The 55,302-nt window shown below is 63.4% G+C and carries 53 protein-coding genes and 1 rRNA gene (1 of these 54 only partly in view); 29 read left to right on the top strand and 25 right to left on the bottom strand.

Features of this window, described 5'->3' with window-relative positions:
- Both ACB031_RS16230 and ACB031_RS16225 read right to left on the bottom strand, forming a co-directional pair.
- Positions 1-529: the beginning of an MFS transporter gene (locus ACB031_RS16230; protein WP_371139900.1), read on the bottom strand. Its footprint begins 647 nt before the window's first position; 529 of the gene's 1,176 nt are visible here — the first part of the coding sequence; the start codon lies at positions 527-529; its stop codon lies beyond the left edge, outside the window.
- 10 nt (positions 530-539) lie between these two features.
- Entirely contained in the window at positions 540-1,211 is a 672-nt protein-coding gene (locus ACB031_RS16225; RefSeq protein WP_042051411.1) for an SDR family oxidoreductase, read from the bottom strand.
- A 124-nt stretch (positions 1,212-1,335) separates the two neighbouring features.
- Between ACB031_RS16225 and ACB031_RS16220 the strand changes: the two genes are divergently transcribed.
- The gene (locus ACB031_RS16220) at positions 1,336-2,226 is read left to right on the top strand and encodes a LysR family transcriptional regulator (RefSeq protein ID WP_042008753.1); all 891 of its coding nucleotides are present in this window, start codon (positions 1,336-1,338) and stop codon (positions 2,224-2,226) included.
- Here the strand turns inward: ACB031_RS16220 and ACB031_RS16215 are convergent.
- Together ACB031_RS16215 and ACB031_RS16210 are read right to left on the bottom strand one after the other, a co-directional pair.
- Positions 2,217-3,107, bottom strand: a complete 891-nt coding sequence (locus tag ACB031_RS16215; protein ID WP_323997868.1) for a hypothetical protein — start codon at positions 3,105-3,107, stop codon at positions 2,217-2,219. The two genes, ACB031_RS16220 and ACB031_RS16215, sit on opposite strands and share 10 nt — an antisense overlap.
- Before the next feature lie 67 nt (positions 3,108-3,174).
- A complete protein-coding gene (locus ACB031_RS16210; protein WP_371139899.1) occupies positions 3,175-4,398 on the bottom strand; it encodes an Nramp family divalent metal transporter in 1,224 nt (407 codons plus the stop codon).
- A 237-nt stretch (positions 4,399-4,635) separates the two neighbouring features.
- Between ACB031_RS16210 and rpsF the strand changes: the two genes are divergently transcribed.
- From rpsF to ACB031_RS16190, 4 genes are all read left to right on the top strand, one after another.
- Positions 4,636-5,022: a 30S ribosomal protein S6 gene (gene rpsF / locus ACB031_RS16205; RefSeq protein ID WP_005308887.1), complete on the top strand. Its 387-nt coding sequence runs from the start codon at positions 4,636-4,638 to the stop codon at positions 5,020-5,022.
- A gap of 30 nt (positions 5,023-5,052) precedes the next feature.
- Positions 5,053-5,283 (top strand): 30S ribosomal protein S18, encoded by a 231-nt coding sequence (gene rpsR / locus ACB031_RS16200; protein ID WP_005308890.1) that lies wholly within the window; start codon positions 5,053-5,055, stop codon positions 5,281-5,283.
- A gap of 52 nt (positions 5,284-5,335) precedes the next feature.
- Positions 5,336-5,782: a 50S ribosomal protein L9 gene (gene rplI / locus ACB031_RS16195; RefSeq protein WP_005308892.1), complete on the top strand. Its 447-nt coding sequence runs from the start codon at positions 5,336-5,338 to the stop codon at positions 5,780-5,782.
- Positions 5,783-5,883: 101 nt separating this feature from the next.
- Positions 5,884-6,624, top strand: a complete 741-nt coding sequence (locus tag ACB031_RS16190; RefSeq protein WP_371139898.1) for a ferredoxin--NADP reductase — start codon at positions 5,884-5,886, stop codon at positions 6,622-6,624.
- Positions 6,625-6,677: 53 nt separating this feature from the next.
- Here ACB031_RS16190 and ACB031_RS16185 read toward each other — a convergent pair whose 3' ends face one another.
- Entirely contained in the window at positions 6,678-7,010 is a 333-nt protein-coding gene (locus tag ACB031_RS16185) for a hypothetical protein (protein ID WP_017780242.1), read from the bottom strand.
- Between the two features lie 33 nt (positions 7,011-7,043).
- Positions 7,044-7,322, bottom strand: coding sequence for a hypothetical protein (locus ACB031_RS16180; RefSeq protein WP_010635109.1), 279 nt, complete (start codon positions 7,320-7,322; stop codon positions 7,044-7,046).
- A gap of 274 nt (positions 7,323-7,596) precedes the next feature.
- On the opposite strand from ACB031_RS16180, the gene ACB031_RS16175 reads away from it, so the two are divergent.
- Positions 7,597-8,601, top strand: a complete 1,005-nt coding sequence (locus ACB031_RS16175) for a hypothetical protein (protein WP_026141415.1) — start codon at positions 7,597-7,599, stop codon at positions 8,599-8,601.
- A 48-nt stretch (positions 8,602-8,649) separates the two neighbouring features.
- Here the strand turns inward: ACB031_RS16175 and ACB031_RS16170 are convergent, their stop codons facing one another.
- Positions 8,650-8,817, bottom strand: a complete 168-nt coding sequence (locus ACB031_RS16170; protein ID WP_005308905.1) for a hypothetical protein — start codon at positions 8,815-8,817, stop codon at positions 8,650-8,652.
- A 56-nt stretch (positions 8,818-8,873) separates the two neighbouring features.
- Here ACB031_RS16170 and ACB031_RS16165 point away from each other — a divergent pair, with 56 nt between their 5' ends.
- The 4 genes from ACB031_RS16165 to gshA are packed head-to-tail and all read left to right on the top strand — an operon-like array spanning position 8,874 to position 14,773.
- Positions 8,874-9,848, top strand: coding sequence for an NADP-dependent oxidoreductase (locus ACB031_RS16165; RefSeq protein ID WP_371139897.1), 975 nt, complete (start codon positions 8,874-8,876; stop codon positions 9,846-9,848).
- On the top strand, positions 9,845-10,282 hold the full coding sequence (locus ACB031_RS16160) for a YqaA family protein (RefSeq protein WP_017785611.1): 438 nt from the start codon (positions 9,845-9,847) through the stop codon (positions 10,280-10,282). The genes ACB031_RS16165 and ACB031_RS16160 overlap by 4 nt, the downstream gene beginning before the upstream one ends.
- Before the next feature lie 19 nt (positions 10,283-10,301).
- The gene (locus tag ACB031_RS16155; protein WP_371139896.1) at positions 10,302-13,115 is read left to right on the top strand and encodes a M16 family metallopeptidase; all 2,814 of its coding nucleotides are present in this window, start codon (positions 10,302-10,304) and stop codon (positions 13,113-13,115) included.
- 59 nt (positions 13,116-13,174) lie between these two features.
- Complete coding sequence (gene gshA, locus ACB031_RS16150; RefSeq protein ID WP_213343971.1) at positions 13,175-14,773, top strand: glutamate--cysteine ligase; 1,599 nt, start codon at positions 13,175-13,177, stop codon at positions 14,771-14,773.
- A gap of 79 nt (positions 14,774-14,852) precedes the next feature.
- On the opposite strand, the gene ACB031_RS16145 is transcribed toward gshA, so the two are convergent.
- Positions 14,853-16,643 (bottom strand): long-chain fatty acid--CoA ligase, encoded by a 1,791-nt coding sequence (locus tag ACB031_RS16145; RefSeq protein ID WP_371139895.1) that lies wholly within the window; start codon positions 16,641-16,643, stop codon positions 14,853-14,855.
- Positions 16,644-16,828: 185 nt separating this feature from the next.
- Between ACB031_RS16145 and ACB031_RS16140 the strand changes: the two genes are divergently transcribed.
- Entirely contained in the window at positions 16,829-17,374 is a 546-nt protein-coding gene (locus ACB031_RS16140; RefSeq protein WP_010635100.1) for a hypothetical protein, read from the top strand.
- Positions 17,375-17,397: 23 nt separating this feature from the next.
- On the opposite strand, the gene rimI is transcribed toward ACB031_RS16140, so the two are convergent.
- Both rimI and ACB031_RS16130 read right to left on the bottom strand, forming a co-directional pair.
- Complete coding sequence (rimI, locus tag ACB031_RS16135) at positions 17,398-17,847, bottom strand: ribosomal protein S18-alanine N-acetyltransferase (RefSeq protein WP_213343969.1); 450 nt, start codon at positions 17,845-17,847, stop codon at positions 17,398-17,400.
- Between the two features lie 54 nt (positions 17,848-17,901).
- Positions 17,902-18,381 carry a DNA polymerase III subunit psi gene (locus ACB031_RS16130; protein WP_371139894.1) on the bottom strand — a complete coding sequence of 160 codons (480 nt, stop codon included), beginning with the start codon at positions 18,379-18,381 and terminating at the stop codon, positions 17,902-17,904.
- Positions 18,382-18,619: 238 nt separating this feature from the next.
- Between ACB031_RS16130 and ACB031_RS16125 the strand changes: the two genes are divergently transcribed.
- A complete protein-coding gene (locus ACB031_RS16125; protein ID WP_162513108.1) occupies positions 18,620-20,227 on the top strand; it encodes an ATPase RavA domain-containing protein in 1,608 nt (535 codons plus the stop codon).
- 52 nt (positions 20,228-20,279) lie between these two features.
- Positions 20,280-21,734 carry an ATPase RavA stimulator ViaA gene (gene viaA, locus ACB031_RS16120; protein ID WP_017787533.1) on the top strand — a complete coding sequence of 485 codons (1,455 nt, stop codon included), beginning with the start codon at positions 20,280-20,282 and terminating at the stop codon, positions 21,732-21,734.
- Here viaA and ACB031_RS16115 read toward each other — a convergent pair.
- Positions 21,681-22,604: a DMT family transporter gene (locus tag ACB031_RS16115; RefSeq protein ID WP_371139893.1), complete on the bottom strand. Its 924-nt coding sequence runs from the start codon at positions 22,602-22,604 to the stop codon at positions 21,681-21,683. The two genes, viaA and ACB031_RS16115, sit on opposite strands and share 54 nt — an antisense overlap.
- 137 nt (positions 22,605-22,741) lie before the next feature.
- Between ACB031_RS16115 and ACB031_RS16110 the strand changes: the two genes are divergently transcribed.
- Positions 22,742-23,194, top strand: a complete 453-nt coding sequence (locus ACB031_RS16110) for an Lrp/AsnC family transcriptional regulator (RefSeq protein ID WP_010635095.1) — start codon at positions 22,742-22,744, stop codon at positions 23,192-23,194.
- A gap of 6 nt (positions 23,195-23,200) precedes the next feature.
- Here the strand turns inward: ACB031_RS16110 and ACB031_RS16105 are convergent, their stop codons facing one another.
- A complete protein-coding gene (locus ACB031_RS16105; RefSeq protein ID WP_226009944.1) occupies positions 23,201-24,205 on the bottom strand; it encodes a sensor domain-containing diguanylate cyclase in 1,005 nt (334 codons plus the stop codon).
- A 223-nt stretch (positions 24,206-24,428) separates the two neighbouring features.
- On the opposite strand from ACB031_RS16105, the gene ACB031_RS16100 reads away from it, so the two are divergent.
- The 3 genes from ACB031_RS16100 (at position 24,429) to ACB031_RS16090 (ending at position 28,628) form a co-directional block, all read left to right on the top strand.
- Positions 24,429-26,291, top strand: a complete 1,863-nt coding sequence (locus tag ACB031_RS16100; protein ID WP_371139953.1) for a diguanylate cyclase — start codon at positions 24,429-24,431, stop codon at positions 26,289-26,291.
- Positions 26,292-26,532: 241 nt separating this feature from the next.
- The gene (prfC, locus tag ACB031_RS16095; protein ID WP_025202215.1) at positions 26,533-28,122 is read left to right on the top strand and encodes a peptide chain release factor 3; all 1,590 of its coding nucleotides are present in this window, start codon (positions 26,533-26,535) and stop codon (positions 28,120-28,122) included.
- Between the two features lie 167 nt (positions 28,123-28,289).
- Positions 28,290-28,628, top strand: coding sequence for a nuclear transport factor 2 family protein (locus tag ACB031_RS16090; protein WP_017764044.1), 339 nt, complete (start codon positions 28,290-28,292; stop codon positions 28,626-28,628).
- A 175-nt stretch (positions 28,629-28,803) separates the two neighbouring features.
- Here ACB031_RS16090 and ACB031_RS16085 read toward each other — a convergent pair whose 3' ends face one another.
- Positions 28,804-29,742 (bottom strand): bifunctional helix-turn-helix transcriptional regulator/GNAT family N-acetyltransferase, encoded by a 939-nt coding sequence (locus ACB031_RS16085; protein ID WP_019839900.1) that lies wholly within the window; start codon positions 29,740-29,742, stop codon positions 28,804-28,806.
- 205 nt (positions 29,743-29,947) lie between these two features.
- Positions 29,948-30,985 (bottom strand): alkene reductase, encoded by a 1,038-nt coding sequence (locus ACB031_RS16080; protein WP_162518757.1) that lies wholly within the window; start codon positions 30,983-30,985, stop codon positions 29,948-29,950.
- Between the two features lie 188 nt (positions 30,986-31,173).
- Here ACB031_RS16080 and ACB031_RS16075 point away from each other — a divergent pair, with 188 nt between their 5' ends.
- Complete coding sequence (locus ACB031_RS16075) at positions 31,174-31,740, top strand: TetR/AcrR family transcriptional regulator (RefSeq protein ID WP_005308958.1); 567 nt, start codon at positions 31,174-31,176, stop codon at positions 31,738-31,740.
- A 392-nt stretch (positions 31,741-32,132) separates the two neighbouring features.
- On the opposite strand, the gene ACB031_RS16070 is transcribed toward ACB031_RS16075, so the two are convergent.
- Together ACB031_RS16070 and ACB031_RS16065 are read right to left on the bottom strand one after the other, a co-directional pair.
- Positions 32,133-32,468 (bottom strand): endonuclease domain-containing protein, encoded by a 336-nt coding sequence (locus ACB031_RS16070; RefSeq protein ID WP_371139892.1) that lies wholly within the window; start codon positions 32,466-32,468, stop codon positions 32,133-32,135.
- 500 nt (positions 32,469-32,968) lie between these two features.
- Complete coding sequence (locus ACB031_RS16065; protein WP_371139952.1) at positions 32,969-33,922, bottom strand: LysR family transcriptional regulator; 954 nt, start codon at positions 33,920-33,922, stop codon at positions 32,969-32,971.
- Between the two features lie 153 nt (positions 33,923-34,075).
- On the opposite strand from ACB031_RS16065, the gene aguA reads away from it, so the two are divergent.
- Both aguA and ACB031_RS16055 read left to right on the top strand, forming a co-directional pair.
- Positions 34,076-35,173: an agmatine deiminase gene (gene aguA / locus ACB031_RS16060; protein ID WP_371139891.1), complete on the top strand. Its 1,098-nt coding sequence runs from the start codon at positions 34,076-34,078 to the stop codon at positions 35,171-35,173.
- Positions 35,174-35,442: 269 nt separating this feature from the next.
- Positions 35,443-37,146, top strand: a complete 1,704-nt coding sequence (locus ACB031_RS16055) for an amidase (protein WP_371139890.1) — start codon at positions 35,443-35,445, stop codon at positions 37,144-37,146.
- A gap of 320 nt (positions 37,147-37,466) precedes the next feature.
- Here the strand turns inward: ACB031_RS16055 and ACB031_RS16050 are convergent, their stop codons facing one another.
- On the bottom strand, positions 37,467-38,324 hold the full coding sequence (locus ACB031_RS16050; protein WP_371139889.1) for a hypothetical protein: 858 nt from the start codon (positions 38,322-38,324) through the stop codon (positions 37,467-37,469).
- A gap of 655 nt (positions 38,325-38,979) precedes the next feature.
- Here ACB031_RS16050 and ACB031_RS16045 point away from each other — a divergent pair.
- Together ACB031_RS16045 and ACB031_RS16040 are read left to right on the top strand one after the other, a co-directional pair.
- On the top strand, positions 38,980-39,741 hold the full coding sequence (locus ACB031_RS16045) for a CphA family subclass B2 metallo-beta-lactamase (RefSeq protein WP_258119843.1): 762 nt from the start codon (positions 38,980-38,982) through the stop codon (positions 39,739-39,741).
- A 164-nt stretch (positions 39,742-39,905) separates the two neighbouring features.
- Entirely contained in the window at positions 39,906-41,198 is a 1,293-nt protein-coding gene (locus ACB031_RS16040) for a membrane protein (protein WP_019839892.1), read from the top strand.
- Between the two features lie 79 nt (positions 41,199-41,277).
- On the opposite strand, the gene ACB031_RS16035 is transcribed toward ACB031_RS16040, so the two are convergent.
- The 5 genes from ACB031_RS16035 to ACB031_RS16015 form a co-directional block, all read right to left on the bottom strand.
- On the bottom strand, positions 41,278-41,709 hold the full coding sequence (locus tag ACB031_RS16035; RefSeq protein ID WP_019839891.1) for a carboxymuconolactone decarboxylase family protein: 432 nt from the start codon (positions 41,707-41,709) through the stop codon (positions 41,278-41,280).
- Positions 41,706-42,347, bottom strand: coding sequence for an FMN-dependent NADH-azoreductase (locus ACB031_RS16030; protein ID WP_017780216.1), 642 nt, complete (start codon positions 42,345-42,347; stop codon positions 41,706-41,708). The genes ACB031_RS16035 and ACB031_RS16030 overlap by 4 nt, the downstream gene beginning before the upstream one ends.
- The gene (locus ACB031_RS16025; protein WP_252602072.1) at positions 42,344-42,778 is read right to left on the bottom strand and encodes a GNAT family N-acetyltransferase; all 435 of its coding nucleotides are present in this window, start codon (positions 42,776-42,778) and stop codon (positions 42,344-42,346) included. The genes ACB031_RS16030 and ACB031_RS16025 overlap by 4 nt, the downstream gene beginning before the upstream one ends.
- A gap of 126 nt (positions 42,779-42,904) precedes the next feature.
- On the bottom strand, positions 42,905-44,149 hold the full coding sequence (locus ACB031_RS16020) for a DEAD/DEAH box helicase (RefSeq protein WP_371139888.1): 1,245 nt from the start codon (positions 44,147-44,149) through the stop codon (positions 42,905-42,907).
- Positions 44,150-44,251: 102 nt separating this feature from the next.
- On the bottom strand, positions 44,252-45,121 hold the full coding sequence (locus ACB031_RS16015) for a LysR family transcriptional regulator (protein WP_371139887.1): 870 nt from the start codon (positions 45,119-45,121) through the stop codon (positions 44,252-44,254).
- A gap of 219 nt (positions 45,122-45,340) precedes the next feature.
- Here ACB031_RS16015 and ACB031_RS16010 point away from each other — a divergent pair, with 219 nt between their 5' ends.
- Positions 45,341-46,573, top strand: coding sequence for an MFS transporter (locus ACB031_RS16010; RefSeq protein ID WP_371139886.1), 1,233 nt, complete (start codon positions 45,341-45,343; stop codon positions 46,571-46,573).
- Positions 46,574-46,579: 6 nt separating this feature from the next.
- On the opposite strand, the gene ACB031_RS16005 is transcribed toward ACB031_RS16010, so the two are convergent.
- A complete protein-coding gene (locus ACB031_RS16005) occupies positions 46,580-47,035 on the bottom strand; it encodes a hypothetical protein (protein ID WP_371139885.1) in 456 nt (151 codons plus the stop codon).
- 170 nt (positions 47,036-47,205) lie between these two features.
- Here ACB031_RS16005 and ACB031_RS16000 point away from each other — a divergent pair, with 170 nt between their 5' ends.
- Together ACB031_RS16000 and ACB031_RS15995 are read left to right on the top strand one after the other, a co-directional pair.
- A complete protein-coding gene (locus ACB031_RS16000) occupies positions 47,206-48,114 on the top strand; it encodes an S-adenosyl-l-methionine hydroxide adenosyltransferase family protein (protein WP_126881148.1) in 909 nt (302 codons plus the stop codon).
- A gap of 192 nt (positions 48,115-48,306) precedes the next feature.
- The gene (locus ACB031_RS15995; RefSeq protein ID WP_371139884.1) at positions 48,307-51,357 is read left to right on the top strand and encodes a cytochrome c peroxidase; all 3,051 of its coding nucleotides are present in this window, start codon (positions 48,307-48,309) and stop codon (positions 51,355-51,357) included.
- Between the two features lie 70 nt (positions 51,358-51,427).
- On the opposite strand, the gene ACB031_RS15990 is transcribed toward ACB031_RS15995, so the two are convergent.
- A complete protein-coding gene (locus ACB031_RS15990; protein ID WP_005309011.1) occupies positions 51,428-51,721 on the bottom strand; it encodes a hypothetical protein in 294 nt (97 codons plus the stop codon).
- A gap of 144 nt (positions 51,722-51,865) precedes the next feature.
- A complete protein-coding gene (locus tag ACB031_RS15985) occupies positions 51,866-52,426 on the bottom strand; it encodes a carbonic anhydrase (protein ID WP_005309014.1) in 561 nt (186 codons plus the stop codon).
- A gap of 230 nt (positions 52,427-52,656) precedes the next feature.
- Between ACB031_RS15985 and ACB031_RS15980 the strand changes: the two genes are divergently transcribed.
- From ACB031_RS15980 to ACB031_RS15965, 4 genes are all read left to right on the top strand, one after another.
- Entirely contained in the window at positions 52,657-53,304 is a 648-nt protein-coding gene (locus tag ACB031_RS15980; RefSeq protein ID WP_019839879.1) for a ribonuclease, read from the top strand.
- Between the two features lie 68 nt (positions 53,305-53,372).
- The gene (locus ACB031_RS15975; protein ID WP_017781082.1) at positions 53,373-53,657 is read left to right on the top strand and encodes a Pathogenicity locus; all 285 of its coding nucleotides are present in this window, start codon (positions 53,373-53,375) and stop codon (positions 53,655-53,657) included.
- A complete protein-coding gene (locus tag ACB031_RS15970; RefSeq protein ID WP_279484852.1) occupies positions 53,654-54,712 on the top strand; it encodes a nitronate monooxygenase in 1,059 nt (352 codons plus the stop codon). The genes ACB031_RS15975 and ACB031_RS15970 overlap by 4 nt, the downstream gene beginning before the upstream one ends.
- 492 nt (positions 54,713-55,204) lie before the next feature.
- Positions 55,205-55,302, top strand: a 16S ribosomal RNA gene (locus tag ACB031_RS15965); the annotation flags it as partial.

The raw sequence follows: 55,302 nt of genomic DNA, 5'->3' as shown, positions 1-55,302 counted from the left end.
TGGAGAGCAGACCCAGCCCGGCGACCACCAGGAAGGTGGTATGCCAGTCGAAGGCGTTGCCTATCCAGGCACCCGCCGGCACGCCCAGCACGTTGGCCAGGGTCAGGCCCGCAAACATCTGGCCGACGGCGCGGCCCGCCATCTTGTCGCTCACCATGCGGGTGGCGACCACGGCACCTATGCCATAGAAGGGGCCCTGGGTCAGGCCGGCCAGGATGCGGCTCACGATCAGGGTGACGTAGTCGGTGCTGAAGGCCGCGATCAGGTTGGCGACCACAAACAGCACCATCAGTGCCAGCAGGACATGGCGTTTCTCGAAGCGGGCCAGCCAGAGGGTGAGCAGCGGGCCGCCAAAGACGATGGCCAGGGCATAGGCGGTGATGAGGTTGCCCGCCTGGCCCGTGGTGACCCCCAGCGATTCAGCCACCTGGGGCAGGATGCCGGCGATCAGGAACTCTGCGGTGCCGATGGCAAAGGCACTCAGGGTCAGGATCCAGATCCGGGCCGGGAGCGTGTTGGGCTCTTTCATGCTCATCTCCTCAGTTGATCAGGGCGCCACCATCGATATCTATGGTGGCGCCGGTCATGAAGGGGTTGTCGATGGCCAGTAGATAGCCGGCGGCAAGATCTTCGGCGCGGCCGTGCCGACCGGCCGGCAGGCTGGCGGCTGCCCGGCCCAGCATGGCCTCTCGCGCCTCGGGCGCCATGGCGGCGTAGGCCTCGGTATCGGTCAGCCCCGGGCTGACCACGTTGACCCGGATGGGGGCCAGCTCACGGGCGAGCAGCCTGGCGGCGGCCTCGAGCGCGGCATTCATGGTGGTCTTGACCAAGGTGCCGGGCACTGTCTTGCGGGCCAGGAACCCTGTGGTGAGGGTGATGGTGCCGCCGGGGGCCATATACGGGGCAAGGCTGCGAATGACCGCCAGAGTGCCCCAGAACTTGGTGTCGAAGGCCGCCTTGGCCGCCGTGAGATCCAGCTCGAGCAGAGGCCCACCAGGCGCCTGGGAACCGGCGGTGATGACCAGGTGATCCAGCTGGCCCAGATCGGTCAAGAGGTTATCGATTGAGGTCTGGTCCGTGATATCCAGGCCGCTCTTGCGGCTGGCGACGATGACCTGACCGGGGCGCTGGCGCAGGGCATCGGCGACGGCGCGGCCGATACCTGTGTGGCCACCGATGACAAGGGACAGGGTATGTTGATGAAATGCCATGGCAATGTTCCTCTCTGAGACGGCGGGGGATCCGCGCCTGTGTCTGCTGGAGAAGATAGATGTGACGGTGTATTTTGATAATTGCCGCAAAATCTAAAACATAATTCGGATTATCAATACAATCATGCTCGAGAACCTCAATCTGTTCCTGGTCATAGTGGAAAAAGGGGGGCTGGCCGCCGCTGGGCGTGAGCTGGGCTTCTCCCCGGCAACCGTCTCGGAGCGGCTGGCTTCCCTGGAACGCTACTACGGTACGACCCTGCTCAGCAGAACCACTCGCTCCATCAGCCTCACCGAAGAGGGGCGCCTGTTGCTGGAGGAGGGGCGCCATCTGCTGGCCCAGGCCGAGGGGCTCAAGCGCCGTCTGCGCGATGGCGGGGACGAAATGAACGGGTTGCTGCGCATCAGCGCCCCTCATGATCTGGGGATCAGCCGGCTGGTGCCGCTGCTCGATCGCTTCATGGCGCAACACCCGGGGATCACGCTGGATCTCAACCTGACCGACGGCTATCTGGATCTGGTGGGGCAGGGGATCGATCTGGCCCTGCGCTACGGAGAGCTGGCCGACAGCACACTGCGCACCCTCTCGCTGGGGGAGAACCGCCGGATCGTCTGTGCCTCACCCGCCTACCTGGCGCGCAAGGGGGAGCCCCGCCATCCGGAAGAGCTTGCCGATCATGACTGCCTGTTGATGCGTTTCGGAGAACATCCGGAGCGCTGGTGGTCTTTTCAGGTCGAGGGTGTGGTGAAGCGGGTGATGGTGCAGGGGCGGCGCATCAGTAACAACGGTTATCTGGTGCGCCAGTGGTGCCTGCAGGGGGAGGGGATCTGCCTCAAGTCCCGCTGGGATGTGGGGGAGGATCTGAGCCGTGGCCGCCTGGTGGAGATCCTGCCCGAGTTCGCCGCCCCGGCGTCACGGCTGCAGATCGTCTACCCCTCCGGGCGGCATCAGCCGCGCCGGGTGCGCGCCCTGATCGACGCGCTGGTCGCCGAGTTCGGACGCCCTCAGGGGTAGACCCGGGTCATCATGACAAACCCTTCTGCATCGGCGGTGAGGCTGGTCTCGATCCGTCCCAGCTCGGCCAGCGTGGCCACATGGGTGCCGCCGCAGGGGATGGTGACCTCCCGCCCTTCCAGCGGGCAGTGCCAGTAACGGGAGTCGATGATCGACTCGCCGGCCCGGCTGCGGCGGATCTCGCCTCCGGTTGCCAGCCAGTCGGCCAGCTGGCGATTGATGTGCGCTTCAATCTGCGCCAGATCCGCCAGCAGGGCCTCACTGTTGACCCCCTTCTTGCGCAGGCTCTTGCCGATCCGGTACTGCTCGCGCGAGCCATTGGGCTCGACTCGCGAGGTCTGGATGGCGAGACGATCGAAATCCGGCTGATCCAGCGCGTCCCGCTCGCTCACCTCCTTGCGCCAGTAGGGCATCAGCGCCCGGTTTAGGGCCAGTGCCGCCAGGTGGCAGCCGCTGTGACCCAGGCTCAGGGCGTGACGGGCCTCGGCATCCACTTGCAGCGTCACCTGACTGCCCACCGGCAGCGCACAGTGGCCGGCCAGCGGGTGCACCACCACGAAACGCCACCCTTCCGCGCCCCGCTTGACCGGGATCGCCTGGTCGACGAACAGCTCCCCATCCGGGCTGATGGCCCCCATGCGGCAGGGGCCGACGGCCGCTTCGCCACCCTCCCAGCGCACTGTGCCCACGTCACCCGGCTGATCGGGCCAGAGGTGGCTCTGGGGATGAAAGGGGGTAAGGTCGGTGACCAGCAGGCTGGTATCGCCGCTCTGGCAGCAGATGACGCTGGCCTGCTCCTGGTGGTGGCCCAGCACGAAGCTGGCTCGGGTATGTGACATGGATGGCTCCCGCAGATCGAAGAGGAAGAGAGCCGCCAGCATACGTCAAAGCGCAGAGCGGCTCATTAACCTCGGTTAATGAGCCGGTCCGGAGGCAGGATGATGAGTGCTAGATCATGGCGACCAGCAGGTAGGCGTTGAGCCCGATCACCAGGGCGACGATGAGGCGGCCGAGCGCCTGAGTCACCGGGTGGTTGCGATATTGCCCCATCAGGGCGCGATCGCCGGTCAGCATCAGCAGCGGGATGAGCGCCAGCGCGATGCCGAAGCTCAGCACCACCTGGCTCAGCACCAGAATTTCGGTGGTGTTGAGGCCCATGGCGATCACCACGAAGGCGGGGGCCATGGTGATGGCACGGCGCAGCCAGAGCGGGATGGTGAAGCGCACGAAGCCCTGCATCACCACTTGCCCGGCCAGCGTGCCCACCACGGTGGAGCTGATGCCCGAGGCGACCAGCGAGAGGCCGAACAGGGTGGCGGCCGCCTGGCCCAGCAGCGGGGTCAGGGTCTGGTAGGCGGACTCCAGCTCCGCTACCTGCTGGTTGCCGGAGCTGTGGAAGGCGGCCGCGGCCATGGCCATCATGGCCAGGTTGACGAAGCCGGCGATGGTCATGGCGATGGCCACGTCGACCCGGGTGGTGTGCAGCCGCTGCGGAACCGAGCCCTGATCCTGGGTGTGCTGGGTCAGCGCCGAGTGCAGATAGATGACGTGAGGCATCACGGTGGCGCCGAGCACCCCGGCCGCCAGATAGACGGCGTCGCTGTTGGGCAGGCCGGGGAAGAGGGCGCCCTCCAGCAGGCTGGGCAGATGGGGGCGGGAGAACACCAGCTCGACGATGTAGGCCGCCGCCACGAACAGCAGCAGGCCGCCCACCACGAACTCCAGCGGTTTCTGGCCGCGGGACTGCAGCATCAGAATGCCCCAGGTGACCACGGCGGTGATGCCGGCCCCTTCCAGCAGGGTGACCCCGAGCAGCAGCTTGAAGCCGACCGCGGCCCCGATGAATTCGGCCAGATCGGTGGCCATGGCGATGATCTCCGCCTGCACCCAGTAGGCCCAGACCGCCGGCTTGGGCAGTCGGTCGCGAATGTGTTCCGCCAGGTTCTTGCCGGTGACGATGCCGAGCTTGGCCGAGAGAGTCTGCACCAGCATGGCCATCAGGTTGGCCCACACTACGACCCACAGCAGCTGGTAGCTGAAGGTGGAGCCGGCCTGAATGTTGGTGGCAAAGTTGCCCGGATCTATGTAGCCGATGGCGGCGATAAAGGCCGGCCCGAGCAGGGTCAGTTTGAATTTGCGGGCCGGGATGGCCGTGGTCAGCGCGGGTTGCATGGGTTCAGCCTCCATAAGTGCATGGAGATAGAATAGATCTAAATGATAATTATTATCAATTGAAGTTTTATATTGTTCCCATAGATAAAAACATCGGCGGCGGCTGGTTGCAGTGAGGGATGGGATTTCGTACAATACGCCGCCCTAGAAAAGCAGCGTCTAAACACCATTATGTTCCTTGCCTCTGAGGTCTGGCTGCACCTGGGCGGAGGCTGAATTAATCCGTAAGGAGCTAAAATGCGTCATTACGAAATCGTCTTCATGGTTCATCCGGACCAGAGCGAGCAAGTACCTGGCATGATCGAGCGTTACACCGGCGCCATCACCACCTCCGGTGGTACCATTCATCGCCTGGAAGATTGGGGCCGTCGTCAGCTGGCTTACCCGATCGACAAACTGCACAAAGCCCACTACGTTCTGATGAACGTAGAAGCAGAGCAAGCCGTTATCGATGAGCTGGAAACCAACTTCCGCTTCAACGATGCCGTTATCCGCAACATGATCATGCGCACCAAGCACGCCGTGACTGAAGTTTCTCCGATGGCCAAGGCCAAGGAAGAGCGCTTCACCCGTCGTGACGACGAGCGCCGCGAAGAAGCTACTGAAGCTGCTTCCGAAGAGTAATTCTGGATCACTGACTAGAGGATAAAGGCCATGGCACGTTATTTCCGTCGTCGTAAGTTCTGCCGCTTCACCGCCGAGAACGTTACCGAGATCGACTACAAAGATATCGTTACTCTGAAAAACTACATCACTGAATCTGGCAAGATCGTACCGAGCCGTATCACCGGTACCCGCGCCAAGTATCAGCGTCAGCTGGCACGCGCCATCAAGCGTGCTCGTTACCTGGCTCTGCTGCCGTACACCGATCTGCACAACAAGTAAGAATCGGTCCGGCACTTAAGCCTAACTCAACGAAATTTATAGAGGAAAGGTAATGCAAGTTATCCTGCTCGACAAAATCGCCAAACTGGGCGGTCTGGGTGACCAAGTTTCCGTGAAAGCTGGTTACGCCCGTAACTTCCTGATCCCGCAAGGCAAAGCTGTTATGGCCACCAAGGCCAACATCGAAGCTTTCGGTGCTCGTCGCGCTGAGCTGGAAGCCAAACTGGCTGCCAACAAAGCTGCTGCTGAAGAGCGTGCTGCCAAGCTGGCCGAACTGGCTACCGTGGTTATCGCTTCCAAGTCTGGCGACGAAGGCAAGCTGTTCGGTTCCATCGGTACCCGTGACGTGGCTGAAGCCATCACTGCTGCCGGCGTAGCCGTTGCCAAGAGCGAAGTCCGCATGGGCAACGTTCTGCGTAACACCGGTGACTACGAAGTTGCTGTTCAGCTGCACGCTGACGTTAAAGCAACCGTACAGATCCAGGTTGTTGCCCTGTAATAGCGATTCGCTTTTGCAGAAAAAACCCGCGCACTTGCGCGGGTTTTTTATTTTCAGGCCCGGGGGTAGAGTAAAGACCTGTTCCTCTGGAGGAGATCCCTATGGCCTGGGTCGAAGGTCGCGTCCTTGAACGCATCGAGTGGACGCCCACCCTGTTCTCCCTGCGTGTGGCGGCCGAGCTGGCCCCCTACAAGGCGGGGCAATTCACCAAACTGGCCCTCGAGCAGGGCGATCGCCGCGTCCAGCGGGCCTACTCCTTCGTCAATCCGCCTTCGACTCCCTACCACGAGTTCTATTTCGTCGAGATCCCCGATGGGGAGCTGACTCCGACCCTGGGTTCCCTGCGGACGGGCGACAGCCTGCTGGTGCAATCCCTGGCGACCGGTTTTCTCACCCTGGACGAGGTGCCGGCCGGGCGCGATCTCTGGCTGCTCTCCACCGGGACCGCCATCGGCCCCTTCCTCTCCATGCTGGCCGACGGGGAAGCCTTTGCCCGTTTCGAGAATCTGGTGCTGGTGCACGGGGTGCGCAAGGGGGAGGAGCTGAGCTATCGGGATCTGATAGTGAGCTTTGCCGAGCGTCATGGCGAGCGTTTTCGCTACGTCCCCTTCGTCAGCCGTGAAAGCTGGCCCGGAGCGATGGAGGGGCGGATCCCGGCGGCCATCGCCGATGGTCGCCTGCAGGCGCGAGTGGGGCTGGAATTTGCTCCCGCGCTGAGCCAGGTGCTGATCTGCGGCAACCCGGCCATGGTGAAGGAGACCCAGCAGACCCTGTTGTCATTGGGGTTGGCCAAGAACCTGCGGCGGGCCCCCGGCAACATCAGTGCCGAGAATTACTGGTAGTAAAAGCGAACAAGGGGCCATGGGCCCCTTGTTCATGCTCGACGGCAGTCAGATCAGTGCTTCTTGTTGCCGTGGCCCTTGTCCTTCTCTTTGAACTTGTCATGTCCCTGCCCCGGGTTGTTGCCGCTATGAATGCTGCGGTTGTAGTGATCCCGGTACTTGCCGTCGATCTTGTCGCAGTTGAGCTTGATGCGGCTGTCACCGATGCCGAGATCCAGGCAGTTGTGCTGCCACCAGTCGTACTCCTTGTCATCCCAGTCGACGTTCAGCTTGATGTTGTCGGTGGAGAGGCGGATGCCATCGCCATCCTTGGAGTGGGGCGGTGCGGCAAAGGCAACCCCGTTGGCCAACAGCAGGGAGAGCAGCAGGGCGCCTTTGTTGAACATGGTTGAATGAGTCATGACGAAAGTTCTCCTTGGTTACTGGCCGGTGCCCTGGGTGGCGGGCATCTGGTTGCTGCCGGGGGGATCATTGCGGTGCTCTTCATCGTCGAAGCTGACCCTGCTTTCCCGGCATGGCGTCTGGGTGCCATCGTTCATTCCCGGCTCGAAGCAGTTGGTCGATGACCAGCCAAATTGCTTGTCATCCCAGTCCAGGTTGAAGGTTAGTGCATCGACGGAAAATGCCGTACCACCTTCCTCCTCATACTGCGGTGCTGCCAGCGCGGCGCCGGCAACCAGAAGCAGGGGCAGTAACAAGCTAGTCGTTCGGTTCATTGTGGCCTCGGTGGTTGGTTGTTGCGGGTCAGTGTATGCCAGTCTTGCTGAATCCGGGCAGAATCAGGCTCAATCTCCCATGCTACGAGAGTCGGCAGTGAGTGTATCGACTTTTTGCTGCCGATTTGTCCGTTTTGGTCGCACTCTGGGCAGCTGACCACGGATCTGGTGCAATTATGGTGATTGTCCTTCTCTCGAGGAGTCTGCTGACTATAATCGGCAGCCAACTTTTCCTGCATATCGCGCCCGCTTTCTCATGACCACACAGGCTTCTGCCGTGCTGCGCTACCCCAAGGGGTGGTTCGCACTGACCACGGTGTACAGTTTTACCGGCTTGGCCATTCTGGCCTCCATTGTCTTCTCCCTGCTGCTGTTTCTCTCCATCGACGAGAATCCCCTGATGAAGTGGCTGTTCGGTGGCCTGGCCATCATCTTCGAACTGGGCAAGTTCTACGTCTGGTATGAATACGGGGAGTGCAAGGCGCGTCGCGATCTGGGTGGGGCCTTCTGGTCGCTGCTGTTCTACAGCGTGCTGGCCGCCATCTCCATCGGCGGCAGCATAGGCGGCATCAACAGCGCCACCAACACCATCCTCAACCAGCAGGCGCGCCATGAGCGGGAGATCGCCCGCTTCGACGAGCAGATCGCCAGCATAGAGCGGCAGATCCAGCTCAACGAGGAGGCGGCCCGCAAGTACATCGAGATGGCGCGCATCTCCAGCGGCGTCAGCGGCCTGCAGCAGGCCAACACCAAGCTCAGGCTGCGCCAGGACGAGCTGCGCCAGGAGCGCGACGCCAAGCCCGTCAACGAACAATCCTCCATGCTGGGGCTGATGAGCAGCCTGGCGGACGGGGTGGGCATGAGCATCAGCCAGGTGCAGTTTCTGCTGGTCTGCTTCCTCTCGGTGCTGCTCGACGTGTTCGGCGCCTTCTTCGTCAGTCTGATCGGCGAGGAGAACCGCTTTCGCCGCAGCTGGCTGTGGCAGCGGGACCGCGAGCGGGAACAGATCGTGCTGCAGCAGGCGGAGGCCGCTGCCATGGCGCAGCAGCTGCCCGGCCGGCCGGAGCCCGAGCCAGAGGTGGTGGAGCAGGTGCGCAGCGCGCTGGAGAGCGGCGAGCTCAAGTGCAGCAAGCGCAGCGTCGCACAGGCGCTGTCGCTGTCGCTGGAGGAGGTGGACCGGGTGTTCCAGCATCTGCTGGCCCAGGGCGTGCTGGGGCAGGGTAGCAACCGCCACTACCATCTCAGTTCGCAAGGAAGTTGATCATCAGGCCACCTCGGGGTGGCCTTTTTATTGCGCGCGGGCGCTGTGCTAGTGGGTCAGCACCATCATCAGGCTGAGGAAGGCGGCCAGTCCGCCACCGATGCCGATGATCCAGTAAAACCCCTTGGCCCCCTGCTTGAGCGGGATGCGGAAGTAGAGCAGAAACGCCCACCACCCCAGGGCCAGCAACAGAGGAATAAGAAACATTCGAGCCATGGTGTCCTCGCTGTTATTCTGTTGACCCTTGATCAATCAACAGGATGGATTGTGCAATGACGCAGCTACAGATTACCGCATTCGGCGCCCCCTCGGTACTCAGGCTCAACCCTTCCCAGGACAAGGTGCCTGCCGAGGGCGAAGTGCGGGTGCGCATCTGCTTTGCGGGGGTCAACCCCATCGATGCCAAGACTCGGGCCGGCCTCGGCTGGGCGGCGGCGCAAAACAAGGAGAAGCTGCCCTGGACGCCGGGCTACGACGTGGCCGGCGTGGTCGAGAAGGTCGGCCCTGGTGTCGGCTCGCTGGCCGAGGGGGAGCGAGTGTGCGGCATGGTGGGCTTTCCCCTCGCCGCCGGTGGCTACGGCGAGTCCGTGGTGGCCCGCGAAGAGGAGCTGGTCAAGCTGGAGGAGCTTGCTCTGAGGCAGGGTGCGGCGCTGCCGCTGGCCGGCCTCACCGCCTGGCAGGGGCTGTTCGAACACGGCGCCCTCAAGGCGGGGCAACGGGTGCTGATCCTGGCCGGCGCCGGCGGCGTCGGCCATCTGGCGGTGCAGTTTGCCAGCGCCTATGGCGCCGAGGTGGTGGCGACGGCGAGCGGTGACAACCACAGCTTCCTGCACGCGCTGGGGGCCAGCAAGATGGTGGATTACCACGATGCAGACTGGGCCGCCCAGGTGGTGGCCGACGGTCCGGTCGATCTGGTGCTGGATCTGGTGGGTGGCGAGAGCGGCAAGGCGGCGCTGGCCTGCGTCAAGCCGGGCGGCCGGCTGGTGACGGTACCCACCATCACCGCCCAGCAGATCAAGGATGCCGCGGCCGGTAGCGCCATCGAGGTGCTTGGCATGCTGGTGCATCCTGACCGCCAGCAGTTGAGCCAGATGCTGATCCTGCTGCGTCAGGGGGAGGTGCAGATCACCGTCTCCAGCGAATTCCCGCTGGCGGAAGGGGCCCTGGCCCATCAGGCCATCGAGCAGGGCCACGTGCGCGGCAAGCTGCTGCTGCGCATGCCCGCCGCGGATGAGCTGGCCGGATGAACGGCATCACCGAGCTGGGGCTTGGCTGGCTGTTTCTGAGTGCCTTCACCTCCGCCACCCTGCTGCCCGGCAGCTCGGAAGTGCTGCTGGGGGCCATGGCGACCAAGGGGGAGTGGAGCATGGCCAGCCTGCTGCTGTGGGCGACGCTGGGCAACACCCTCGGCTCCATGACCACCTGGTGGCTCGGCTGGCTAGCCACCTTCAAGAAAAAACCGGAAGATTTTCAAGGCCGTGGGGAACAAAAAGCCCTCGGTTGGCTCAAACAACATGGCCACTGGTGTCTGCTGCTGGCCTGGACGCCTGTGGTCGGCGATGGTCTCTGTCTGCTGGCCGGCTGGCTGCGCCTCTCCTTCTGGCGCTCTCTCATTCTCATCGGGCTCGGCAAATTGTTGCGTTATGCCCTGGTCTTTCTGCTGGCCAGGCAGATCTTCTAGCTTCACTCACGAGGTAACCGTGAACAAACTCATTCCATTAAGCATGCTTCTGGGCCTCTCTCTGCCCGTGCTGGCGGCACCCACCCTGGTGTCGGAACAGGTCAAGGAAGAGGGCAAACTCGGCATTCCCTATCAGATGTACAAGCTGGACAACGGCCTGACCGTCATTCTGGCGCCCGACCGATCCGATCCCCTGGTGCACCTGGACGTCACCTATCACGTGGGCTCGGCCCGCGAGCAGGTGGGCAAGTCCGGGTTCGCCCACTTCTTCGAGCACATGATGTTCCAGGGCTCCAAGCACGTGGGGGATCAGGAGCACATGCGGATCATCAACGAGGCCGGTGGTGACATGAACGGCACCACCAACAAGGACCGCACCAACTACTACGAGACCGTGCCGGCCAACCAGCTGGAGAAGGTGCTCTGGCTCGAGGCTGATCGCATGGGCTTCTTGCTTGATGCGGTGAGCCAGAAGAAGTTCGAGATCCAGCGCGCCACCGTCAAGAACGAACGGGCCCAGCGCATCGACAACCAGCCTTACGGCCTGGTGAGCGAGAAGGTGGGGGAGGCACTCTATCCACGCACCCACCCCTACTCCTGGCAGCCCATCGGCTATGTGGAAGATCTCGACCGGGTCGACGTCAACGACCTCAAGCAGTTCTTCCTGCGCTGGTACGGCCCCAACAACGCCACCCTGACCCTGGGCGGCGACTTCGACACCAAGCAGGCGCTGGCATGGATTGAGAAGTACTTCGGCCCGATCCCGCGTGGACCCGAGGTGGCTGAGCCGACCCCCGAGCCGGTGACCCTGCCCGAGACCCGTTACGTGACGCTCGAGGACAAGGTGCACCTGCCGCTGCTCTACATCAGCTACCCGACCGTGTCCCTTGGCGATCCGCAGGAGCCAGCCCTCGACATGTTTGCCGACGTGCTGGGCGGCTCCGCCAGCTCCATGCTCTACCAGTCGCTGGTCAAGAGCGGCAAGGCGATCGATGTGGGGGCCTCCCACTACTGCGAGGAGCTGGCCTGTACCCTCACCGTCTACGCCTATCCCAACCCGGCGGTGGATGGCAGCCTGAAGACCCTCAAGAGCGAGGTGGACAAGGTGATCGGCGAGTTCGCCGGTCGCGGCCTCAAGCCGGAGGATCTGGAGAAGGCGATCAACAGCTATCGTGCCTCGGCCATCTGGGGTCTGGACAGCGTCTCCGGCAAGGTTAGCCAGCTCGCCATGGGCCAGGTGTTCGCCCAGGATCCCAACTATGTGTTCAAGAGCCTGGACGCCATCGGCAAGGTGACGCCGGAGCAGGTCAAGGCCGCCTACGACAAGTTCATCCTGAACAAGCCGGCGGTGGTGCTGAGCGTGGTGCCCAAGGGCAAGAGCGACTGGCAGGCCGCCAAGCCCAACTTCACCCCGGCCAAGCGCGAGCTGCCGGATTACGCCAAGCATGACAAGGTGCTGGCCGAGCGGCCGGTGAAAGACGACTTCGATCGCAGCGTGCAGCCCAAGGCGGCCGATGCGGTGAGCGTCAAGGTGCCGGCCATCTGGCACGGCAAGCTCGACAAGGGGATCGAGATCATCGGCACCCAGAGCGATGAAATCCCGGCGGTTTCCATCATGGTCGCCCTGCCGGGCGGCATGCGGGCCGAAGGCAAGGGCGAGCTGGGGCTGGCCAGCCTCACCGCCAGCATGATGGGGCAGGGCTCGGTGCGTCTGACCGAGGCCCAGCTCAGCGACGAGCTGCAAAAGCTCGGCTCCAGCGTCAGCGTCTCCAGCGCCCAGTACAACAACCTGGTCACCATCAGCAGCCTGGCCGACAAGCTGCCGCAGACCCTGGCGCTGGTGCGCGAGGTGTATGAGCGGCCCGGCATGCGCGAGGCCGACTTCGAGCGGGTCAAGGCGCAGATGCTGCAGGGGATGAAACAGAGCGAGCAGCAGCCCGAGTGGCTGGCCGGTCAGGCCTTCCGCGAGCTGATCTACGGCAAGCAGAACCGTCTCGGTCAGCCGGGTGACGGCGTGCTGGCCGATGTGGAGAAGCTGACCCTGGCGGACGTGAAGCGCTTCTACCAGAACTACTACAACCCGACCAACGCCAAGGTGGTGGTAGTGGGTGACGTGACCCAGTCCCAGGTGGAGGATCAACTCGGCTTCCTGACCCAGTGGAAGGGGGCTGCCCCCTCTCTTGGCAGTCTCAAGCCCGAAGGCGAGCAGGCCAAGCCGGGCATCTATCTGGTGGACAAGCCGGGGGCGCCCCAGTCGGTGATCCGCATCGGCCGCCGCGCCATGCCGTTCGATACCACGGGGGACTACTTCACCGCCGGGCTGATGAACTTCAACCTGGGCGGCAACTTCAACAGCCGCATCAACCTCAACCTGCGGGAAGACAAGGGCTATACCTATGGGGCCAGCTCGGGCTTCTCCGCCAACCGGGAGGTGGGTACCTTCGCCACCGGCGCCAACGTGCGGGCCGATGCGACCGTGGATGCCATCCGCCAGTTCCTCAAGGAGATGGACAACTACCGCAAGAGCGGCCCGACCCCGGTCGAGCTCGCCTACATGCGCAGCGCCGTCTCCCAGCAGGATGCGCTCTCCTACGAGACGCTTGGCCAGAAGGCGGGCTTCCTGCTGCAGATGATCATGTATGACCTGAAGCTGGACTATGTGCAGGCCCAGAACAGCCTGATCAAGACGGTGTCGGCCGAGACGCTCAAGGCCAGTGCGGCACGCTGGCTTGACCCGGCCGAGATGGTGATTGTGGTGGTGGGGGACAAGCAAAAGCTTGAAAAACCCCTGCAGGAGCTTCATCTTCCCATCTATCCGCTGCAGCTGCCCTGAGGGCGCTACATAAAAATAGTGCCGCCCCCCTGTGGGGCGGCCACACATGAGCCGTGAATATGACTACGACAAGCTTGTCACTCACCGAGTTGTTGACCGCCCTGGGTTCGCCGGAACGGCTGACCGCCCTCAAGGGGATCCGGCGCGGGATCGAACGTGAATGTCTGCGCATCACCCCACAGGGGACCCTGGCCCAGACCGATCACCCCAGAAGTCTGGGCTCGGCACTGACCCATGCCAACATCACCACCGACTACTCGGAGAGCCTGCTGGAGTTCATCACGCCGGCCACCGACTCTATCGACAGCCTGCTGGAACAGCTTGGCGACATCCACCGCCACACCATTCATCACCTGGGTGATGAGCGGATCTGGCCGCTCTCCATGCCCTGCTTCGTCGGCGACGAGGATAACATCCGGCTGGCCCAGTACGGCAGCTCCAACATCGGCCGGATGAAGACCCTCTACCGGCAGGGGCTGAAGAACCGCTACGGCAGCCTGATGCAGGTGATCGCCGGGGTGCACTTCAACTTCTCCATGCCGGACAGCTTCTGGTGCGAGTGGCAGGAGCTGGTGTGCGAGGGGTGCTGCAGCCAGCGCTTCATCTCCGACAAGTACATGGGGCTTATCCGCAACGTCTACCGCTTCGGCTGGCTGGTGCCCTACCTGTTCGGCGCCTCGCCGGCCATCTGCGAATCCTTCCTCAAGGGGCGCAAGAGCAACCTGCCGTTCCAGAAGACCGGCAAGGGCACCCTCTACCTGCCCTACGCCACCGCCCTGCGGCTGTCGGATCTGGGTTACACCAACAGCGCCCAGGCGGGACTCAAGATAAGCCACGACAACCTGCCGGCCTATGTGAGCAGCCTGCGCCGCGCCATCAACACCCATGATCCCGACTTCGCCAGGATCGGCGTCAAGGTGAACGGTGAGTACCGTCAGCTCAACGACAACGTGCTGCAGCTGGAGAACGAGCTGTACGCCCCGATCCGCCCCAAGCGCACCCCGCGCAGCGGCGAGAAGCCGTCCGACGCGCTGGAGCAGCGTGGCATCGAATACATCGAGCTGCGCACCGTGGACGTCAACCCCTTCACCCCGTATGGCATCGAGGTGGATCAGATCCGCTTCTTCGACCTGTTCCTGGTCTGGTGCCTGCTGCGTCCGTCCCCTGTGCTGGGTGACGAGGAGATCGCCCGCAATCGCCGCAACCAGACCAAGGTGGTGCTGGAAGGGCGCCGTCCCGGCCTCGAGCTGGAGGACGAGCAGGGCAACCCCATCGGCCTCAAGGAGTTCGGCCTCAAGCTGTTCGACGAGCTGGCCGAGGTCGCCGCGCTGCTGGATCGCTGCTGCGGCCGCAACCGCTATCGCGAGACGCTGGCGATGCACCGCGAGAAGCTGCTCAACCCCGAGCTCACCTACTCCGCCCGCCTGCTCAAGCAACTGCTGGAGAGTGGCAAGGACAACGGCGCCTTCGCCGACGAGCTGGCGAGCCGCTATCGGGAAGAGATGCTGGCCGGCGAGCTGCAGTACTGGGACGAGGCCTACTTTGCCGGCGAGGCACGGGAGTCCCTGGCCAAGCAGCGGGAGCGGGAGCGCAGCGACAGCCTGTCGTTCGACGACTTCCTGGCCGACTACTTCGGAACCAGCAAGACCCCGGCCTGATGACAGGCAACAAAAAAAGCCGCTCTTGAAGCGGCTTTTTTATTTCCCTGAACCCGGGTGGCATCAGACGTGGTTGTACTCAGACATGGTTATACATGGCCTCGATCTCGCTCTGGTACTTGGACTCGATGATCTTGCGGCGCAGTTTCATGGTGGGGGTCAGCTCACCCAGCTCCATGGAGAAGGCGCTCGGCAGCAGGGTGAACTTCTTCACCTGCTCGAACTTGGCCAGCTCTTTTTGCAGATCCTGGATGCGCGCCTCGAAGAACTCCACCACCTTGGAGTGGCGCAGCAGTTCGGTCTTGCACTGGTACTGCAGGTTGATGGAGCGGGCGTACTCCTCCAGCGACTCGAAGCAGGGCACGATCAGCGCCGAGACGAAGTGGCGGGTATCGGCAACGATGGCGATCTGTTCGATGAAGCGATCCTTGCCGAGGGTCCCCTCCACCAGTTGCGGCGCCACGTACTTGCCGTTGGAGGTCTTCATCAGCTCCTTGAGGCGCTCGGTGAAGTAGATGTTGCCTTCGCCGTCGAGCTCGCCGGCATCGCCGGTGCGCAGGAAGCCATCCTCGGTCATCACCTCGGCGGTGGCCTCGGGCTTGTTGTAGTAGCCGCGCATCACGGTGGGGGAGCGCACCAGCAGCTCGTTGTTCTCACCCAGCTTCACCTCGATGCCGCTGAGCGCCGTGCCGATGGAGCCCAGCTTGAACTGGCTGTCCTCGTAGCAGCAGACGGTGGCGGTGGTCTCGGTCATGCCGTAACCGTACTTGAGGTTGAGCCCCATGGCCTGGAAGAAGAAGTTCACCTCGTCGGCGAGGCGGGCGCCGGCCACCGGTAGGAAGCGGGTGCGGCCGCCGAAACGGGCGCGCAGCTTGCGAAACACCAGCCGCTCGGCGAGCCAGAGCTGGCCGTAGAGCAGAGGAGAGGCGGCTTTACCCGCCTGGCGGGTGGCAACCATCTGCTTGCCGACCCGGGTGGCCCAGCCGAACAGGGCCTGGCGCAGGCGTGGGGCCTGGGCGACGCGAGCCTGGATCATGGCGTAGGCCTTCTCGTAGAGGCGCGGTACGGCGCACATCACGGTCGGCTGCACCTCGCCGATGACATCCATCACCTTCTGCGGATCGCGGATGTAGACGTTCTCGGCGCCGCAATAGAGCACGTAGTAGGTCCAGGCGCGCTCGAACACATGGCTGAGCGGCAGCATGCAGAGCGAAACATCCTGCTCGTTCAGATCTAGGCGGCTGTTGTGCATCTCGAAGCAGGCGGCGATGTTGGCGAAATCGAGCATCACCCCCTTGGGCTCACCTGTGGTGCCCGAGGTGTAGATCAGGGTCAGCAGGTCGTCCATCCGGTACTGGCCCTCGCGCTCGCGCAGTACCTGTTCGCTGGGCTGGTGATTGCCGGAAGAGAGGAACTCCTGGAAGTGGCTCGCCTGCGGGCAGCCGCGCAGGTTGACGCTGCCGTCGAGGGCGATGAGCTGCTGAATCTCGCCGCTTTCAATGAGTTGCAGTGCTTGGTCGAACTGGGGCTGTTCGCCGACGAACAGCACCTTGATGCCGGCATCTTTGACGATGTAGCGCAGCTGATCCAGAGTGCTGGTGGGGTAGATAGGGACGCTGACGCCGCGGGCGGCCAGGATGCCGAGATCGGCCTGGGTCCACTCCGGCATGTTGCGGGCATAGATGCCGACCATCTCGGTAGGCTGGTGGCCGGCGCGGATCAGCGCCTGGGCACAGTAGTCCATGGCCTGCCCCAGGGTACGCCAGCCGATGGCACGCCACTGGCCATCCTGTTGTACGCGCAGGGCGGCCTTGTTGCCAAGCCGGGCGATACGTTCCCGCATCAGTCGAACCAGGTGGTGTTTCGGCATCAGTCAGACATCCTCAAGTAACAGTTGTACGCCCTAAGGGGCACTGAAAAATCGCGCTGGAGTTTAAACTCTAAGATTACAGCTTACAAGTGTTCGCCATTTGTCTTGGATCACAAAGTCGTCAATTAGGGGGGCTTGAGGCATGATGGTGGCTGACGTGTGGAGCCATTCAGGGAGGGAGCATAATGAGTGTCGGTATCAAGGGGGTGGTGACCGGGGTATTGCTGTTGCTGGCGGGGGCCGGCGGGCTCTGGTTTACGCTGGGAGGAACGGGTGGCGAGGAGGACAACCCCTGGCTGAGCGGCGCCGAAGGCTACGCCCAGGCACAGCAGCTGGCCCTGCAGAAGGGCTATCCGCTGCTCTATGTGATCGAACGCGCCAAATGCCGGCGCTGCAAGCTGCTGGATACCACCCTGTGGCAGACAGAGGAGATGGCGCCTGTGCTGGCCCGGCTGGTCAAGGTGCGTCTCAACCCGAATGCCGGGGATGGCAGCGAGCAGATACTGCGCCGCTTCCCGCAGGTGGCGACGCCGCCCGGCATCTATGTGCAGCAGCCGGGCGAGCCGCTCAAGCCCATCAAGATAGTGGTGGATATCCAGCAGATCTGGATGCCCGGGGTGACCTGGCAGCGCGGCTTCTTCATGCCGCTCTCCGCCGCCGGCTTCGAGGCTGTGCTGCACACCACCCAAAGCCTGCAGGATCCGGCCCTCGACAACGCGCCGCTGCTCTAATGCTGCAGATGTAGCGCGGCGGCTTAGCCGAAGTCGAACAGGCGGGACATCAGCACGGCATCTTCCCGATCCTGACCGGTGCCGTAGTAGTCGGCGCGCCGGCAGTACTCGGCAAACCCCTCGCTCTCGTAGAGGCCGATGGCGGTGCTGTTGCCGGCCCGTACCTCGAGGAACCAGGCCTCGGCCTGGTTGGCCTTGCTGCGGCTCAGGTACTCCCTGAGCAGCGCCCGCCCCAGCCCCTTGCCCTGAAAGTCAGGATGCACGCAGATGTTCATCAGCGAGCTGTCGCCCGCCACAAGATCCGAGATGTAGAAGCCGGCCGGCTGGCCGTCGACCAGCAGCAGGCCGTTGAGATAGCGCGGCCCGAAGCAGGAGAGCAGGTTGGCCTGACTCCAGGGCTCCTTGTGGGCAGCCTGTTCTATGGGGTAGATGAGCTCGAAGTCGGTCTCGAGCAGGGGACGAAATTGCACCATGGTGGCTCCGGGTCGGGGCGGCTGAACGAAGAGAGATGCGGGGCGCACGGCTGGTCAGCCGAGGCGCCCCTTGAGCTGCAGCCACAGAGCCCGTTTCTGGGCCGGGCTGGGGGTGAGCGGGCAGATCAGAGCCTCTGGCCAGGCGGGATCGGCCGCCTCCAGCCAGAGCAGGGGCGGGGTGTGGCCGGCGGGCAGGCTGCTCAGCAGGCTGACCTCGTCGCTGCCGATGCCGAGCAGCTGGCAGAGATCCGCCAGCAGACCGGGGGCCGGCAGCCGGCTCGCCAGGATCCAGAGCTTGCCGCTCGGCGGCTCGCTCGGCACGGCCGGGGCGGGGACCGCCTCCTGCTGACTCGCCTGAGCCTCACTGGCAGGTGCGGGCGCAGCCTGATGGCCCGCCAGCAGGGCCGGCCGGCGCAGTTGCCAGCTAGGGATGCCCATCCGGGCCAGTAGGTGTTGCCGCAGGCGACCGGATGCCTGGTCTGGTTGCTCGGGGACGGGTTCCCGCGCTGTGGTCAGCTGCACTGGATCTTGCATGGGCGATGACTCAGTCTTGATCTGCATTGATGAAAAAAGCTCTGCGCAGGGTACACTCGAACGCGTTTTGCTGCATCTTTTGCGGTATGTTTTAGCCAGGAGAGGCGCTCCGACGCCCGGCAACCGACCGGTGCGAGCCAGAGGCGACCTCCCGACAATACAACAAGCAGGACAGGGAACCTTCGATCGCGTCGCGGGTGTGCCGGTTCCAGACAACCCCAGTATCGGAAGTGCGCCTATGCCACCTTTAGCATCACAGAATCTTCGTCTCGCCCCCATTCACGAACGGCTGCCACGCCTGCTGTCGGCCCTCGGCGAGGGGCTTTACGAGCGCCAGGATGCCCTGCGGCTTGGTCTGCTGGCGGCCCTGTCCGGTGAGAGCGTGTTTCTGCTGGGCCCGCCCGGCATCGCCAAGAGCCTGATTGCGCGGCGCCTCAAGCTGGCCTTTCATGAGGCGCGTCACTTCGAGTACCTGATGACCCGTTTCAGCACGCCGGAGGAGGTGTTCGGCCCCCTCTCCATCCAGGCGCTGAAGGAGGACGGCAAGTACCTGCGGCTCACCGCCGGCTACCTGCCGGAGGCCGAGGTGGTGTTCCTCGACGAGATCTGGAAGGCGGGCCCCGCCATCCTCAACACGTTGCTCACCGCCATCAACGAGCGGCAGTTTCGCAACGGCGACAGCCAGCACCCCATCCCAATGCGGCTGCTGGTGACCGCCTCCAACGAGCTGCCGGCCCCCGACAGCGGGCTGGAGGCGCTTTACGACCGCATGCTGGTGCGGATCTGGATGGACCGGGTGCAGGAGAAGGCCAACTTCCAGGCCATGCTGGCCAGTGACGGCCAGTCCCACCAGAATCTGCCACCCTCGGTGCAGATCCACGGCGACGAGTATCTGGAGTGGCAGGAGCAGATCGACCGGATCCGGCTGCCGGACGACTGCTTCGAGCTCATCTATCAGCTGCGCCAGCAGCTCGACAGCCAGCTGGCCCACAGCTGCTACGTGTCGGATCGGCGCTGGAAGAAGGCAGTGCGGCTGATCAAGGCGAGCGCCTTTTTCAACGGCCGCGACGAGGTGGCCCCGCTCGATCTGCTGCTGTTCAAGGATTGCCTCTGGCATGACGAGGCCTCGCGCACCGCCCTGCTGGAGATGATGACCGAATTCTCCCGCCTCTACGGCTATCAGCAGCTGACCATGACCCGTCAGCTGATGGGGCTGCGGGACAAGTTCAAGCAGCTCAAACAGAGCGTGGCCCAGCGCCTGTGCTGCAAGGCCAGAAAGCGCCAGCAGTGGTTCGGGCGCCGCGCCCGCGGCATCCAGATCCCGCTGGCCAACGCCCGCCCGTTCGGCAAGCTGGTGCACTTCCATCTGCTCACCCCGGCGGCGCTGGATGGCGACGATCCGGAGCGGCTGGTGGAGACGCTGGTGTTCGACCGCACCCTGCTCTCCCACTGGCACCCCACCGGCGAGTCGCTGGTGGGCTGGCCGCTTGGCAACCCCAAGGAGGGCCACTACGAGTTGGTGCTGGACGACGAGCTGCGGCTGCACGTGCTGGATCTGCAACGCCAGCAGATCCCGCTGGTGCTGGTGGAGCGCACCCCCATCCCCGAGGTGGTGATCACCCCCTGGCAGGCGGCCCTGACCGAGCTGCTGGCGGAGGCCGGCGTGCTGGCGCAGGAGCTCAAGCGCCAGCGCAACCTGTTCGAGCGCCATCAGCAGCACCTCTTCATCGGTCGTCACTGGTTGCAGCAGGTGGAGGACAGCTTCTTCGTGCTGAACCGGGATCTGGATCAGCTGCGCACCGACATCAGCCAGTGGCACGACCGGCTGCCGCAACTGGACGCCTGAGCCATGGCGAGCGCGAAGGGGGCGGTCGTGAGCCAGGTCAGCGGAGGTTGCCATGCTTGAGATCGGCATGATGGATCTGGGGCTGCTGATGGGCGAGGGGGAGCTGGCGGGCGAAATGGCGCTCTTGCTGGCCTCCACCCCCAAGATCTCCGAGTTCATCAAACGTTCCCCGCTGCAGGGCAAGTTGTTGCAAAAGCGCATCCGCCGCTGGAGCGATCAGCTGGGGGAGGAGATGCGCCACAAGCCGGTGCCGGTGGCGCTGGAGCAGGAGTATCGCCTCTATCAGGCCCACAAGGGGTTGCCGCTGGCCGAGCTGATGGGGCGTCTGCCGGCGCTGCTGGACGGGCTTGAGCAGTACAGCCCCTTCGCCGGCGAGGCGCGCAGCCTGGTGCGCCAGCTGATGGCTCACCCCACCGACAGCCAGCGCCAGCTGTTGATCGAGAAGTGGCGCACCAGCCTGGTGGGCAGCCTGCTGCAGTTGCAGCAGCAGATCGCCGAGGCGGAGCGGGAGAAGCAGCGCCAGGAGATCGAAGATCAGCTGCTGGCGAGCCGTACCCTGGCCGATGCGCTCGATCCCAACCAGATCTCCGCCGGCGGGCTCTGGGATTTGGCGCAGGGGAGCTGGCACAAGCGCAGCCTGGTGCTGGTCAAGCAGTACGCTCGCATGCTGCAGCGCGAGCCACTGCTGGCGGAGATCGCCAACCTGCTGGGACGCAGCGAGCAGGACAACCGGGCCAACGACTCGCCGGTGCCGCCGGTGCAGGTGCACGAACTGGAAGAGGTGCAGACCGACGACGTGCCGGACGATCTGGTGGGCATCCACCCGGCCAGCGACCTGATGCGACTCTTGCCGAGCGAGGCGGTGATGCTGGCGCTGCCGGAGCTGGAGCTGGAGTTCTACCGCCGCTATCTGGAGCGGCGCCTGCTCAGCTACCAGTCGCGCGGCACCCTGCCGCGCCAGCGCATCATGCTGCGCACCCCTGAGCTTGGCGGGCGGCAGCTGCAGCAGCGGGGGCCCTTCATCGTCTGCATCGACACCTCGGGCTCCATGGGGGGCTATCCGGAGGAGTGCGCCAAGGCGCTGTTTCTGGCGCTGCTCAAGGTGGCGATGGACGAGAAGCGGGGCTGCTACCTGATGCTCTTCTCCACCGAGGTGGCGACCCTGGAGATCACCGCCGACACAGGGCTCGACAAGGCGGAGCGCTTCCTCTCCATGAGTTTTCACGGCGGCACCGATCTGGTGCCCTGCCTCGAGAAGGCCCTGATCAAGCTGGATGACCCCGCCTTTGCCAAAGCGGACGTGCTGGTGGTCTCCGACTTTATCGCCCAGAGCCTGCCTCACAGCCTGCTGGATCGGATGAACCGCCAGCGCAAGCAGCAGACCCGCTTCCACGCTGTGGCCATGTCCCGCCATGCCAAACCGGCGCTGCTGCGGGTGTTCGACAACAGCTGGCTACTCGACTGCGGCCTGCGCGGTCGCCTGTTGCGCCGCTGGCAGCGCAGCTGAAACCCGCCGTGCCGGCAGACTGGCCAGCACCACTCCGACACACAAGAGGCCAAGCGCCAGCCACACCGGCGGCGTGACGCTCTCCCCCAGCAGCCACCAGGCCAGCATGGCCGCCATCACGGGCGTGAGCGAGCCCAGCGCCGAGCTGACCTCGGCGCCCAGGGTGCGGATGGCGTGGGCGTAACAGAGCGCCGCCAGCAAGCCGGCGCCTATCCCTTGCAGCAGACCCTGCCAGAGCCAGACGCTGGCATGGCTCACTATGGGCAAGGGGCTCCACAGGAGCGTCGGCAGCAGCAACAGGGCCGACGGCACCGCCACCAGCGCGGCCGCATCCAGCGCCGCCAGTCCGCTGCGTCTGACCGCCAGGGTAAACAGGGCCCACAGCAGGGCCGCCCCCAGAAAGCAGAGCTGTCCCTGCCATAATCCCGGTTCTCCGCCCAGCAACAGGATGGCGGTGGCCAGGGCGATGAGGGCGAGCCCCCAGCACCGCTGCAGGGGGCAGGGGGCGCGCCACAGCAACAGGCCCAGCAGGCTGACCATGAGGGGGACCGTGCCCGGGATCAGGGCGCTGCCCTGGGCCACCGGGGCCAGCTGCATGCCGGTGGCGCCGAGCCAGAAGAAGGGCAGGCCGGCCCCCGCCAGCATGGCCAGCTGCCAGCGCAGGGGCGTGCGGCGCAGACGGATGCGGTGACGCCAGTAATAGGGGAGCAGCAGCAGGGCCGGGATACCGAAGCGCAGCAGCGCCAGCGCCTGTGGCGGGAGTTTCTCCTCGGCGCCCAGGCGCAGGGAGAGAAAGAAACCGGACCAGAGCAGCACGGTGGCGAGGGCGGCGGCCCAGCCGCTGCAACGGGGTGATGGTGTGAATGACATCGGGCTCCCTCCATGGCGTGTCCCGGCTCATTATCACGCCAGGGGGGAGGGTGTTGCAGGGCAAACTGTTTGAGAAATTGGGGTGTAATTGCTAGTTTCAGCCAATCCAAAAGGGATTTTTACCGGATATCACCAAGATGCTCGACAGGATTGATTTACATCTGCTGCGCTTGCTGCAACAGGATGGGCGCCTCACGACCGTGGAGCTGGCGGAGCAGGTAGGCTTGTCCGCCTCCCCCTGTGCCCGGCGCCTGAAGCGGCTGGAGGGGGAGGGCCATATACGGGGGTATCGCGCCGTGCTGGCGCGGGAGATGCTCGGGCTTGGCATCACCATCTTCGTCAACGTGCGGCTCAGTCAGCACAGGGAGCCGCTGGTGGAGGCCTTCGAGCAGGCGGTGGCGGCCATGGCGGAGGTGATCAGTTGTCACACCGTCTCCGGCAACTACGACTACCTGCTGGAGGTGGTGGTGCCCGACCTGCCCGCCTACGAGCAATGGATCCGGCGGTTGCAGTCCCAGGACATGGTCAACGACATCAGCAGCCACTTCGCCATTCGGGCGGTCAAGGTGATGGGGCCGCTGCCCATCTGACCCTGTTCAGGGGCGGGGCTGGTGGCCGAGCCCGCGCTCGTTGACCTGCTCCTGATCCAGCAGTGGCTGGCCACTCGGCCGGGCGACATGAAAGCCCCGCTTGCCGCTGCGCTTGACCCGATACATGGCCTGGTCGGCCCGGGCCAGCGCCGTGCTGAAATCATCCTGCGGCCGGATTGCCGCAATCCCCATGCTCAAGCCCACCGAGGCGTCGCCGTTGGGCAGCTCGAACGGGGTGGCGATGGCGTCGATGCACTGGCTGGCCAGCTGGCTGGTGCGGGGATCGTCGCTGGCCCAAGGCAGCAGCAGCACGAATTCGTCGCCGCCGAGCCGGCCTATCTTCACCCCCTCCTCGCAACAGTCGCGCAGCCGGCGGGTGAGGGCGATCAGCAGCTCGTCGCCGGCGCGGTGGCCCAGGTTGTCGTTGACCTGCTTGAAGTCGTCCAGATCGATGAAGCAGATGGCTTTGAAACCCTGGTTGAACTTGCGTTGCAGGGCGGTGCGGTTGGCAAGGCCGGTGAGGGGATCCCGGTGGGCGAGCCGGGCCAGCTGCTGTTCGTACTCCTTCTCGTGGGTGATGTCGATGTGGGTGCCCATCACCCGAACGGGGTTGCCCTGTGCGTCCCGCTCCACCACCCGGCCCCGGTCCAGCACCCAGGTGGTCTTGCCATCCTTGGCGATCATCCGGTGCATCACCTGATAAAACGGGCTCTTGCCGCTCAGGTGATCGAAGAAGGCCTGCAGCACCCGCTCCCTGTCTTCCGGATGCAGATGCTCGCGCCAGACGTCGAAGTGGGCCGACAGCTCCTTGGGCTGGTAGCCGAGCATGGAACCCCAGCGCCGGTTGAAGATGATGAGCTTGCCGGTGGGCACGTGGTTCTGCCAGATGCACAGGCCGGTGCCGTCCATGGCGGCTTCCAGCTTCTCCCGCGCATCGTCGGCGACCCGCCTGAGCCGTTCGTTCTCCTGCAGCAGCTTGTCGTAGGCCGCCTGCAGCTCCTGATATGTCATCAACCTGCGCTTCCCTGTGTTGGATGGCGCCTATAGTCGATGCTGATTTTCCATCTGTAAAGGGGCGCGTTCGGTCAGCGTGAGAGCCTGCCGGATCTGGCCTATCTCCTCTCTTTTTCCATGGTTGCTGTGTGTTGCTGCAAGGCGAGATATGATGGGGGGAGTGAGCATATTCGTGTACTAGCACCACCTGAGGGGAAACCGAACCGGCATGAAACGCATCATGACCCTGATCCTGCTGACGGGATTGTGTACGCCCCTCGCCTGGGCGGCCCGGGCGCCGCTGACCGAGCCCCAGCTCTCCCGCGAGTTACAGCTGCTGGAGGAGGGGTTCCAGCCCGATCGCATGTTCCGGCTGCGCATCGCCGCCTTGGTGGCGAGCAAGGAAGCCTATCCCCCCGACGTGCAGGGGCGCATCGTGCGGCTGCAGTGCTGGGCCATGCCTTCCGAGTGGGACGACGAGTACCGTGCCGTGGTGGACTTTGCCGACCAGGAACTGGCCGGTGCCCGGGCCCGCAAGGACAGGATCACCGAGACAGGTCTGCTGGCCTGCCGCGCCTTCCATCAGCAGATGCTCGGCAACATGGAGCAGGCCAAGGAGGACTACCAGCAGGCGCTGGTGCTGGCCCGCCGGCTCGGTGATCGGGTGCAGGAGGCGGACATCCTCAGCTTGCGCGGCGACATGTACGCCTATCAGGGTGAGCTGGCGGAGGGGCTGATGGAGCTCATCGAGGCGCACAAGCGCTTCGAGTCGCTGGGGCTGGATGGCAAGGCACGGGAGGTGCTGGCCCAGATCGCCAACGCCTATCGGCGGATGGGGCTCTATGAGCGGGCCGAGGGGTATTTCGAAGAGCTGGCCCATGACTACAGCGCCCTGCGCGCTCAGGAGCCGCTGGTGAGGATCCGCTCCCAGCAGGGGCTGCTCTACTCCGAGATGGGGGAGTATGACCGGGCGCTGCCGCTGATGAAGATGGCCGAGCAGTTCTATCGTTCTCAGCAGAAAGAGGGGCTGCTGGCCTGGGTCCGGATCGAGATCGCCACCATACTGCTCAATCAGGGCAAGGTGACCAAGGCGGTGAGCAAGCTGCGCCAGGCTGACGCCATTTTGCAGGGGCGCGAGAGCTCCGACAGCGTCACCCTGGGTCACTGGCAACTGGTGATGGGGATGGCGGAGGCGGCGCAGGGCAACCCGACCAAGGCGCTCTACTACCTGGCCCACGCCGAACCCATCTTCGTCAAGGAGAAGAACCAGCGCTTCCTGGCGCGGGTTTACGAGGTGCGGGCACGGATCCTGGAGCAGCAGGGGCAGATCAGCGCCGCGCTCAGCAACCTCAAGCTGTTTGTCGAGACCAAGCACTCGCTGGAACGGGTGCTCAGGGAGCAGCGCTCGTTGCAGATGCGCTTCGAGTTCGATCTGGCTCGCAAGGAGCTGGAGAACCAGGCCCTCAAGACCAAGCAGCTGCTGCAGGAGGCCAAGCTCAAGCAACTGCAGGAGCGGCGCCACTGGCAGTACGTGGTGGTGGCCCTGTTGTTGCTGGTGATGGGCATGCTGGCGCTGCACCAGTTCAATCGCTCCCGCCAGATGCGCCGGCTCGCCATGACCGACGATCTGACCGGGCTGCACAACCGCCGCCAGATCCAGAACAAGGGCCAGCACTGGTTCAGACAGGCGCGGGAGCAGGGCAAGCCCTTCTCGGTGCTGCTGCTGGACATCGATCACTTCAAGCTGGTCAATGACCAGCTGGGCCACCACGTGGGGGATCTGGTGCTGGCCGCCGTGGCCAAGTGCATCGCCGCCCAGCTGCGTTCGCTGGACAGAGTGGGGCGCAACGGTGGCGAAGAGTTTCTGGTGCTGCTGCCCGACACCTGTCTGGACGAGGCGATGGAAGTGGCGGAGCGGATCCGTCATCGCGTCTCCCAGCTGCGTATCGAGGGGATGCTGGAGGGGCGTTTTGTCAACGTCAGCATCGGTTGTGCCCAGCAGGGTCCTCTCGACGAGAGCCTGGGGGGGCTGGTGCAGCGGGCCGACGAGGCCATGTACCGGGCCAAGCAGGCCGGCCGCAACCAGGTGATGCGGGCCGAATAGGGTGCACCACCCTGCAAAGCCGGGCTGGGTATTTTTCACTCGCGCGGGTATAATGTCGCGCAATTTTGCTTTGGCTCAGGTGAGAAGACCCATGTAACGCAACCCTCTTCCTCTCTCCACCGGCGGGTCTGATGCCCGCCCGAGTGGCCCGTTGCGTATCCATGCCGGACCGTGAGTCAATGCGGCACTCCGGAATTATCCCACGGTGGCTTAAGGCCGCCGCCCAATAGAAGAACGTTGAATTATGTCAGCTGAATTTCTGAGTGAAGTCTCCAAGAGACGCACTTTTGCGATCATCTCGCACCCGGATGCGGGTAAAACCACCATCACCGAAAAGGTACTGCTGTTCGGACAGGCCATTCAGCGCGCCGGTACCGTCAAGGGCCGTGGCTCGGGTCAGCACGCCAAATCCGACTGGATGGAGATGGAGAAGCAGCGTGGTATCTCCATCACCACCTCGGTGATGCAGTTCCCCTACGCCGACTGCCTGGTCAACCTGCTCGATACCCCGGGTCACGAGGACTTCTCCGAAGATACCTACCGTACCCTGACGGCGGTCGACTGCTGCCTGATGGTCATCGACGCCGCCAAGGGTGTTGAAGACCGGACCCGCAAGCTGATGGAAGTGACCCGGCTGCGCGACACCCCCATCCTCACCTTCATGAACAAACTGGACCGCGAAGTGCGCGATCCCATGGAGGTGATGGACGAGGTGGAGCGTGAGCTCAACATCATGTGCGCCCCCATCACCTGGCCCATCGGTTGCGGCAAATCCTTCAAGGGTGTCTATCACCTCTACAAGGACGAGACCTATCTGTATCAGAGCGGTCAGGGCCACACCATCCAGGAGAAGCGGGTGGTCAAGGGGTTGAACAACCCCGAGCTGGACGCCGCCATCGGCGAAGATCTGGCTGCCCAGCTGCGCGGCGAGCTGGAGCTGGTGCAGGGTGCCTCCCCCGAGTTCGATCACGACGCCTTCATCGCCGGTGAGATGACCCCGGTCTTCTTCGGTACCGCACTCGGCAACTTCGGTGTCGACCACATGCTGGACGGCCTGACCGACTGGGCGCCGGCCCCGATGCCGCGCAAGGCCGAGAGCCGCGAAGTGGTGGCGACCGAGGAGAAGTTCTCCGGCTTCGTGTTCAAGATCCAGGCGAACATGGATCCGAAACACCGCGACCGTATCGCCTTTATGCGCATCGTCTCCGGCACCTACAGCAAGGGCATGAAGATGCGCCACGTGCGCATCGGCAAGGACGTGAACATCTCCGACGCCGTGACCTTCATGGCCGGTGACCGGGAGCAGGCGGAAGACGCCTTCGCCGGCGACATCATCGGTCTGCACAACCACGGCACCATCCAGATCGGCGACACCTTTACCCAGGGTGAGGATCTGAAGTTCACCGGCATCCCGAACTTCGCGCCGGAACTGTTCCGCCGCATCCGCCTGCGCGACCCGCTCAAGCAGAAGCAGCTGCTCAAGGGGCTGGTGCAGCTCTCCGAAGAGGGGGCGGTGCAGGTGTTCCGTCCGCTCATCAGCAACGATCTCATCGTCGGTGCGGTCGGTGTGCTGCAGTTCGACGTAGTGGTCTCGCGCCTGAAGAGCGAGTACAACGTCGAGGCCATCTACGAGGCGGTCAACGTCGCCACTGCCCGCTGGGTGGAAGGGACCGACGTCAAGAAGTTCGAGGAGTTCAAGCGCAAGAACGAGGTCAACCTGGCCCTCGATGGCGGTGACAACCTCACCTACATCGCGCCGACCATGGTCAACCTGCGCCTGGCCCAGGAGCGTCACCCTGACGTCCAGTTCCGCCAGACCCGCGAGCACTGACAAGGGCTTGCCGACAGGCAGACAGGATAAAAAGAGACCCCGCTTCGGCGGGGTCTCTTTTTGGATGGCGAACAGGGCGCGGATGGGGGGAGCGCCGCCGTCACCGGTCGACAAGGGGAGCAATGCCCCCTATAAAGGGGGCTTACACATGATTCAGGGAGTGATGCATGTCGGTCGAACTGCCCGTCGAGGCACAATTTAACGCTTACAACGCCCATGATCTCGAGGCCTTCCTGGCCTGCTTCTCCGATGCGTTCAAGGGGTACCGGATGCCGACGGAGAGCCCGAGCACAGTGGGCAAGGAGGCGCTCAGCGCCTTCTATGCCGAACATCGTTTCAACAACCCGGCCCTGCGGGCCGAGCTGCTGGCGCGCACCGTCATCGGCAACAAGGTGTTCGATCACGAGTTGATCTATGGCCTCTCCCCCGAGCCGCTGGAGAGCATGGCGGTGTTTGAGGTGGAGGCCGGCCTTATCAAAACGGCCTGGTTCTACTTTCCCACCTGACAGGCGCCCAGCGCCCCAGTCTGCCTTGGCCTGACTGTAAACACCGTCCGGCAACTCCGGCTGACGTCAGGCCTCACCCTTCATGCCATATTGCGTTACCTGCCGTCTGGCCCTGAGCAACAGGCAAACAAAAGGGCGGTACCAGGGCCGCCCTTGTTCATCCGGTCTTTATGCTTCACGCCACAGGCAGGGTCTCGTTGGCGGCGAGCGCCAGCACCATGCAGATCTCGCAGGCATCGTGGCCGGTGCTGCCGAGCGGCCCCGGCAGGTGCTCGAAGCCCAGGGACTCGTAGAGTGCGGTGGCCTCGCGCAGCACGGCGGTGGTCTCCAGGTAGCAGCGCTGATAGCCGAGCGCGCGCGCCTCGTCCAGCGCCTGCAGCACCAGCCGCCGTCCCAGTCCCAGCCCGCGCAGGGAGGGCATGAAGTACATCTTCTGCAGCTCGCAGACTTGCCCCTCTTCCCCCGCCAGCGGCGCTATGCCGCCCCCGCCCAGAATGGTGCCATCGGGTCCCTCGATCACCCAGTAGCGGCTGCGCTCGCCCAGGTAGGTTTCATGAAGAAAGTCGAGATTGGGATCCGCTACGCCGTAGCCCTTGTCGGCGGTGAGGCCGTATTCGGCGGAGACGGCGCGCACCACGGCAGCGATGGCTGGGTTATCGGCCTGGGTGATGGGGCGAATGCGATAGCCCTGCTGGCGGCGGGCACGGGAGAGCGCGCTGCGATAGAGGCGCAGGCCTTCCCACAGCTGCTCGCGCTCGGCGAGGGTGAGTTGGGCCAGGGTCTCCTCCATGGCGCTGTCCATCTCCTGATGCAGATCCAGCAGTTGAGCCTGGCCGGCGATGGTGAGGCGCGCCTCCTTGCTGCGACCATCGGACGGATGGGGATGCCAGCTGATGAGCTCGCGCTCGGCCAGACGGGCCAGCGGGCGGCTGGCGTTGGACTTGTCGATGCGCAGCCGCTCCGCCAGTTGCTGGTTGGTGGCGGGGCCGCTCTCCAGCTCGATCAGCAGATGGGCTTCGAGCGGGCTGAGCGCCAGTTCGCCGCACTGTTGGGAGAGCATGCCGAGTTCGCGAACCAGATCGCGCGACAGGGCGCGCAGGGGGCGGGGATCCATATCAGGGCTTCCTATTTGGTTGTCATCAACAACCAATATAGCCAACTAGTTGTTACTAGCAACTTTTTTATTGGGTCAGCGAGGGATCACGGAACTGGCGGGCATGACGAGCAGGCACAAAAAAGGGCCCGAGAGGGGCCCAAACATTGGAAACCCGCGCGAGGGCGCGGATCCCATCCTTGGTCAGGCAAGGTGCCGGCGAGCGTTAGACCAGCTCGGCCAGCATGGTGTCGGCATAGGGCACCAGGGCATCGCCCTGTATCACCTTGGCGAGGTAGTCCGGGTTGGCGATGAGCGGGCGACCGATGGCGACCAGGTCGAAGCGGTCGGCCTCGATGGCCTCGGCTGCGGTCTCGGCGCTGTAGTTGCCCACCCCCACCAGATGGCCGTCGTAGCGGGCGCGCAGGTAGTCGGAGGCGCGGCCGTCCAGGTAGTCGAAGGTGAGGCTGTCATCGAAGATGCCGAGGTGCACATAGGCCAGGTTGCGCTGGTTCAGCTCGGCCAGCAGATGGTCGAACACGGCGCGATCCCGGGCATCCCCTTCCAGGTGCACATAGGCGCCGGGGGAGAGGCGCAGGCCCACCCGATCCCCGCCGATGCGGGCATTGATGGCATCCACCACCTCCAGCGCGAAACGGCTCATGTTCTCGGGGCTGCCGCCGTAGTTGTCGGTGCGCAGGTTGCTGGCGTGGTGCAGGAACTGATCGATGAGGTAGCCGTTGGCACCGTGGATCTCCACCCCGTCAAAGCCCGCTTCGATGGCGTTGGCGGCGGCCTGGGCGTAATCCTCGACCAGCTGGGCGATTTCGCGCTCGGTCAGGGCGCGCGGCACCTGATAGACCAGCTCGCGCATGCGCGGCACCGTGCCCTCATGGGCGACGGCAGAGGGGGCCAGCACTTCGGCGTGGTGGAAGAAGGGGTGGGAGAGACGACCCACGTGCCACAGCTGGGCGAAGATCTTGCCGCCGTTGGCATGCACGGCGCCGGTCACTTTCTTCCAGCCGGCGATCTGCTCGGCGCTGTAGAGCCCCGGGGTGTTGGGGTAGCCCTGCCCGTCCGGCCGGATGATGGTGGCTTCGGAGATGATGAGGCCGATGTCGGCGCGGCGCGCATAATAGGCGGCCATCTGCTCGGTGGGCACCAGGCCCGGGCCTGCCATGCAGCGGGTGAGGGGAGCCATCATGAAACGGTTGGCGAGGGTGAGGGTGTCGTTGAGGCGATAGGGCTGAAACAGGGTATTCATGATCGTCTGTCCTGAGGGAGTGATTCTTGAACGTGCATTCAAGACGTTTTTTGTTTTGTGTGCAAGTCTTTTTTGAACGAGCATTCAACATGGGTTGGTGTTGCCGTCCCGCTGGGGTAAACTTGCCGCCCTCTTATTTCCCCTCGCCGGCCCCAGGCCGGTGAATCCGCTTTTTCAACGGAGAAACCATGCGCAGCGCCGAGTTCAACCGGGACGACGTCTTGCGAAATGCCATGGAGGCATTTCGGGCCAAGGGTTACGCCAAGACCACCATGCAGGAGCTGGTGGCGGCGACCGGGTTGCATCCGGGCAGCCTCTACGCGGCGTTTGGCAACAAGCGCGGCCTGCTGCTGGCGGCGGTCGACCACTATGTGCAGGAGAAGAGCGCCCTGCGGCGCAGCTTCTTCGCCGCCGCGAGCCCGCTGGCGGGGGTGCAGGCCTACCTCGAGCAGGTGGTGAACGACGCCCTCTGCGGCACCTGTCTGGTGACCCGCACCCTGATGGAGCTGGCGGAGCAGGACGAAGAGCTGCATCTGAAGCTCAAGGCCATCTATGGCGAGCTGGATGCGGATCTGGCGGCGGTGCTGAGCCTGGCCCTCGAGCGCGGCGAGTTGGCGGCCGGGCGCGACATCCCGACCCTGACTGCCTTTTTGCTCATCAACATCCAGGGCCTGGTCACCTTCGCCCAGTGCCGCCCCGACCCCGTCCTGTTGGGTGGCGTGGTCACCCAGCTGATGACGGCCCTGCGGGCGTAATGCCTCTCCTATAAACAACCATGGCTCCCGCGGGAGCCATGGTTGTTTATGGGGAGGTCACACGCAGCCGGGTTGTTTGCCCCCTTCTCCCCTCGCGGGAGCCATGGTTGTTTCTGGGGATGTCACACGCAGCCGGGTTGTTTGCTCCCTTCTCCCCTCGCGGTAGCCATGGTTGTTTCTGGGGATGCCACACGCAGCCGGGTTGTTTGCCCCCTTCTCCCCTTGTGGGAGCCATGGTTGTCATCTGGGGATGCCACACGCAGCCGAGTTGTTTGCTCCCTTCTCCCCTTGTGGGAGCCATGGCTGTTTCTGGGGATGTCACACGCCGCCGGGTTGTTTGCTCCCTTCTTCCCTCGCGGGAGAAGGGTTGGGGATGAGGGGGAGGGCTCTGCTCAGCGCAATGAGAGCAAAAGAAGTTCCAGTACGGCCTCCATCCGACTCAACACATCGTTATTCCACACCCTGATCACCCGAAAGCCCTGCTGATTGAGGTAGGCCGTTCTTACGCCATCATATTGCCGCTTCGCCGGTTCGTTGTGCTGCGCTCCATCGACCTCGATGATCAGCCTCTGCTCAAGAGAGATGAAATCGACAATGTAGGGCCCGATGGGCATCTGGCGACGGAATTTCACCCCAGCCAGACGGCGGTCGCGCAATTGCAGCCACAGCTTCTGTTCGGCAAGGGTGGCTTCTCGCCTCATTCGTTTGGCAAATGGATGGGTTCTCATGGTGCCTATCCAGAGCTATTTGACCCTATTAGATATAGCCATTCTCTCGTCTGGTGACTGAGTGGGTTGCTTCCCCTCACCCTGACCCTCTCCCAGAGGGAGAGGGGACAGATCGAGTGACATTTGTCATCTTGTCGATCATCTCGGGCTTGAGTGGGGTTTTGTGACAATGAACTGATGAACTGATGAACTGATGAACTGATGAACTGATGAACTGATGAGTCGATAGACCGATGTGCTGGTGGGATGTATTTCGCCCCGGCAGACAGGTTGTCAGCCATGCTACCAGTGGCGCAGGAGCAGCCCCCTTCTCCCCTTGCGGGAGAAGGGTTGGGGATGAGGGGGAGGCCACACCCAGCCGGGTTACTCCGGCTTCACCAGCTCCTTCACCAGATGCTTGAGCCACACCAGAGCGGGTTGTTGCACGTAGCCAGGTCTGGCTCCCTTCTCCCCTTGCGGGAGAAGGGTTGGGGATGAGGGGGAGGCCACACCCAGCTGGGTTACTCCGGATTAACCAGCTCTTTCATCAGATTCTTGAGCCACACCAGGGCCGGTTGCTGCGCATGCACCGGATGCCAGACGCAGTTGAGGTGATAATCCGGCACGTCTTCGGGCAGCGGCAGGCTTTTCAGCGGCCAGTGGCTGGCGAGCAGCTCGGCCACCATGCTGGGCAGCACCAGCAGGTGATCGCTTTGGCTGACGATGGCGGCGGCGGACATATAGCTCTGGCTGTTGACCGAGATGGTGCGGCTGAAGCCCAACGTCTTCAGATAGCGATCCAGGCTCGCCTCCGAGGTACCAAGGGGCGAGTGGAACACGTGGGGCATCTCGATCAGCTGCGACAAGCTGATGCGCTCGGCCTGCAGCGTCGGGTCATCCCCACTCTCTGCGAGCGCCGGGGCGGCCATCGGCAGGTCGGCGCGCACCAGCCCGGCCAGCGGCTCGGTGAGCCAGGTCTCCTTGCCGAGGTACCCAGGCACCTGCATGTATTCGTCAAAGCCGAGCACCAGATCGATTTCGCCGCTCGCCAGCTCGGCTTCGGGCAGGGTGTCGCGCAGGATGCGGATCTCGATGGTGACTCCGGGCGCCAGCCGTTTGAGACGCTGGATAAGCGGCGGGATCAGCACGCACTCCACGTAATCCGTGGTGCAGAGCACGAAGCGGCGCTTCGACTGGCTCGGTTCGAACACCTCCTCGTCGCTGAGCTGCTGCTCCAGCAGCCGCAGCGCCTGCTGCACCCCCAGGTGCAGCCGCTGGGCGCGCGGGGTCGGCAGCATCCCCTGCGGGGTGCGCACCAAGAGCGGATCGCCAAAGAAGGTGCGCAGACGATTGAGCGCATGGCTCATGGCAGGCTGGCTGATAAAGAGGGTTTCGGCGGCGCGGGTGACGCTGCCCTGCGCCATCAGGGCGTCAAAGGCGAGCAGCAGGTTGAGGTCGAGCTGGTGCAGTTTCATCAAGATTATTTGCCAGGCTTATGGGACAATCCATCCTATTCATTTGATGGATGTGAGCGCAACTTCTTACACTGCGACCACTGTTATTTTTCCAGGATCCCCGCGCCACGTTTTGGTGCCAACGGGGTCTCAATCCATGCAAGGAGCCTTGCGATGAGCATCAAGACCATGAACACCACGCCGGCCGCTGACGGCTTCACCATGCCCGCCGAGTGGGCACACCAGCAGGCCGTCTGGATGATCTGGCCGTTTCGCCCGGACAACTGGCGTGAGGCCGGTCGCTTCGCGCAAGCCACCTTCGCCAAGGTGGCGGATGCCATCGGGCAAGCCACCCCGGTCTTTATGGGGGTGCCGGCTCGGTTTATGGAGCAGGCTCGCGCCATCATGCCCGCCCATGTCACCCTGGTCGAAATGAACAGCGATGACTGCTGGGCCCGCGACAGCGGCCCCACCATCGTCACCAACGCGGCCGGCGAGTGCCGTGGGGTGGATTGGGGCTTCAACGCCTGGGGCGGCCACAAGGGCGGTCTCTACTACCCGTGGGATCAAGACGAGCAAGTGGCGGCCCAGATGCTGGCACAGCACGGCATGGCCCGTTACGACGCGCCGCTGATCCTGGAAGGGGGCTCCATCCACGTCGACGGCGAAGGCACCTGCCTGACCACCGCTGAGTGCCTGCTCAACGAAAACCGCAACCCGCACCTGAGCAAAGAGCAGATCGAATCTCACCTGCGCGACTATCTGGGCGTGAAGAGCTTTATCTGGCTGGACGAGGGCGTCTACATGGACGAGACCGACGGCCACATCGACAACATGTGCTGCTTCGTGCGTCCGGGTGAAGTGGCCCTGCACTGGACTGACGACCAGAACGACCCCCAGTACGAGCGCTCCGTGGCCGCCCTCAAGGTGCTGGAAGCGGCGGTCGACGCCAAGGGTCGCAAGCTGAAAGTGTGGAAGCTGCCTCAGCCGGGCCCGCTGTTCTGCACCCAGGAAGAGTCTGCCGGCGTCGAGAGCGGCACCGGTGTGCCGCGCGAGGCAGAAGGCCGTCTGGCCGGCTCCTACGTGAACTTCCTCATCACCAACGATCGCATCGTCTACCCGCTGCTGGATGCTGCCACCGATGGCGAAGCCCAGCGCATTCTGGAAGAGATCTTCCCGGAGCATAAGGTCGTCGGCGTACCGGCCCGCGAGATCCTGCTGGGCGGTGGCAATATCCACTGCATTACTCAACAAATCCCCTCAGGGAAATAAGAACCGGATGACGATCCTGCTGCGAGGCCGTGATCAAGGCTCATGTGCTGCTCGCTTATGTGAAACCGAGGGCTCACGTATGTTTATACGCTCCGGTTTCTGCGCTGCTCTTCACCTTGCTGACGGCCTCTCGCGACGGGTCGTAAACCGGTTCCGGTGAGTATTCAAAACCCCACGCCGTGGGGTTTTATCTCTTGATGACATGATGGTCGCAGGCGCTGATGCGGCGATCATCATGACAAAAAGTCACCCTTTTACAGGAGATCAAAATGATCGAAGTGACCGAGGTTTCCATTGCCGAGCTGCGCGGTGCGCTCGAAGCAGGCCGCACTACAGCGGTCGAACTGGTCAAGGCCTATCTGGCCCGGATCGAGGCCTACAACGGCCCCGAGACCGCAACCAAACTCAACGCCCTCGTGGTGCCCAATCCCGATGCGCTGAAAGAGGCGCAGGCGTCCGATGCTCGCCGCGCCCGTGGTGAAACCCTGGGGCCGCTCGACGGCATCCCCTACACCGCCAAAGACAGCTATCTGGTCAAGGGGCTGACCGCCGCCTCCGGCAGCCCGGCCTTCAAGGATCTGGTGGCCCAGCGCGATGCCTTTACCGTTGAGCGGCTGCGCGCCGCCGGTGCCATCTGCCTTGGCAAAACCAATATGCCGCCGATGGCCAATGGCGGCATGCAGCGCGGCGTCTATGGCCGTGCCGAGAGCCCCTACAACGCCGACTACCTGACCGCGCCGTTTGCCTCCGGCTCCTCCAACGGCGCCGGCACCGCCACCGCCGCCAGCTTCTCCGCCTTCGGTCTCGCCGAAGAGACCTGGTCGAGCGGCCGTGGCCCTGCCTCCAACAACGGCCTGTGTGCCTACACCCCGTCCCGTGGCGTCATCTCGGTGCGCGGCAACTGGCCGCTGACTCCGACCATGGATGTGGTGGTGCCGTACGCCCGCACCATGAACGATCTCTTGGAAGTGCTGGATGTAGTGGTCGCCGACGATGCCGATACCCGTGGTGATCTGTGGCGCCTGCAGCCCTGGGTGCAGCTGCCCAAAGCCTCCGAGGTGCGTCCGGCGTCCTATCTGGATCTGGCTGCCAAGCCTGATGCCCTCAAGGGCAAGCGCCTCGGCGTGCCGCGCATGTTTATCAACAAGGATGAACTGGCCGGCACCAGCGATAACCCCGGCATCGGTGGCCCGACCGGTCAACGCATCCATACCCGCGAGGCCGTGATTGCGCTGTGGGAGCAGGCCTGTCAGGCGCTGGAAGCCGCGGGCGCCGAGGTCATCGAAGTGGACTTCCCGCTGGTCTCCAACTGCGAAGGGGACCGACCCGGTGCGCCGACCGTGTTCAATCGCGGCATCGTGAGCCCGGAGTTTCTCAACGACGAGCTGTGGGAACTCTCCGGCTGGGCGTTTGACGACTTCCTGCGTGCCAACGGCGATCCCAAACTCAACAAGCTGGCCGATGTCGATGGGCCGAAGATCTTCCCCCACGATCCGGGCACCCTGCCGAACCGCGAGGGCGATCTGGCGGCGGGCATGGACGAGTACGTCAATATGGCCAAGCGCGGCCTCAAGCGCTTTGACGAGATTGCCTCGGTGCCAGACGGCCTGCGTGGGCTGGAGAAGACCCGCAAGCTGGATCTGGAGGACTGGATGGACGGGCTCAAGCTCGACGCCGTGCTGTTCCCGACCGTCGCCGACGTCGCCCCGGCTGATGCGGATGTGAATCCGGCCTCCGCCGATATCGCCTGGAGCAACGGCATCTGGGTTGCCAACGGCAACCTCGCCATTCGCCACCTCGGCGTGCCGACCGTCACCGTCCCCATGGGCATCATGGCCGATATCGGTATGCCGGTGGGTCTGACCTTCGCCGGTCGCGCCTATGACGACAACAACCTGCTGCGCTTCGCCTCGGCCTTCGAGTCCACCGGCAGCAAGCGTATGGTGCCGCCACGGACGCCGCCGTTGGCTTGATTTGTGTGGTGAGTTAAATCTCTCTGGTTTATCCGAAGATAATGAAAAAACCACCCGTTATACGGGTGGTTTTTTATTTCCAATGCTGGTTGCCCCCGGTGTTTACCACCATCTAATCTACTAGTACATCGATGACTACCTCTGCTTTATATCCTCACTGTTCATGAAGCTCTGCATATAGTGCTTGACAGGAAATTCTTCTGAATAGCTGCGATTGTAACGGTATTGTCTAATAGACATCTGACTAAGTATTTATTGATGACATAATGTGATGTTTTATTGTGGCGGCTAGGGAAATATCAAAGGACTTGTTTGTCGATCTATCTTATGTGGTTTTTACTATATTTGTTAGGGCTTATCTTTTTCAGTTTGCTGTAAAGGTCAGCCAACTCAAATTCATTGTTTTCTCTAAGTAATTTTATTGTGCTTTCATTTTTTACGATATCAATCATGTTATTATAGCGTTCCCTCATCCAAGAGTATTTTACTCTTATATCAGCTTTGCTTGGGTGACTTGAGCCCATTAATCCCTTCCGGATAATATTCGCCAGATTTTCTATGTAATCAGGGAAGTCATAATCAGGGTCATCTAGTTCAGACTGTGCTTTGAAAAAGTAATCTATATAATACATGCCGTCAGAATCTTGTTCCAATAGCGCCTGAACATATTCTTGTTCTTGGTTAGGTGTGTGATGATAACTCTTGTTTTCTATTCCCGCATCAATAACTGAGCTCTCTAAGATAACTCTTGGATACATCGCAGCCTTTGATTCTAAAGTATATGCTTCGACTAGAGCTGGACCAAATAAGTAGTGGTCAGTATGAATAAATTTCCCTATAGTCACAGCACCTCGGCAAAGCATACCTCTTGCTATTAATCTCATTATCAACCACTTTATCTCTAGTAATGTGAAAAATACTTCGCTAGGTTGGTTTATCTCGAAGGAAATAACAAGGCAATCAGAGAAAATAGAAACCTTTTTTGTATCGTAAGATTTAGTGTCCAAATAAATCGATTTTTTATCTAGATCCCATATATCCCTAATGGCATTGTAGGCAGAAATAACCATGTTAATTGCTTCTTCGTCATCATTGCCATTTTTATCGATAGTGTCGTTAAGTAAAGACTTGAAGCCAAGTATATCAATGAAAGCGACTATTCGTTGTTCATATAACATTGTTTCACCGAAATGTGTGTTGAAGGGGTATAAGCTTGGTTAAGTTAATGACGCATAAGTTACTTTATTGGTCATAACATGTATTTCGCCACTTGACAGTAAAGGCGGACCCACTTTGGTATTGGCAATCTAATTACTATCATAACGGTCTTTGTTGTGGAAGTAAGTATTATAAAAAATACGACCTAGCTCAATAACGGCTTTAGATTCGACTAGTGGGACGTAATCGGATGTTCGCGATGTGATTGATTTCCAGAGGGCCATCTAAGTTAGGCGGTCTACGAAGCCCAATATTTATCGCATATTAGTGTTTGTCTTCCCTCATCCCCGACCCTTCTCCCGCGAGGGGAGAAGGGAGCAAATATGCGCCTCTGATTTGGTCTGGCAACCGGGTTTGGAACTGGCACGGACCATCCCCTCTCCTTCGGGAGAGGGCCAGGGTAAGGGGTCGCTATCTGTGTTGTCGGTTCGAATAGCGAAGCGTATTCGGACTTTCGCAAATAGGAGGCCGCTACCGATTTCCCCCAGACTTCACCTTCTCTTCACACAACCTCATTTTCCCCTCACAAATCCCCCGTATTTTCTGCCCACTGATAAATGGGCCCGGCTTGTCACAGGGGTGGCGAGGGGGCGATTGGCGCGAGGGAGCAATATGATGAAAGGTTGGATAAAGTGCGGGTTGGCCGGGGCCCTGGTGCTGGTGGCGAGTTTCTGGGGTGGCAGCGTGCGGGCGGCAGGGATATCGCTGACGCAGGTGAGCGGCCCTGTCTATATGGTGGAGGACAACTACTACGTGCAGGAAAATTCCATGGTCTATTTCGGGGCCAAGGGCGTGACTGTGGTGGGGGCGACCTGGACGCCGGATACCGCCCGCGAGCTGCACAAGCTGATCAAACGGGTCAGCCGCAAGCCGGTGCTGGAGGTGATCAACACCAACTACCACACCGACCGGGCAGGCGGTAACGCCTACTGGAAGTCCATCGGGGCCAAGGTGGTATCGACCCGTCAGACCCGGGACCTGATGAAGAGCGACTGGGCCGAAATCGTGGCCTTTACCCGCAAGGGGCTGCCGGAGTACCCGGACTTGCCGCTGGTGTTGCCCAACGTGGTGCACGATGGCGACTTCACGCTGCAAGAGGGCAAGCTGCGCGCCTTCTACGCGGGCCCGGCCCACACCCCGGACGGCATCTTTGTCTACTTCCCTGACGAGCAGGTGCTCTATGGCAACTGCATCCTCAAGGAGAAGCTGGGCAACCTGAGCTTTGCCGATGTGAAGGCCTATCCGCAGACCCTTGAGCGGCTCAAGGCGATGAAGCTGCCGATCAAGACGGTGGTGGGCGGTCACGACTCGCCGCTGCACGGACCTGAGCTTATCGATCACTACGAGGCGCTGATCAAGGCAGTACCCCAGTCATAAGCTGGCGCGGCGGCAGCCGGAGGGCGCGCTGGGCGCACTAAAGAAGGCGCCCCGACCGGGCGTTTCTGGCAGGGGGACGCCCTTGTCCCCTGTTTCGGGCTGTTCAAGGGCGGCCCCCTTTCATAAGATGGGCCTCTCTTCATGCAGTTAGCGGGCCTTTCGTGATGCACGCAATTCAAGACGAACAACCCGATTCACTTGGCCGCCTCAAGCAGGCGTTCACCACCGGCATGTGGGCGTCCCTGGCCAGCATCATCATCGGCTTCGCCTTCAAGGTGTGGCTGGCGCAGTGGGTGGCCAAGGGGGATCTGGCGCTGTTCAACAGCGTGGTGGATTTGATCTCGCTGTCCCTCATCCTGATGACCGGCTTTCGCTCCTCCATGGTGGTGAGCTACTCCCAGACCAGGAACGATCGGGACATCATCAATATCTTCCGCTACTTCCTCATCGGCATGGTGCTGTTCACCTGGGGGCTGGTGATCCCCTACATCAAGCACGGGCTCCATATCCGGGCCGAATATCTGCAACTGGTGGGGGTCATCTTCGGGCTGGGGCTCAAGGTCTACTTCACCAATCTGGTGGCCATGTACCGGATGTACGGGATCTCCAACCGGGTCACCTGGCTGGAGCCGCTGGCCAACGGTCTGCTGTTTATGGCCTGTTATTTCGCACTTGGTCTGGATGCGCTCTCTTCGCTCTTCTACGGGCTGACCTTCTCCTCGCTCGCCATCGCCGGCTACATGTATCTGCACCGGCGTAGGGCCATCGCCACCCGGCCGCTGGCCAGGGTCGAGCTTGGCCCCGAGATGCGCAGCTATGTGAAGAAGAGCTTTACCGCGTCCCTCGAGGCGGGGGCCAGCATCCTGATGATCTACATCACGGTACTGCTCACCATTCGCCACTTCAGCCTCGACGAGCTGGGGGATTTTCAGGTGGTGGTGCGCCCTATTTTTACCTACATGACCACCCTGTTCGTTTTCCCCATCTACCGCTTCGTGCTGCCTGAGCTGGCGGTCAATCTGCGCAGCGGCGATCACCGCCAGATCCGCCTGATCCGGCGCTGGATCTTCCGCCTCAGCGCCATCGTCAGTCTGGTGTTCTTCCTGGTGATGCTGCTGGCGGGCAAGCCGCTGGTGTCGCTGCTGTTCCCGGCCGACTATCTGGGGGCCGTGCCGGTGCTGCTGCACTTCTCCCTCTTCTTCATCTTCATGATGCTCAACGGCTACCAGCTTGCCTACATCAAGGCCCACGGCCACTTTACCCAGAGCCTGCTGATCCGCGCGGTGGGTATAGTGGCGCTGGTGGCGGCCTACTACCTGGTGGCCCGCTTCACCACCAACGTGGTGGCCATTATCGTGGCGCTGGGCCTCGGTTATCTGGTGATGTTCGTGCTCTCCACCCTGGCCGAGCAGCGCATCCTGCGGGCCCTGCCGCCCGTGCTGGCCAGCCACGGGTAGCCGCCGGCCAGCCAATAAAAAACGCCCGCTTGGGCGTTTTTTATTGGGTCGCGAATACAGGCTAAGCGCCGTCTGCGGGTTACAGCAGCATGCCAACGGCCAGCCGGTTGAAGGCATTCATCAGGGCGGCCGCCAGGGTCAGGTCCGAGATCTCGCGATCGGAAAAATGGGACTTGAGCGGTGCGTAGCGCTCGTCCGGTGCGCCTACCTCATGGACATAAGTGAGCGTCTCGGCCCAGGCCAGGGCGGCGCGCTCGCGTTCGCTGAACAGGCTGCTGACCCGCCATCCCGCCAGACAATCGAGTTTTTGCTGCGACACCTCGCACTCGCGCAGCGCCTTGGCGTGCATCCCTAGGCAGAAGGCGCAGCCGTTGATCTGCGAGATGCGCAGATAGACCAGCTCCAGCAAGGGGGCACCGAGGGGGCCTGAGGCCAGGGCGTCGCTGGTGGCGCGCAGCCCTTGATAGGCCTCGGCTGACAGGGTGGAAAAGGGAAGTCTTGGCTGAGTCATGGCAGTACTCCAAGGTGGTGTGGATCGGCAAGCCGGCTAAACAGGGGCTGCTGCGCCAGCAGCGCGCGGTTGGTGTCGATGGTCTGGCGCACAGCCTCGTCACCGAACACCAGTCCCTGCAGATAGAAGAAATGGATGTTGAACAGCCCCAGGGTGTTGAGCGCGTGGCGCAGGTAGGGGGTCAGGAAATCGGGTTGCCCGGCTCGCGGGCCCTGATGAAAGCCGCCAGATCCCACCAGGACGTAGACGGGGCGGTCGGCCAGCAGCCCCAGCTTGCCCTCGGCACTCGACTGGAAGGTGCGATGGATGCGCAGCACATAGTCAATCCACAGCTTGAGGGCGGCCGGCAGGGTGAAGTTGTGCAGCGGGGTGGCGATAAGCAGGGCATCGCTCTGCTCCAGCTCCCGGATCAGCGTCTCGGAGAGGGCCAGCTCGGGGGCGTCAAAGGGGGTGGCCGTGGTCAGCGCCTGCACATAGGCCTGGCTCAGGGCCGGCAGGGGGTCAGTGCCAACAGGGCGTTCGACCAGCGCGAGGGCCGGGTGCGCTTGCCGCAGACAGGCCACCAGATCCAGCGCCAACCGGTTGGCGTGAGAGGCAGCTCCCTGGGCGCTGGCATTGATCAGCAGTACCTGGTTCATGGGCGCAGATCCTCGCAAAAGTGCATCCCGCGGGAGAGCAACCCGCAGCGAAAGTAGAAGCGCTGGGCCAGCGCATTGTGCAGGCCGGTATCGAGCACCAGGTGATCGCACCCCAGCCGCAGGGCTTCGGCGCGCACGGCGTCCAGAAGCTGCGCCCCCAGGCCGCTGCGCTGCAGGTCGGGACTGACGACGAGGTCATCGATATAGACAAAGCGCCCGTAGATGAGGTTCTCCTGCAGGCGATAGCCGGCCAGGCCGACGATGCGTTCGGCGTCCCGTGCACCCAGCAGGTGATAGCCTTGTTGTGCCTGCCTGGTGAGCTGCGCCACATAGCGCTCCGGGCAGCTGAGGTGGGGGCGCAGCTGCTGCATCAGGGCGAAGCTGGCGGCAAAGGCCGCGTCGTCGTCGAGGGGGTGGAGAGTGTGTGCCACATCTGGTGTCCATGCTGGGGTGATGAGGCACTGTATGCCCGTCATGGACCCGCTCACAGGGCCAAAAACGGTGTAAATGAGTAGGCCATGTGGCCATGCGGAGGGAGCCTGGGCTCCCTCACCGGATCAGCGGCGGGCCTTGCTCTTGTTGCCAGCGAGCGCCTGCTTTCGGGCGCGCTGCTTCTGGGCCGCCTTGCTGCTGCGGCGCGGCTCGGGCTCGAAGCGGGTGAGATCCGGCTCAAAGCCCGGGAACCACTGCTGGGGCAGGCGGGTGTCCAGCACGGCCTCCACCTTCTCCAGCAGCGGCGCATCTTCAGGGCTGAACAGGGTGATGGCGAGCCCCTTGTTGCCGGCGCGGCCGGTACGGCCGATGCGGTGCACGTAATCCTCTGCCACAAACGGGAATTCCATATTGATCACGTAGTTGAGATCCGTGATATCGAGGCCGCGGGCCGCTACGTCGGTGGCTACCAGCGCCTGCAGGGTGCCGGCGCGAAACTCCAGCAGCACCTTCTCCCGCGCCCCTTGTGACAGGTCACCGTGGAAGGCCAGCGCGTTGATGCCCGCTTTGCCGAGCTGCTGGGCCAGCTTGTCGGCCCCCTGGCGGGTGCGGCTGAAGATCAGGGCTGGCGCCCAGCCCTTCACCTTGAGCATGTGTTCGACCAGCGCCAGCTTGCGATCGCTGTCCACCGTATAGACCCGCTGCTCCACCTCGGCCGCCGTGGTGTTGCGCGGGGCCACTTCGATAAGTGCCGGGTCACGCAACAACACCTTGCTCAAGGCAAACAGGTTGTCGTCGCAGGTGGCCGAAAACAGCAGGGTCTGGCGATCGGCCGGGATTTGCTTCAGCAGCGCCTTTATCTCGTCCATAAAGCCCATGTCGAGCATGCGATCTGCCTCGTCAAACACCAGATGGCGCAGCGCGGCCAGACTCAGCGCCCCCTGGCGCAGATGGTCGAGCAGGCGGCCAGGGGTGGCGATCAGGATATCCATGCCGTTTTTCAATGCCTCCACCTGAGCTGCGATACTCACCCCGCCGTAGACCAGCGTGCTGGTGAGGTCGGTACCCTTGGCGTAGCGCGTAACGCTCTCATGCACCTGCACCGCCAGCTCGCGGGTCGGCACCAGCACCAGGGCGCGGATGGGGCGGGCATCGCTCGTCGGGTGTTGCAGCAACTGCTCCAGCAGCGGCAGCACGAAGGCGGCGGTCTTGCCGGTGCCGGTCTGGGCGCCCGCCATCAGATCGCGCCCCGCCAGAATGAGCGGGATGGCGCTGGCCTGCACCGGAGTCGGCGCAGCGTAGCCAAGCTCGGTCAGGGTCTGCAGCAAGCGGGGAGAGAGCGCCAGATCGGCGAAAGAGGCAATGGACATAAGGGTACCCGTCGGGATGGGCGCGGCCACGCCGCGCTGGAAACAGTCTTGATGGCTGGCATGGTAACAGATGCGGGGCCGCGGGCAGAAGGCGCCGCCGGCTCAGCGGCAGTGAAACACCTCCTCCAGCGCATCCACCACGGCGCGCACCCGGCTGGCTTTTTGCAGGTCGGGGTGGAGCACCAGCCAGATGTCGACCGGATCGCACAGGGTAGGCAGCACGCGTACCAGTTCTGGCTCTTTGTCTGCCAGAAAGGTGGAGAGCAGGGCGATGCCGAGCCCCTGGCGAGCTGCCGCCAGCAACAGCAACTGGGCGTTGCACTGTAGCACCACGTTGGGTTCGTGCAGCGGCTCCTCGCACAGGCTGTGCCAGTGGCGGGAGACCAGCTCCCTGGCAAACAGCAGCAGGGCGTGCTGGCTGAGGCCGTGGCCGCTCTTGGGTGTGCCGTGGCGGGCCAGATAGTCGCGGGAGGCGTAGAGCCCCATCTCTATGGTGGTTAGGCGCTTGATCACCAGCTCGTCGTTGTCCGGGCGCAGCCCGCGGATGGCGAGATCGGCCTCCCGGTAGGCGATGTCGCTGACGCTGACCGCTGTCTGCAGGCTGAGTCGGATGCCGGGGTGGCGTTCGCGCAGCAGGGTGAGGGCGGGCAAAACGAAGGCCTGGGCCAGGGTATCGGTGGTGGCGATGCGCACCTCGCCGCACAGGCTTTGGTCACCGGCGCTTGCCTTGCGTTCGATGGCCTTGATGGCCTGCTCCATGGCGCTGGCATCCGCCAGCATGGCCTCGCCGAGGGGGCTGAGATCATAGAGCTTGGGGGTACGGATAAAGAGCTTGGAGCCGAGGTTCTGCTCCAGCGCAGTGATGCGGCGCCCCACGGTGGCCTGATCGACCCCCAGTACGCCGGCAGCGCCGCGCAGGGTGCCCTGCCGTGCCAGTGCCAGAAAAAACCGCGCGTCGTCCCAGTTGATCATCGAGCCTCCCGTTTGTCAGCCCCTGTTGGAGCTTGCTCATTAGAAGCCAGCGCTGGCGGGATCACAAGGCAAGAGTACCCTTGTCGACATGCAGATAGATGCCACTGACATGCATTATTGAAGCAGGCTGATGCATTTGTGTCGCTGTCGAGGGGCGGCGGCGGGCGTTATCATGGCGCCTCTCGTCAGCGGCCTTGCCCGCCCTCATCGGAGCCTTGCATGTCATCATCCCTCTGTGCCGCCGCCCCCTCTGCGGCGGCTACCTCCCATCGCGCCATCCTGCTGTTTCTGCCGCTGGCGCTGATGTCGGCGCTGCTCAACAGCAGCGTGCCCACCCCCCTCTATCCCCACTATCAGCAGGCGCTGGCCCTGAGCGATGTCAGCCTCACCCTCATCTATGGCGGCTATGCGGGCGGGGTGCTGATCTCCCTGTTCGGGGTGGGCAATCTGGCGGGCAGGGTGAGCGATCTGCGCGCCATGATCCTGCCGGCCCTGCTGGCGGTACTGGGGGGCGCCCTGCTGTTCTCTCTGGCGGACTCTTTCTGGTCGCTATTGCTGGCGCGGGTGCTGGCCGGGATCGGCACCGGCGCCCTGACCGGCGCCGCCAACGTGGCCCTGCTGCGCTTCGGCCCACGCGATGGCGGCAAGCGGGCCGCCCTCAGCGCGACCCTCTCCTTCACCGCCGGGTTGGCGCTCGGTCCGGTGTTCAGCGGGTTAGCGCTGCAGCTGGAGTGCTATCCGACCCAACTGCCCTTCCTGCTCATCATGGGACTGGCGGCCTGCGCCATGGCGGGGGTGGCATTGAGCTGGCCCGCCCGCGCGCAAGGGGCGCCGGCTGCGGCAACGCATCAGGGCAGGGGATCGCTGGGGGAGGGGCTCAAGGCCACCGGGGCGGCCTTTTTCATCTGTGCACTGGCGCTGTTTACCGCCTGGGCGGTGGCGGCCAGCCTGCTGGCCATCGGCCCCAAGGTGGCGAGCCAGCTGCTGGGGCTGCGGGATCTTGGCCTGTTCGGCTATCTCATCGCGGCCTACATGGTGCTCTCCGGCCTTTGCCAGCTCTGGGCCCGTCGGCTCGATGCCCGTCACACCCTGCAAAGCGGCGCCCTGGCGCTGGCGATCTGCATGCTGCTGTTTGCTGGCGCCGTGCATGCCCAGTCGTGGTGGCTGGCGGTGCTCGGCTTGCTGGTGGCCGGTTACGCCCAGGGGGCGGTGTTCGTCGGCAGTGCGACCCTGGTCAACCGCATCGCGCCAGCTGCCAGCCACGCTCGGTTGGTGTCGCTCTTCTACGTGATCGCCTATGTGGCGAACTGGGTGCCTGTGCTGCTGGGCTGGGTTAGCGATGGAGCCGGCGTGCAGGCGGCGGTGGATCTGCTCACCGTCGGCAGCGTGCTGATCAGCCTGGGGTTGGCCTGGACGGCCTGGCGCACCCGCTTCGAGCCGGCTGCCGGCTAGCGTGACTCAGTCGGCCAGTACTACTCGCTCGGCCGACAGATGGTGCATCCATTCGCGCAGGATCAGCAGCGCGGCGGCAAAGCGCCGGGTTTTGGGCAGGTTGGCGGCAGCCAGCGGGTCACCCTCCACCATGGCGGCAAACTGGCCGAACAGCTGCTCCAGGCTCTCCCGGCTCAGTTCACGACTGCCGAGCACCTCGGCCAGCGGCAACGGCGCCTGCAGGGTCACCACCTCATGGGGTGGTACCTCGGCGGCCAGCGGCATCAGCACGTCCTCCACCACCATGATGGCCTGCTCCAACTCCAGCGCGCTCGGTGGATCCCGGCGAAACGGGCCCGGCGTCATGGCCTCGAGGCCGAAGCCCAAGTCGCGGGTAAAGCGGGTGCCGTCGGCCCGGGTCAGCTGCAGCTGGCTGCTGTGCTCCCCCAGGTTGAGCAGGATGGCTGTCTGGTTGCGGCTCATGGGCTCTCCTTGTAGCGGTCGCGACTCAGCCCTATCCATACACCCGCCGCGACCGGCTGGCGAGGGCTTTCGGCGCCCCCCATCCGGGGAATACGACTTGCAATATGTGGTAGTGATGGCATTCTGGATGTCTAGATGGTTATTTTGTCGTTGCCTTCAGGAGTTCAGATATGGATATTCGTACCGCCCCCCGCGCGCTTGCGCTCGCCCTGTTGCTGGCCAGCGGCCTGGCCACCGCCAACGAGGCACTGGTGATCCAGACCGACTTCGGTCTCAAGGATGGTGCCGTCTCGGCCATGAAGGGGGTCGCCTTCGGAGTGGATCGCACCCTGCCGCTCTATGACCTGACCCACGAGATCCCGGCCTACAACATCTGGGAAGCTTCCTACCGCCTCTATCAGACTCTGCAGTACTGGCCCAAGGGGACAGTGTTCGTCAGCGTGGTGGATCCGGGGGTCGGTACCGATCGCAAGTCGGTGGTGCTCAAGACCAAGAGCGGCCACTACATCGTCAGCCCGGACAATGGCACCCTGACTCTGGTGGCGGAGCACTTCGGCATCGATACCGTGCGCCAGATCGACGAGAAGACCAACCGCCTCAAGGGCTCCGAGAAGTCCTACACCTTCCACGGCCGCGACGTCTACGCCTACACCGGCGCCCGGCTCGCCTCCGGTGCCATCAGCTATGAGCAGGTGGGGCCCAGGCTGCCGGCCGAGGTGGTGAAGATCCCCTATCAGCCGGCAGTGGCCGAGCAGGACGGCACTCTCAGGGGCACCATTCCGATCCTGGACGTGCAGTACGGCAACGTCTGGACCAACATCGACGACAGCCTGCTGACCAAGGCGGGGATCAACAAGGGTGACAACGCCTGCATCAAGATCAGCGAAGGGGATGCGCTGAAGTACGAGGGCAAGGCCCCCTATGTCAGCAGCTTTGGGGATGTGCCGGAAGGTCAGCCGCTGGTCTACCTCAACAGCCTGCTGCAGGTGTCGGTGGCGCTGAACATGGACAGCTTCGCCGCCCAACATCAGGTGCAATCCGGCGCCAACTGGCATATCAGCCTGAAGAAGTGCTCCTGATCGCGAGCTGAAGTTGCCGGGTGACCGGTACACGGAGATAAAGAGGGCAGGCATCGACGGATGCCTGCCTCTTGTCATGGCGTCCGAGGCAGGATGGTTGTTGTCAAAACACATATTTGCAAGGCGATATTGATAATGATTGTCATTTGACTGGATAATCGCCGACTCCTCAGACCACTCACCCTTTGCCCGATGAAAACCAGCCTCTTACTGGTCAGCCTGCTGATCCTGACCGCCTGCAATGACAACCATAGCCAGGCGCCCGTTCCCTCTGTGCCGGTGGTGACACCGCCCGTGGTAGAGCCGCCGGTAGAACCTCCGGTGGTGACGCCACCCACAGAGCCGCCGGTTGAGCCGGTACCGACCCATACCCGCAGCGAGTTGACCGTGCGGCTCGATGTGACGACCCGTCTGGGGCAGGGGGCCACCCTGCTGCTGCGCCAGGCCGCTACCGGCATCGCGGTGAGCGGAGAGCTGGGGCAGGAGAGCCCCCTGGTCATGACGCTGCCGGCCGGTTTGCTGCTGGATCAGCCGCTGGAGCTGGTGGGGAGCGACGGCAGCTATATTCTGCGCGCCGCGACGGCCCGGGTGGCCGATCTCGGCGCCACGGCCTTGTCGGCCCGCCGCGCTGACGTGCCTTCCTTGCGACTGGATGAAGAGGAGACAGCGCTGTTCCTGCTGGCCGACCGCAATGGGGACGGAACCCTCGATCAGAGCGAGTGGGGGCAACTGGCACAGATCCGTCTGCAACAGCAGCCGCTCATCCAGGACTATGCAACCCTGTTGCTGGCCCAGCGCCAGCCGGGGGCCGAGCTCAACTATCCGGACAGCTGGCAGATGCTGCTGGCCCTGCGTGCCGATCAGGGGGAACGCAGCTGGTATCGGCGCAGCAACAGCGGCCCCATCGAGGCGGCGAGGCGGCTGCTCTATCCCGCCCAACCCAGCCAGCCCGACGAGCCGGAGACGGCCGAGCTGCTGCGCCTTGATGAGCAGGGCCGGCTGACGAGCGGCACTGACTGGCGTTGCCTGCACGATGTGCGCAACCCCGCCGGGGTCAAGGGCAGCCAGTACTGGTTGCACGCCAGCGGCAGCAGTGCGTTGCCGCAGGCCAGCCGTGCCGGGCTGGGGGTGGTGCCGACCGGCTGCGGACGCAGTGACTGGCGACTGCCTGGCCTGGCCGAATTCGAACGGCTGCTGGCGGCGGACAAGCAGAGTTGGCGCTACCCCCACACCTTTGCCCTGGCTGTGCCGACCCGGATCTGGCTGCAGGACGGCGCCGGCCGCCCCGCTCTTTACCAGCCCGCCACGGGCAGCTGGCTCGAGGAGGGGGAGGGCAGCGTGATCTGGTATGCGCTGGCGCCCTATCCGGTACGCCCTTCGGTCGTCCGTGACGACAGCATGCCCGACATGGCCGCCCTGCGCGCCCAGTATGCCGGCCCTGCCGCCCAATGGCCGGCGGCCAGGGTTGATGAGGGGGTCGAGTGGCAGGAGCTGGGGCCGCTGCCGGCGGTGCCCTTCCCGGCTGACAACCCTTACAGCCGGGCCAAGGTGGTGCTGGGTCAGCAACTGTTCTTCGACAAGCGGCTCTCCCGGGCGCAAGACATCAGCTGTGCCAGCTGCCACGATCCGCAAAAGGGGTGGAGCGACGGGCTGAGCGTCTCGGTGGGCCACCAGGGGCAGAAGGGGACCCGCAACGCCCCCTCCATCCTCAACAGTGCCTTCAGCAGCAGCCAGTTCTGGGATGGCCGGGTCGCCTCGCTGGAGGAACAGTCCTTGCACCCCATCCAGAACCCGGTAGAGATGGCGCTGGATCACGACGAACTGCTGGCGCGTCTGCAAGCCAGCCGCGACTATCCGGCGGCCTTTGCCGCGGCGTTCGGTGACGAGGCGATCAGCCTGGAGCGGATCGCCAAGGCGATCGCCACCTTCGAGCGCACCATCATCAGCCGCGACAGCGACTTCGAGCGCTTCGTCCAAGGCGACGGGCAGGCCCTAAGCGACAAGGCGCTGTGGGGGATGCATCTCTATCGCACCGATGGCCGCTGCATGAACTGCCACTCCGGGCCGCTGTTGAGCCAGTACCGGTTCGAGAGCGTGGGGCTGGCCTACTATGGCCGCAATCTGGAAGACCGCGGCCGTTTCCTGCACACCCGCCAAAAGGCAGACATGGGGCGCTTCAAGACCCCCAGCCTGCGGGATGTGGCATTTACCGCACCTTATATGCACAACGGGGTCTTCCCAATCCTGGCGCAGCGCATCGGCAGTTCCGTGCAGGGGGTGGTGGCCATGTACAACTTCGGGGTGACCAAGTGGAGCAGCGGGGTGGGCTTCCCGACCGGGGTTGCGCAGTACGATCCCTTCTTCCCGCAAGCCTCCGATCACCTGCATGCGCTCGGTCTCTCCAACGACGAGCTGGATGCCATCGGCGAGTTCCTGCGTAGCGTGTCTGCCGAGCCGAGGCGCACTCCGGCCACGGTCGCCGAGCTCGGATTGAGCGGGGTGGCTGACGAGGCGCCGGTGCCTGCCATCGTGATCGATCTGCAGGTGACGCCGGCAGCGCCCCGGTTGGAAGTGGGCCAGGCGCTGGCTTTGCAGGCCGAACTGCGGCTGAGCGATGGCACGCGCAATCCGGCGCAGGGCTCCTTGCAGTGGCGCAGCATGACGCCGGAGCGGGTCAGCGTCGACGGCGATGGGGTGCTGCGCGCTCTGGCGGTGGGGCCTGCCCGGGTGCAGGTGAGCACGGGCGAGCGGATGCTGGAACTGGCGGTGCAGGTGGTGGATGCCCAGCCCGATTTCAGCCAGGGTTGCCGTCATCCCGAGCTGGCGGCGGGCGAGCTGATCTTCGTCTGCCCCCTGACTCGCGCGGAAGCAGACCGGCTGGCGCTGGCCTACGACGGCAGCGCCAGGGATGAAGATGGGGATTACAACCCCTTTCCCCACGACTACGTGGTGATGAGCCAGGCGCGGGCTCGCGACTACTGTCAGCAGCTGGTGGCGCGTGGCCACGATGATTGGCGCCTGCCGGCGGTCAGGGAGCTGACGGCGCTGTTTGCCGCCTATCATCAGGTCGGTGAGGAGATGAAGCTGCTGACGGAGCAGGGCTGGCCGCTCTACAGCCGGCTCTGGAGCAGCGATGCCCCCAACGACGACGGGGAGGCCCCTCTGCTCGATCCGGGCAGCGGCGAGCTCATCACGGATCTGCCGCAAGAGGCTCACGGCGTCGCCTGCGTGCGGGCTCGCTAGAGGAATCCGAGGCAATGATCTCGACAAGGGCGCTGCGGCGCCCTTTTCATGGCCGGTTCTGCGGTGAGCCTTACTGCCCCTTGAGCGGGGCGGCTGCGGGTTGAAGCCGGATGGGCTGGGGTGGCAGCTCGCGGACGCTTACCACCACCTCATAGCGTTTGTCGGCTTCGGCCGGCGGAATGTTCTTGAACAGCGCCTGGGCGGTGGCCTGAGGATCCTGGCCCAGCTTGCTGGCGTGATAGAGGGGGGCGGGTAACGCCGGCGGGCGCACGTCGGGACGACCGGCTGGCGGGGCTGGCAGTTCGCAGGCCTGGGCCGACAGGCTGGCAAGCAGCAGAGTGAGTGCGAGGGGGTAACGTGACATGGGATGACTCCATCCAGGGAAGATGGCCCATCAAACGCCAGGCGGGCCGCTAGCTCAACGGCTTTTACGCTCCGTTTTCACCCTCTTTACAGTCATGACAACGGGCGCCTGGGCGCCCGTTGTGGATCCTGGCAACCGCGGGACTCAGAACTCGTTGGAGAGCGCCTTGTACCCCTTGACCAGATCGATGTTGGTGTGGGCCACGTCCTCGGAGAACTCGGCGGCATCCACCGACACCCGCGGGATGTGGTCCAGATCGCTCTGCTGGTTGATGCGGGTGGTGGAGGGGACGTAGAACTCCGGCGGCAGATCGCAGCCGTCCACCACCGAGTTGTGGCGCACCACGGCGCCGTCACCTATGTGGCAGTTGAACAGCACGCTGTTGAAGCCGATGAACACCCGGTTACCCACTTCGCACGGGCCGTGGACTATGCTGCGGTGGGCGATGGAGGTGTACTCGCCGATGGTGACCGCCGCGCCGGACTTGGAGTGGATGACGACCCCGTCCTGAATGTTGGAGTTGGCGCCGATGACGATGGGCTCCATGTCGCCGCTGGCATCCACCTCGTCGGCGCGGATCACCGCATAGGGGCCGACAAACACGTTCTCCTTGATGATCACCTTGCCACAGATGATGGCTGTCTTGTCGATATAGGCTGACTCGTCGATGACCGGCAGATGGCCGGAGGGATTCTTGCGGATCATGTTACATCCTGTTGAAGAGGAAAGCGGACGGGAAACAGGCCGGACGTGCGGGCCCGCCGGAGAGTCAGCTTACGCCTCGGTGCCGGGAGGGGAAACCCTTTACTGGTCTGACCCCGACATTGGCCGGCGCCCCGGCAGGGTGTTCCCTTTGGGCAAAATATGGGAGCATGGCCGTTCCCGAGGGCGAAACGGCCCGCTCGACACTATTTGCATAACCCTGGATACCCAAGATGAAGAAGATTGTTGTGCTGCTCGGCATGCTGCTGGCCCCCTGGTTCTCCTCTGCCGTTCAGGCCAAAGGGGAGGCCGGCGAGTTTGACTATTACGCCATGGCGCTCTCCTGGTCACCGGAGCACTGCGCCATCAAGCCGGCCGACCGGGACCAATGTTCCCGCCAGCTGGGATTCGTGCTGCACGGGCTCTGGCCCCAGTATCAGCGCGGCTACCCGAGCAGTTGTACCCGCGAGCGGCTGGATCCGGCGATGGAGCAGCAGTTTGCCGGCCTCTATCCCAGCCGCTTTCTCTATCGCCATGAGTGGGAGAAGCATGGCACCTGTTCCGGCCTGAGCCAGCGCGATTTTCATCAGCTGGCCAGCGACCTGCGCCAGAAAGTGAAGATCCCGGCCGCCTATCAGTCTCCCGCCGAGCCGCTGCGCAAGAGCCGCTTCCAGCTCAAGGCGGATCTGGCCAGTGCCAACGACTGGCTGGCCCCGGACAACATCACGGTGGCCTGCGCCGACGGTGGCCGCTTCCTGCGGGAGGTCTATATCTGCCTCAACAAGGAGGGGACCGATGCCGTCACCTGTTCCGACGAGATGCAAAAGCGCGAGTTGCGCTCCTGCGGTCAGCCGGACTTCCTGCTGCGCAGCGTACGTTGACCACTTGTCTTCATCAGGCCCCTCGCGGGCCTGATGTGCAATGAGGGTATGGGAAAGGAGTCTTATCAATGAAGAGCAAGCAAGGATTTTCGGGTGAAGAGCGGGCGCTGTTGCTCGGCGTGAAAGGGGTGGGGCCCACCGTCATCGGGCGGCTTGAACAGCTTGGCTACCACACTCTGGCGCAATTGGCCGCGGCCGACACCGGCCATATCGTGCAACTGGTGGCCAGCATGCTGGGCTCGACCTGCTGGCAGAACAGTCCGCAGGCCCGTGCGGCCATCGATGGGGCCATCGCGCTGGCGCGCAGCCAGGTCGGCGGCGTCACTCCCGAGCGGCAAGAGGCGACATCATGACGCTGTTTGCCAAACTGGGGCTGCGCTATCCCATCATTCAGGCCCCCATGGCCGGTGTGCAGGACAGCGCGCTGGCCCTGGCCGTGACCCGGGCCGGCGCTCTGGGCTCATTGCCCGCGGCCATGCTGAGCCTCGCCACCTTGCGCGAAGAGCTGACCCGGCTGGCGGCGAGCGGGGGCCCATTCAACATCAACTTCTTCTGCCACCGGCAGGAGGCGCCGGATCCCGCCGCCCAGGCCCGCTGGTTGCAGCGGCTGGCGCCCTACTATGATGAATACGGCGTGCGCGACACTGCCGGCACGGTAGCTCCCAGTCGGGCTCCGTTCAATGCCGAGCATGCCGCCATGGTGGCCGAGTTCAAACCGGTCGTGGTCAGTTTCCACTTCGGGCTGCCCGAGCCCGAATTGCTGGCCCGGGTGAAAACTAGCGGGGCCAAGATATTGGCCAGCGCCACCACGGTCGCAGAAGCCCACTGGCTCGCCGACCATGGCGCCGATGCCATCATTGCCCAGGGGCTGGAGGCCGGCGGCCATCGCGGCCATTTCCTCGAGGACGATCTCAGCCTGCAGCAGGGCACCTTTACCCTGTTGCCACAAATAGTCGAGGCGGTGAGGCTGCCGGTCATCGCCGCCGGCGGCATTGTCGATGGTGTCGGCATTCGCGCCGCACTGGCGCTGGGGGCCAGCGCAGTGCAGATGGGCACCTCTTTTCTCTGTTGCCATGAAGCCACCACCTCAGTCTTGCATCGGGCGGCGCTGCACTCGCCAGCAGGGCGACACACGGCGCTGACCAACCTGTTCAGTGGTCGCCCGGCCCGCGGCATCGTCAATCGCCTGATGCGAGAGTTGGGCCCGCTGTCCGAAGCCGTGCCTGCCTTTCCTCATGCCAGTGGCGCCCTGGCCGCACTGCGCAGTGCGGCCGAACAGCGGGGAGATGCAGGGTGCTCGCCGCTCTGGGCTGGCCAGAATGTCTCCGGTTGCCGTGACTGGCCGGCTGCCGAGCTGATCTCGCTTTGGGTAAAAGAAGCAGGGTTGGCTGACGTTATGCCTATATAGGAAGCCAAAGCAAGCGCTGGTTCGGGTGGGAGGTCAGAAAAGAGGGGGAGAAAAAGACTCGGATCCCCTGTTTTACTCGTTATCTGTGGATAAGTTTGTATAAAAGCTGTGCTTGGATATGAATAACTAAAAAAGTGCGCTTTTTTGCAATTTTATTGCAGGGGAGGGGTTGCCAGAACGAATTCACTCCCTATAATGCGCCTCCATCGACACGGCACGCGGCAACGCAAACAGCTAGGTCGGTGGCCTCGAAAAGCCTTTGAAAATAAGGCTTGACTCGAGAAAGCGGTTGAGTAGAATGCCACTCCCGCAGCAGCAAAAAGCTGCGTCGCTCTTTAACAATTTGAATCAAGCAATCTGTGTGGGCACTCACAGCATCGAGCATCAAAAACAATTTTTGATTTTCAATGTCTGATGAAGTGACCAAAGCAACGAAAGTTGCAGCAGTTAATTCAGCAATTCATTGAGCCGCCTTAATTGGCAACCAAACTTAAATTGAAGAGTTTGATCATGGCTCAGATTGAACGCTGGCGGCAGGCCTAACACATGCAAGTCGAGCGGCAGCGGGAAAGTAGCTTGCTACTTTTGCC

Origin of the sequence: Aeromonas sp. S8(2024) (assembly GCF_041403085.1) — a bacterium.
GTDB lineage: Bacteria > Pseudomonadota > Gammaproteobacteria > Enterobacterales > Aeromonadaceae > Aeromonas > Aeromonas dhakensis.
This window is presented reverse-complemented; position numbering and strand designations above follow the sequence as displayed.

Excerpts from the sequence above, each read along its gene's own strand:
- ACB031_RS16225 (WP_042051411.1), bottom strand. The coding sequence starts at position 1,211 with ATGGCATTTCATCAACATACCCTGTCCCTTGTCATCGGTGGCCACACA.
- ACB031_RS16220 (WP_042008753.1), top strand. The coding sequence starts at position 1,336 with ATGCTCGAGAACCTCAATCTGTTCCTGGTCATAGTGGAAAAAGGGGGG.
- ACB031_RS16215 (WP_323997868.1), bottom strand. The coding sequence starts at position 3,107 with ATGCTGGCGGCTCTCTTCCTCTTCGATCTGCGGGAGCCATCCATGTCA.
- ACB031_RS16210 (WP_371139899.1), bottom strand. The coding sequence starts at position 4,398 with ATGCAACCCGCGCTGACCACGGCCATCCCGGCCCGCAAATTCAAACTG.
- rpsF (WP_005308887.1), top strand. The coding sequence starts at position 4,636 with ATGCGTCATTACGAAATCGTCTTCATGGTTCATCCGGACCAGAGCGAG.
- rpsR (WP_005308890.1), top strand. The coding sequence starts at position 5,053 with ATGGCACGTTATTTCCGTCGTCGTAAGTTCTGCCGCTTCACCGCCGAG.
- rplI (WP_005308892.1), top strand. The coding sequence starts at position 5,336 with ATGCAAGTTATCCTGCTCGACAAAATCGCCAAACTGGGCGGTCTGGGT.
- ACB031_RS16190 (WP_371139898.1), top strand. The coding sequence starts at position 5,884 with ATGGCCTGGGTCGAAGGTCGCGTCCTTGAACGCATCGAGTGGACGCCC.
- ACB031_RS16185 (WP_017780242.1), bottom strand. The coding sequence starts at position 7,010 with ATGTTCAACAAAGGCGCCCTGCTGCTCTCCCTGCTGTTGGCCAACGGG.
- ACB031_RS16175 (WP_026141415.1), top strand. The coding sequence starts at position 7,597 with ATGACCACACAGGCTTCTGCCGTGCTGCGCTACCCCAAGGGGTGGTTC.
- ACB031_RS16170 (WP_005308905.1), bottom strand. The coding sequence starts at position 8,817 with ATGGCTCGAATGTTTCTTATTCCTCTGTTGCTGGCCCTGGGGTGGTGG.
- ACB031_RS16165 (WP_371139897.1), top strand. The coding sequence starts at position 8,874 with ATGACGCAGCTACAGATTACCGCATTCGGCGCCCCCTCGGTACTCAGG.
- ACB031_RS16160 (WP_017785611.1), top strand. The coding sequence starts at position 9,845 with ATGAACGGCATCACCGAGCTGGGGCTTGGCTGGCTGTTTCTGAGTGCC.
- gshA (WP_213343971.1), top strand. The coding sequence starts at position 13,175 with ATGACTACGACAAGCTTGTCACTCACCGAGTTGTTGACCGCCCTGGGT.
- ACB031_RS16145 (WP_371139895.1), bottom strand. The coding sequence starts at position 16,643 with ATGCCGAAACACCACCTGGTTCGACTGATGCGGGAACGTATCGCCCGG.
- ACB031_RS16140 (WP_010635100.1), top strand. The coding sequence starts at position 16,829 with ATGAGTGTCGGTATCAAGGGGGTGGTGACCGGGGTATTGCTGTTGCTG.
- rimI (WP_213343969.1), bottom strand. The coding sequence starts at position 17,847 with ATGGTGCAATTTCGTCCCCTGCTCGAGACCGACTTCGAGCTCATCTAC.
- ACB031_RS16130 (WP_371139894.1), bottom strand. The coding sequence starts at position 18,381 with ATGCAAGATCCAGTGCAGCTGACCACAGCGCGGGAACCCGTCCCCGAG.
- ACB031_RS16125 (WP_162513108.1), top strand. The coding sequence starts at position 18,620 with ATGCCACCTTTAGCATCACAGAATCTTCGTCTCGCCCCCATTCACGAA.
- viaA (WP_017787533.1), top strand. The coding sequence starts at position 20,280 with ATGCTTGAGATCGGCATGATGGATCTGGGGCTGCTGATGGGCGAGGGG.
- ACB031_RS16115 (WP_371139893.1), bottom strand. The coding sequence starts at position 22,604 with ATGTCATTCACACCATCACCCCGTTGCAGCGGCTGGGCCGCCGCCCTC.
- ACB031_RS16110 (WP_010635095.1), top strand. The coding sequence starts at position 22,742 with ATGCTCGACAGGATTGATTTACATCTGCTGCGCTTGCTGCAACAGGAT.
- ACB031_RS16105 (WP_226009944.1), bottom strand. The coding sequence starts at position 24,205 with ATGACATATCAGGAGCTGCAGGCGGCCTACGACAAGCTGCTGCAGGAG.
- ACB031_RS16100 (WP_371139953.1), top strand. The coding sequence starts at position 24,429 with ATGACCCTGATCCTGCTGACGGGATTGTGTACGCCCCTCGCCTGGGCG.
- ACB031_RS16090 (WP_017764044.1), top strand. The coding sequence starts at position 28,290 with ATGTCGGTCGAACTGCCCGTCGAGGCACAATTTAACGCTTACAACGCC.
- ACB031_RS16085 (WP_019839900.1), bottom strand. The coding sequence starts at position 29,742 with ATGGATCCCCGCCCCCTGCGCGCCCTGTCGCGCGATCTGGTTCGCGAA.
- ACB031_RS16080 (WP_162518757.1), bottom strand. The coding sequence starts at position 30,985 with ATGAATACCCTGTTTCAGCCCTATCGCCTCAACGACACCCTCACCCTC.
- ACB031_RS16075 (WP_005308958.1), top strand. The coding sequence starts at position 31,174 with ATGCGCAGCGCCGAGTTCAACCGGGACGACGTCTTGCGAAATGCCATG.
- ACB031_RS16070 (WP_371139892.1), bottom strand. The coding sequence starts at position 32,468 with ATGAGAACCCATCCATTTGCCAAACGAATGAGGCGAGAAGCCACCCTT.
- ACB031_RS16065 (WP_371139952.1), bottom strand. The coding sequence starts at position 33,922 with ATGAAACTGCACCAGCTCGACCTCAACCTGCTGCTCGCCTTTGACGCC.
- aguA (WP_371139891.1), top strand. The coding sequence starts at position 34,076 with ATGAGCATCAAGACCATGAACACCACGCCGGCCGCTGACGGCTTCACC.
- ACB031_RS16055 (WP_371139890.1), top strand. The coding sequence starts at position 35,443 with ATGATCGAAGTGACCGAGGTTTCCATTGCCGAGCTGCGCGGTGCGCTC.
- ACB031_RS16050 (WP_371139889.1), bottom strand. The coding sequence starts at position 38,324 with ATGTTATATGAACAACGAATAGTCGCTTTCATTGATATACTTGGCTTC.
- ACB031_RS16045 (WP_258119843.1), top strand. The coding sequence starts at position 38,980 with ATGAAAGGTTGGATAAAGTGCGGGTTGGCCGGGGCCCTGGTGCTGGTG.
- ACB031_RS16040 (WP_019839892.1), top strand. The coding sequence starts at position 39,906 with ATGCACGCAATTCAAGACGAACAACCCGATTCACTTGGCCGCCTCAAG.
- ACB031_RS16035 (WP_019839891.1), bottom strand. The coding sequence starts at position 41,709 with ATGACTCAGCCAAGACTTCCCTTTTCCACCCTGTCAGCCGAGGCCTAT.
- ACB031_RS16030 (WP_017780216.1), bottom strand. The coding sequence starts at position 42,347 with ATGAACCAGGTACTGCTGATCAATGCCAGCGCCCAGGGAGCTGCCTCT.
- ACB031_RS16020 (WP_371139888.1), bottom strand. The coding sequence starts at position 44,149 with ATGTCCATTGCCTCTTTCGCCGATCTGGCGCTCTCTCCCCGCTTGCTG.
- ACB031_RS16015 (WP_371139887.1), bottom strand. The coding sequence starts at position 45,121 with ATGATCAACTGGGACGACGCGCGGTTTTTTCTGGCACTGGCACGGCAG.
- ACB031_RS16010 (WP_371139886.1), top strand. The coding sequence starts at position 45,341 with ATGTCATCATCCCTCTGTGCCGCCGCCCCCTCTGCGGCGGCTACCTCC.
- ACB031_RS16005 (WP_371139885.1), bottom strand. The coding sequence starts at position 47,035 with ATGAGCCGCAACCAGACAGCCATCCTGCTCAACCTGGGGGAGCACAGC.
- ACB031_RS16000 (WP_126881148.1), top strand. The coding sequence starts at position 47,206 with ATGGATATTCGTACCGCCCCCCGCGCGCTTGCGCTCGCCCTGTTGCTG.
- ACB031_RS15995 (WP_371139884.1), top strand. The coding sequence starts at position 48,307 with ATGAAAACCAGCCTCTTACTGGTCAGCCTGCTGATCCTGACCGCCTGC.
- ACB031_RS15990 (WP_005309011.1), bottom strand. The coding sequence starts at position 51,721 with ATGTCACGTTACCCCCTCGCACTCACTCTGCTGCTTGCCAGCCTGTCG.
- ACB031_RS15985 (WP_005309014.1), bottom strand. The coding sequence starts at position 52,426 with ATGATCCGCAAGAATCCCTCCGGCCATCTGCCGGTCATCGACGAGTCA.
- ACB031_RS15980 (WP_019839879.1), top strand. The coding sequence starts at position 52,657 with ATGAAGAAGATTGTTGTGCTGCTCGGCATGCTGCTGGCCCCCTGGTTC.
- ACB031_RS15975 (WP_017781082.1), top strand. The coding sequence starts at position 53,373 with ATGAAGAGCAAGCAAGGATTTTCGGGTGAAGAGCGGGCGCTGTTGCTC.
- ACB031_RS15970 (WP_279484852.1), top strand. The coding sequence starts at position 53,654 with ATGACGCTGTTTGCCAAACTGGGGCTGCGCTATCCCATCATTCAGGCC.